Genomic DNA, 57671 nt, shown 5'->3' with positions numbered 1-57671 from the left:
TCTTGGACCTGCTTTGATCACATCTCCTGAAGATGAGAATTATACATATATCTTAATGCCTGTAAGATTATGAAGGAAGTAAAAATCTATACAGAGTATATTACATTAGGACAATTTTTGAAGTGGTGTAGAATTGTGGAAACAGGAGGGCAAGCTAAAAATCTTATTTTAGCGGGAAAGGTAAAAGTTAATGGAGAAATAGAACTTCATAGAAGTAGAAAGTTAAAACATGGAGATGTGGTAGAGATTGATGGAGAAAAATATGTTGTGATGGTGGGAGAGTAATTGCGTCTTATAGATTTAAAGGTCATAAATTTTAGGAATTTGAAAAATTTAAGTTTAAATTTTTTCGACGTGAATATATTTTATGGGGAAAATGCTCAAGGAAAAACTAATATCCTTGAGGGTATATATTTTCTTTTTTCTGGAAAATCCTTTAGAACTAAAAATGAAAAGGAAATTATAAGGTGGGGAGAAGAAAGTTTTTATCTTAAAGGAAATGTGGATTGGCAAAGCCAAAATCTTATACTGGAGACAGCCCTCTCGGGGGAGGAAAAAAGAATAAAGATTAATCAAAAAAATTTGAAAAGATATAGAGATATGGTCTTCCTTTTTCCCATAATACTTTTTTCTCAAGAAGAGATAGAAAATTTTAAAAAGGGTCCGTCTCAGAGAAGGTATTTACTAAATAGGTTTATCTCTACCTTATCTTATAAATATCACAAAGCTCTTTCAGAATATTATAAGGCTTTATATCAAAGAAACTTAACTCTTAAAAATGAGAGAGATGTTAGCCTTTGGAATTCCACACTAATTAGATTAGGGGGATATATTCTTTTTGAGAGAAGGAATGTGATGGAAGAGATAAAGCGTAAGGTTAAAGAAGTTTCTAATAATCTCCTTGGTAGAGATTTCCTTGAAGTAGAGTATCTTTCTTCAGTGCCTTTAGGAGATTCAGAAGAAGAGATGCTAAAAAATTTTGAGACAATGTTAAAAGAGAAAGAATGGGAAGAAAAAAGGAAAAAATATACTTTAGTAGGTCCCCACAGAGATGATGTAATTTTAAGGGTTATAAGAGACAATGTTAAATATGATTTGAGAAAATTTGGTTCTGCTGGAGAAAAGAAGTTAGGATATATAATTTGGAAATTGGCTCAAGTTGAGATTCTTTCTGAAAATAGAAAAGAAAAGCCTATTCTTCTTATTGATGACCTTTTTGGGGATTTGGATGAGGATAAGCAAAGAAAAGTATGGGAGGGAATAAAGAATTTTCAGATATTCTTAACTACTCCTATTAGAATAGAGTTTCTTAAAGATTTTCCTCATTTTTTAGTAAAAAATGGTGAGGTTATTTTAAATGCCTGATTCTTTATATTCAAAGCTTTGGGAAGTTTTTATAAAGTTAAACCTTGAGAAGAAACTTTGTGAGTATCTTGCTATGGATAAGTGGGAAGAGGTAGTAGGAGAGACTCTTTCTCAACATACGAAACCTGCTTATGTTAGGGAGGGGGTTTTGTATGTGTATGTGGACAGTAGTGTATGGGTACAGGAGCTTTCTCTTTTCAAAGATAAGCTTATAGAAAAATTAAACAGCAGTATGATTATTCCTCACGTAATTAAAGACATTGTATTTATAGATAAAGGAAGGGCTTTTAAAAAGTTCAAAAAGAAGGAAATAAAAAGGGAGATTAAGCTTTCTTTGCAGGAGGAGCAAAGAATTGCTAAAATAGTTGAGGATATAAAAGATGAAGAATTAAGAGAAATATTGAGAAATTATTATAGAAGTATAGCTTTAATTCGAAAGGGAGGTATTAAGAATGGCGGTAACAAAGAAAGATAAATACACAGCAGACAGTATTCAGATATTGGAAGGAACAGAAGCTGTTAGAAGAAGACCTGGCATGTATATAGGAGATACAGGGATAAGAGGATTACACCACCTCATCTTTGAATTAGTAGATAATAGTATCGACGAGGTTATGGCAGGATATTGTAATTATATACTAGTGGAACTCAAGAAAGATGGGTCAGTAGTAGTCGCAGATAATGGGAGAGGAATTCCTGTGGATATACATCCTCAAGCCAAAAAACCAGCTCTTGAGGTTGTTCTTACTACTCTTCATGCAGGAGGAAAATTTTCTAACTCCATATATAAAATAAGTGGTGGACTTCATGGAGTTGGACTTTCAGTGGTTAATGCCTTGTCATCAAAACTTGAAGTTGAGGTTATGAGGGATGGAAAAATTTTTTATCAGGGCTATGAGAAAGGAAAACCAGTAATGCCTCTTACGGTTAGAGGGGAAACAGATGAAACTGGTACAAAGATAAGGTTTTATCCTGATTCGGAGATTTTTGAAACTACAAAATTTGATTATGATATTGTGGCAAATAGATTAAGGGAGCTTGCTTTTTTAAATCCCAATGTAACCATTGAGCTGAGAGATGAACGAACTGGAAAATCTAACGTTTTCAAGTATGAGGGGGGACTTCTTGAATTTATTGAGTATCTCTCCAAAGGTAAAGAGATTCTTCATGAACCTATTTATATGAGAAGGGAAGAAGAAAATTTAATTGTAGAAATTGTAATGCAATATAACTCAGGATATGATGAGCTAATTTTATCCTATGCAAATAATATTCATACTATTGAGGGTGGAACCCATGTTACAGGTTTTAGAACTGCCCTGACAAGAGTGGTTAATAACTTTGCAAGAAATTGGGGTTTATGGAAAGAAAACGAAAGTCTTTCAGGGGATGATGTACGTGAGGGGCTTACCGCTATAGTTAGCGTAAAAGTTCCCGACCCTCAATTTGAAGGACAAACCAAAACAAAACTTGGAAATACAGAAGTAAGGAAATTTGTAGAAAAGGTTGTGGAGGAAGAACTAACAGAGTATTTTTCTGAGAATCCCGAGGTAGGAAAACTTATAATAAGTAAGATTATTGAGGCTTATAGGGCAAGACAAGCAGCAAGAAAGGCAAGAGAGCTTGTAAGAAGAAAGAGTCTCTTAGAATCAAGCTTGCTTCCAGGAAAGCTTGCGGATTGTTCTGAAAGAGATCCAGAAAAATGTGAGCTTTTTATTGTTGAGGGAGAGTCTGCAGGCGGTTCTGCAAAGCAGGCAAGAGACAGGAGATACCAGGCTATTTTGCCTTTAAGGGGTAAAATATTAAATGTAGAGAAGGCTCAACATCTCACTAAAATACTTTCAAGCGAGGAAATTAAGGCAATAATTGCATCCTTAGGAACAGGAATAGGTCAGGATTTTGATTTATCAAAGTTAAGATATCATAAAATCATAATTATGACCGATGCTGATGTGGATGGAGCTCATATAAGAACTCTACTTTTGACCTTCTTTTATAGACATTTTAGACCTCTTATTGAAGGTGGCTATATTTATATAGCTCAACCACCGCTGTATCTCCTAAAAAAGGGTAAAGAAGAAAGATATGCTTATTCTGAGGAGGAAAAAGAGGAGATTCTTAGGGAGTGGGGGTACCCAGATAATGTTTATATACAACGATATAAAGGACTTGGAGAAATGGATCCAGAGCAACTTAGAGAAACCACTATGGATCCCCAAAAGAGAATTTTACTTCAGGTTACTATAGAAGATGCCTTAGAGGCGGAGAGATTATTTTCTATTTTAATGGGAAATAATGTAGAGGAAAGGAGAAGTTTTATAGAGCAAAAAGCGAAATTTGTGAGAAATTTAGATATTTAGCCTATGATATCTTGTGGTAAAGTAATTCGTGAAGACGAGAATTTTTATACCTTAAAGTATAAATGTGATGATTTAATTTCTACATTAAAAAGGGAAAATATAGATGAGGTATATAAAGGAGACCAAAATCTACTCTGGGACGCAATTCTCACGGATTTGGTCCTTTATTTCAAATTAAAGGAATTTCCTTTTAAGCCTTTTTTACATGATGAAAAACTTGGCACTGGTGATCATCGTCTTATTTCCTTTTATGATGATGGCAATAGGTATGTAATAACTGAAGATTACGCAGGAAAGCTTACAGGGGCAGTTTATATAAATCAGGATATAACTTATGGACTTTTTTATGGTGTTCCCATAGAGCCTTCTGAGTATAAGGATTTAAATTTTAAACTTACATGGATTGCGAATTCATGGAAAGATTATAAAGAAAGCTTGGAAAAAGATAAGGATTTTGTTAAGGCATTAGAGGATTTAGGTTTTTCCTGGGATTACGATAATTATTCAAGGATAAGCGGAACTGGCTTTGTTGCCAATAAGGAGCCTTTGAAGAGGTATTTTTTGAGAAATCCAAAAGCAGAGATTTATTATCTTTTTTCCAAATCCTTAGGGTGGTATGGGGTTGTGCCTAAGTATTCTGAAGAGATAAGTCTTTCCAGCATATATATAAATGAAGAATTGAAAAGACATATGGAGAAATTATTCATAACTGGAGTTAGAGGAATTTTGAGACAGATAAAAGATAGGGAGAAAAGAAAAGAAGTAATTGAGAGGGCTAAGAAAATAAAAACATATGCCATTAAAATATTAAAAGAAGAAGTTACCATAGCGGATTTTCAGATAAAAATGGCAAGTTTCATTATAAAAGATCTTTTTGATGGCGTTAATATATCCTTTAATAAGACTTCAGAAATGCTCAAGATCAAGAATTTTTGTGATTATGAGAATAAGGATTTTTACTACTTTTTTGATCTACTCTTAAAAAATACAGAAGCTTTTGCAAGGGCGTATAATACAGCATTAAACAAAGCAAAATTACCTCTAAAAAGATTTCATATAAAAAACAACGTCTTTCAACTCCCATATTTTTTGGAGGTTTTCATAAATCAACATGGAAGAAATATTTTGACTAGATGTAATATAGAAATTAGGAATATGGATCATGAAGCTTCTATTAAACTATTTTCTCCTCATTGCTCTTCAGAGACTATTACAAATACAAAAAACATCCAAAGTGCAAGAGAATTTTTGGCTTCTCTTATATTATCCAAAAAATTTCCCAATGGTTTTGCTCTTATTGGAAAAGCAGGGCCTTTTATGGCTGAGATGAGGAGGGTACCAAGGGTTCTTGCTGTGCCCGAGGAAGGTTCTAAATATGCTCCTATGGTGGATTATTTCTTGGGAGAGCTAAAGAAGGAGATTAAAGTGGTGCCTGAGAGTCATCTTTTAAGGGTGAGTTTAAACTTGCTTGATAATTTAAAACTTCTTGGGGATTTTGTATTTAGATTACCTAAATTTTTAAGGCTATATTTTGAGAAGACAGAAATTACCCCAGAAGAGTTTTCTCAAGTTTGGAGAAGAAAAGTTGAAGAGATAGAGAAGATAATTGAGATCATAAAGGGGCTTGAAGCAGGAGAGTATTTTCGTCTTGCAAAGGTAATTCTTTGGGAAAAAGGGTTTATAGAGCTTTCAGAAAGGGATTATAAGTTGCTTAATAAATTGAGAAATAAGGGATACAATGGAGAGTTTAAGAATTTATACTTTCCCGAGAGTTTTCTGAAGGTTTTAAAAGATTTAGTTGAAAGGCGCAGAAAGATAATAGATGAGATAAAATCTAAAAAGGAGGAGGCTCCCAGCTATCTTTTTGAGGAGAGAAAGCTTTTGGAATATAAGCTTCTATTTCTTTTTGCCGTTCTTTTAAGGAGCCTCCTTCAGTTTGAAAAATCTCTTAAATATTTAAATTATCGACCTTATACAATTATTTTATATTTACTTTCACCAAATTTCATAAAAGAATTGATAAAAAACTCCGAAGTATATATGGAGAAAGTAGTTTTTAAGATTTAGCAACGAACTGAGGACAACTATTCTCAGCTTTTACAGGGAGTCCGAAGCAAGTACCACGAGAAGGGTCACTAGGGTTGGGCTGAAAGAATTTGCAATTTTTACATTTTCTTTCTTCCGTCATAATGGACACACCCCCTTTAGCTTCATTTCTCTTTGACAATAATATTTTACCACTTTAAATTTACTCTTGAAAAATTTTGTTTTGTATAATAAATAGTTAAGTTAAATTTAGTTGAAAGGAGCATCAAGAATGAGAGAAAAACTAAGAGAAATACTTGAAAAAGTGAAAACGGGGGAAGTCTCTATAGAGAAGGCAATCGACGAACTCAGAATTTTACCTTATGAAGACCTTGGATATGCCAAAGTTGATCATTTGAGGGGAGTAATAAAGGGTTTCCCAGAAGTAATTTTTTCTCAAGGAAAGACTACAGACCAGGTAATAAATATAATGCTAAATTTGTTAAAGATTAATAAAAGGGTTATAGCAACAAGGGCAAGTTTTGAGCTTTATGAAAAGCTAAAAGAATATATTCCTGATGCAATCTATTTTGATAAAGCGAGGATAATAGCTGTTTTAAGGGAAGACATAAAGAAAAAGGGTAAAGTTGTGGTTGCTTGTGCAGGGACTGCGGATCTGCCTGTTGCTGAAGAGGCAGCTATAACCGCAGAAATTATGGGAAGCAATGTGGAAAGGATATATGATGTGGGAGTTGCAGGTTTGCACAGGTTAATAGATCAACTTGATAAATTTTATTCTTCTAATGTGGTAATAGTAGTTGCTGGTATGGAAGGGGCTTTACCTTCAGTGGTAGGAGGACTTATAGCAAAACCTATAATTGCTGTTCCCACAAGTGTAGGATACGGAGCTAATTTTAATGGGCTTTCTGCTTTGCTGACTATGTTAAATAGCTGTGTTCCTGGGATTGCAGTGGTCAATATAGACAACGGATTCTCCGCAGGTTATTTAGCAAATATGATAAATTTAATGGTGGAGGAAAATAGAAAATGAAAGTATTATATTTTGATTGTTTCTCAGGTATAAGTGGAGATATGATTCTTGGGGCTCTATTAGATCTTGGAGTCAATTTGGAAGAATGGAAAAATGAACTTAATAAGATTCCTGTTGAGGGATATAAAATTGAGATATCTAAGAAACAAAAAAATCATATATGGGGAACAGATGTGGAAATAATTATAGAAGATCATCATTCTCATAGGCATCTTGAGGATCTTTTGGAGATTGTAGATAAAAGTGAACTATCCGAAAACATAAAGAACAGGGCAAAAGAGGTTTTTTATAAAATCGCTGAAGCGGAAGCTAAAATTCATAATACATCTATAAATGAAGTGCATTTTCATGAAGTAGGGGCTTTGGATACAGTTATTGACGTGTTAGGTTCACTAATTTTATTAGATATGTTAAAGGTTGATAAAATTTATTCTTCTCCTCTCCCCCTTGGCGGAGGATTTGTCAATGCTTCCCATGGGACTATACCTGTTCCAGCGCCTGCAACTTTGGAAATACTAAGAGGGGTTCCTGTGTATAGGGATGGAAGAGAGGGAGAACTTGTTACTCCTACTGGAGCTGCAATTATATCTACTATAGCTGAGTTTGTAAAAATTCTTCCTCCTATAAAAGTAGATAAAGTTGGTTACGGTTGTGGAAAAAAAGATTTTCCTTTTCCCAATCTTCTTAGAGTATATGAAGGGGAATTGATAGAGAAAGTTATTGAAGAAAAGAATGTGGTACTTGAGACTAACATAGATGATATGAATCCACAAATTTTTGGCTATTTGACAGAAAAACTTTTCAAAGAGGGAGCCTTGGATGTTTTCTTAACTCCTGTTTATATGAAAAAAGGAAGACCTGGGGTTCTTCTTACGGTTATAGCTCCTTTAGCTATGGAGGAAAAACTTTTAGAAGTCATATTTGGAGAAACAACGACCCTTGGGGTAAGAAGAATTTATGTGGATAAAAGAATTATGCAAAGAGAGATAAGAGAGATTGAGACAAAATGGGGTAAAGTGAGAATAAAAGTAGCAAATATCAACGGCATTAAAAAAGCTTACCCTGAATATGAGGATTGTAAAAGTATTGCAGAAAGAGAAAATATTCCTTTGAAAGATGTAATTGGGGAAATTGAAAAGATAATAGAAAGGGAGTTGGAAGTATGATTGCAGTTGTTGATTTTGGTTCTCAATATACTCAGCTCATTGCAAGGAGATTTAGAGAGATAGGGGTATATTCAGAGATTTATTCTCCTAATGTGAAATACTCTTTTTTAAAGGAAAAAGGGGTAAAAGGAATAGTACTTTCTGGTGGACCTAATAGTGTTTATGATAGTGATTTGGAGATAGATGACGAGATTTTTAAAGGCGATATACCTATTTTGGGAATTTGTTTTGGTTTTCAGTTTATGGCTAAGTTTTTAGGAGGAGAAGTTAGAAAAGGAGAAAAGGGAGAATTTGGCTTAACGGAGATAAAGATAGTTAGAGATTCCCTTTTATTTGAAGGACTTGAAAAGAAAGAGAAGGTTTGGATGAGTCATTATGATGTGGTGACAAAACTCCCTGAAGATTTTGTGGATATAGCTATATCTGAGAATGGTTTTCTTGCTGCTGCTCAGTCTCTGAAGAAACCCTTTTTTGCTGTTCAGTTTCATCCTGAGGTTTCTCATACAGAAAAGGGACGTTTAATTATTGAGAATTTTGCCTTTAAGATTTGTAAGGCTGAAAAGAATTGGAATCTTGATAGATTTGTGGAGGAAAAGATAGAAGAAATAAGAGAACAAGTTGGGGAGAATAAAGTGCTTCTCGCAGTGAGCGGCGGAGTAGATTCAACAACCCTTGCAGTTTTATTGCAGAGGGCTATTGGAGATAAGCTAACTGCTATTTTTGTAGACCATGGGTTATTGAGAATAGGAGAAAAGGAAGAAGTATCAAGATTTTTAAAGGATCTTGGTGTGAATTTAGTAGTGATAGATGCTAGGGAGAGATTTCTTGAAAAATTAAGAGGAGTTATTGATCCTGAGGAAAAGAGAAGGGTTATTGGACACGAATTTGTAGGGGTTTTTAAAGAAGAGGCAAGAAAAAGGGGACCTTTTAAATTTCTTGCCCAAGGTACTCTTTATCCTGATGTTATAGAAAGTGCTGCATCTAACACTGGAATGGCTGCTAAGATAAAGACTCATCATAATGTAGGCGGGCTCCCTGAAGAACTCGGTTTTGAGTTGATTGAGCCCTTTAGATATCTGTTTAAAGATGAAGTAAGGAAAATTGCAGAAATTTTAGGAATTCCTAAGGATATCATAAGAAGGCAACCTTTTCCAGGACCAGGGCTTGCAGTGAGAATTCTTGGTGAAGTCACAGAAGATAAGTTAGAGCTTTTGAGAAGAGCTGATCGAATTCTGATGGAAGAGATTAAGAAATGGGATAAATATGATGAAATATGGCAGTCCTTTGCAGTATTGCTCCCTATAAAAACAGTTGGTGTAAAGGGAGATTTTAGATCTTATGAATATGTTATTGCCATTAGGATTGTGAAAAGTGAAGATGGGATGACTGCAAACTTTGTTGAGGTACCCTATGATATCCTTGGTAAGATAGCACGAAGAATAACTAATGAGATAATAGGTATAAACAGGGTAGTGTATGATCTTACTGATAAACCGCCTGCTACTATTGAATGGGAATAGAATTTAAAAGGAGGGTAAAGAATGAAAGATCTAAAAAGTTGGCTCACCAAGAAACAATTAGAAAGAACAGCAGAATTGTTGAAAGAAAGAGGCTATGAAGTATTTTTAGTAGAAAACAGAGAAGAAGCAAAAAATAAAGTTCTTAGTTTAATTCCTCAGGAAGCCACAGTGGGAATTGGAGGAAGTATAACTATAAGGGAAATCGGAGTTATAGAAGAACTTGAGAAAAGAGGAAACAAAGTGATCCATCACTGGAAAGAGGGCTTAACCCCTGAGCAAGATCTTGAAATAAGAAGACAAGAACTTCTTTCAGATGTATTCTTATCTAGTGTAAATGCGCTGACTTTTTCAGGAGAAATTGTAAATATGGAGGCTATTGGGAATAGGGTTGCAGCTCAGATTTTTGGTCCTAAAAAAGTGATTGTAGTAGTAGGAAGGAATAAGCTTGTGGTAAATTTAGAGACTGCGATATGGAGAATTAAAAACATAGTTACACCTCTCAATGCAAAAAGATTGAAATTGGAGCTTCCTTGTGCAGATGAAGGATATTGTATGAATTGTAATCATCCTAATAGAATATGTAGAATAACTACTATTCTTGAGGCTCCACCTTCAAGAACCCCTTTTACTGTTATACTAGTTAATGAAGATTTAGGATTTTAAGGAAATATATGTATAAAGAAAGGTATTAAAAATAAAGCTGGTAAAAGATTTGCTACTTTAATTTGCTTTATATTTAGTAGGTTTAAGGCAATACCAAGAATAAGTACTCCGCCTACCGCTGTCATTTCTTGAACTACTAAAGTTGTGAAGAAAGGACTTATAAATTTGGCAAAAAGAGTTATGCTTCCTTGGACGATAAGAACGGAAATGGAGGAAAATATAACCCCCACCCCCAAGGCTGATGCAAGAGCAATAGAAGCTGTTCCGTCAAGTAGCGCTTTTGTGTAGAGAATTTGAGGTGTTTGTCCAAGTCCATCTTGAAGAGATCCCATTATAGTCATAGGTCCTATACAGTAAAGAAGAGTGGCGGTTAGAAAACCTTTTGCAAAAGTGTTTTGTTCTTTTGCGAACTTTTTCTCTATTTTTAAGGATAGATTTTCAAGCCATGCGTGGATTCCTAAAAGTTCTCCTATAATTGCTCCTACTACTATGCTGAAGACTAAAGCAAGAAATTTTTCTCCTTTAATTGCCATTTCCATTCCTAAGGGAATACATATTAGTCCAAGAGCATCCATTAATAATTTTTGTAATCCCTCAGGAATTCTTTTCTTAAATATAGTACCCATTAATCCTCCAATAATTACTGCAATGGAGTTGACTATCGTCCCCATATTTTTTACCTCTGTATCTCTTTTGTTATTTCATTTATACTCTCTAAGAGATCTCTAATCTCAGGATGAGACAATTGATAATATACAGATTTTCCTTCTCTTTTTGTCTTCAAAAGTTTTACTCTTTTTAATAAGGTTAGATGTTGAGAAAGATTTGGCTGTCTCACATTGAGAATTTTTAACAGATCTGATACAGTGGCAGAATTTTGAGCTAATATGAATATTAATTTTATCCTAAGAGGGTGTGCGAGAATTTTCAATATATCGCTCATATTTTGTAAAGCCTCATCAGATAAGGCTGTATAGTTTTCCTTTTTAGGCATATTTCCCCAGCCCTCCTTTCTTAACTAAGTAAACATATTTTAACATAAAAAATTAAAAGATATTAGGCTTTTGATATAATTTCATTATAAAATGAACTTATTTAAGGAGGTTAAAGATGCTTTATCCTAAGGAGAGTGAAACAAGAGAAGTTAAAGATTTATCAGGAGTGTGGGAGTTTAGAACTGAAATTGATAAAGACTACATATTAATGCCTGTTCCAGCAAGTTTCAATGATGTCACTCAGGATATTAATTTAAGGGACTATATAGGAAAGGTTTTTTATAAAAGAAGTTTTTTTGTGCCATCATATTGGAGAGATAAAAATATTTTTGTAAGAATTGGTGCAGCCACACATTCTTCTGAGGTTTATGTGAATGGAGTTTTAGTGGTTAAGCATAAAGGTGGATTTTTACCCTTTGAGGCAGAAATTTCTGATTATGTAAATTACGGAAAGGAAAATATTTTGGAAATTGTGTTAGATAATACTCTTACTTGGGATATTCTTCCTCCTGGGGAATTAAAAACTATAGAAGACAATATGCATCCTAAGGGATATAGAATCTTAAATTACTATTTTGACTTTTATAATTATTCGGGAATTCATAGACCTGTGATGATATATTCTACACCCAAAGTATATATTAAAGATATCTCTATTATAACAGAGATAGTCAACAATTTTGGGATAGTGAAATATAGTATTGAGAGCGAAGGGAAGAATTTTCATGTTATTTTAAGAGATAAAGGTGAAATTGTAGCAGAAAGTAGAGGAAAAGATGGAGTTATGGAGGTAAGAAGTCCAAAGCTGTGGGAACCTGGAAATTCCTACCTTTATAATTTAGAAGTTAGACTTTTAGAAAAAGATAACTTTGATGTGTATAGAATGGAGATAGGAATAAGAACTGTAAAGGTTGAAGGAAAGCAGTTTTTAATAAATGAGAAGCCATTTTATTTTAAGGGGTTTGGCAAGCATGAGGATGCAGACATAAGAGGTAAAGGCTTAGATCATGTTATTAATGTCAAAGATTTTAATTTACTGAAATGGATAGGAGCAAATTCTTTTAGAACCTCTCATTATCCTTATAGCGAAGAAATACTCTTTCTTGCTGATAAATACGGGATAGCTGTTATTGAAGAGGCTCCAGCTGTAGGTTTAAATCTGTGGAATCGTGATGAAAAAGTTTTTACCAAAGGAAGAGTTGATGAAAAGACGTTAGAACATCATTTAGAGGTAATGAGAGATCTTATCTATAGAGATAGAAATCATCCTAGTGTAGTTATGTGGAGTGTGGCTAATGAGGCAGCAACTTATGAGGATGGAGCAGAGGAGTATTTTAAGAAAGTTATAGAGGAGACAAGAAAGCTTGATCCTACAAGGCCTATAACTATAGTAGAAAATGTAGCACCTAAGGAAACAAAGGTTAGTAAGTATGTGGATGTGATATGTGTAAATAGATATTATTCTTGGTATACGGATTGTGGAGATCTAAGTATAATTGAATATCAGCTTGAAAAAGAGCTTAAAGAATGGTTTGAAATATATAAGAAGCCATTGATTCTCTCTGAGTTTGGAGCAGATACTATTTCTGGATTTCATTCTGATCCTCCTTTAATGTTTACAGAAGAGTATCAACAGGAGATGATTAAAAAGTTTGTAGAAGTTCTTGATAAACTCGATTTTGTAGTGGGAGAACATGTGTGGAATTTTGCTGATTTTATGACAAAGCAACATATAACAAGGGTGGTGGGAAATAGGAAGGGGGTTTTTACGAGAAATAGACAACCCAAAATGGTGGCTCATTTTTTAAGAGAAAGGTGGAATAAAATACCTAATTTTTGGAAAAAATAGAATTATTGACAACGTATCGTATATTTTCTATAGTATGCTATGTGTCATAAAATTCTATAAAAAAATTAAAAAGGAAAAGATATGTTTGAGAATCTTACAAGTAGGCTCCAAGAGATATTTAGAAAATTAAGAGGAAAGGGAAAACTTACCGAAAAGGACATTGAAGAAGCTCTAAGAGAGGTAAGGCAAGCTCTCTTGGAGGCTGATGCTCATTATAAGGTGGTCAAGGAACTTTTGAATAATGTAAAGACGAAAGCCTTACAAGAAGATGTTTTAAAGAGTGTAACTCCTGCAGAACAGATAATAAGAATACTATACTATGAACTTTTAAATATTCTTGGTGGTGAAAAAGTAGATCTAAATCTTGGAGATAAAAAACCAGGAATAATTTTAGTAGTAGGACTTCAGGGTTCAGGAAAAACTACTACTTGTGCAAAACTTGCATATAGACTTTCTCAAGAACAAAGGAGAGTTCTTTTAGTAGGAGCGGATACTTTTAGGCCTGCAGCAGGAAAGCAGCTTCAGATTCTCGGGGAGAAGATTAAAGTTCCTGTGTATATTGATGGAAGTAATCCTTTTGAGATAATTGATGGAGCATTAAAAGTAGCAAGAGAAAAGTTTTCTGATGTTATGATTGTGGATACTACTGGTAGACTTCATATTGATGAAGAAATGATGAACGAGTTAAGTGAATTAAACAAAAGATACCATCCCTCGGAGATATTGCTTGTGGTAGATGGAATGACAGGGCAAGATGCGGTAAATATTGCTGAGAAGTTTAACGAGAAGTTGCCTTTAACAGGAGTGATTTTAACCAAGATGGATGGTGATGCTCGGGGTGGAGCAGCACTTTCAGTTAAGGCTATCACTGGTAAACCTATTAAGTTTATAGGGGTTGGAGAAAAGATTGAGGATTTAGAGTATTTCTATCCTGATAGACTAGCTTCAAGAATCCTTGGAATGGGCGATCTCGCATCCCTTGTGGAGAAGATAGAAAAGAATATAGAATTAGAGAAAATGGCAAAATTGGAAGAAAAGCTAAAGAAATCTAAGTTTGATCTTGAAGATTTTTATATTCAATTAAAGGAACTTAAAAAAGTGGGAACTTTTGAGCAGATCCTTGATATGCTTCCTTATGTTCCTAAAAATAAAATAAATGTGGAATTAAGTGAGAAGGAGATCAAAAAATTTCTTGCTATAATAGAATCAATGACACCTGAGGAAAGAAGAAATCCTTCCATAATTAATGGTAGTAGGAGGCAAAGGATTGCAAGAGGAAGTGGTACTTCGGTACAGGATGTGAATAGATTATTAAAACAATATTTTCAGACCCTTGAGTTAATAAAGCAGATTAATAAAGGTAAAAAATCTATGTTCCCATTTTTTAGATAAAATAAATTAAAAAAGGAGGTGATTTTAGTTGGTAAAAATTCGTCTTACAAGGGTTGGGGCAAAAAATAAGCCAGCTTACAGAATAGTTGCTATGGATAGTAGAGAGCCAAGGGACGGAAAACATTTAGAGATTTTGGGTTTTTATGATCCTAAAACAGATCCAGCTACGATTCAACTAAAGGAAGAAAGAATCCTCTACTGGCTTAGTCAAGGTGCTCAGCCTACAGATACTGTTCTTAGTATTCTAAAGAGATATGGTGTGTGGGATAAGTTTTTAGCTATGAAGAAAAGTGCAAAGAGTTCTGCGTAAAGGGGGCTTTGGTTAATGAAAGAGCTTTTGGAGTATATTATTAAGGCGATTGTACAAAAGCCCGAGGAGGTCGAAGTAAGAGAAGTAGAAGGGACTAAGTCTGTAATTCTTGAGGTAAAAGTTGCTCCAGAAGATAGGGGCAGGGTAATAGGGAAACAAGGACAAACTGTTAAGGCATTGCAGACTATAGTGAGGGTTGCTGGACTTAAGAAGGGAAAGAAGGTTGTAATTGAAGTACTACAATAGAGAATGAGGTCTCGTTTGGTAAGAATTGCTAAATTGGGTGAACCCTTTGGTATAAAAGGTGGTATTAAGATTTGGCCCTTCTTTGACTTGATTGATACTTTAAAGAAGGGACAGAAGATCTATTTGTCTTGGGGAGATACTCTTTTAGTTAGAAGAGAACTCTCCTTGGAGAATATAAGAGAACATAATAAAGGTTATGTTATTTATTTCTCTGAAATAGAGACAAGAGAAGATGCAGAAAAGATTAGAGGGAATTGGCTTTTAATAGAGGAGGAGGATCTACCAAAACTTCCTGAGGGGCAGTATTACACGTATCAGATAATGGGGCTCTCGGTATACGAGGAAAGTGGTGAATATTTGGGGAAAGTTAAAGAGATACTTGAAACTGGAAGTAATGATGTATATATAGTTGAGGGAGAAGATGAAGATATATATATTCCTGCTATAAAAGATGTAATAGTTGAGATAAATTTGGACGAAGGAAAAATTATTATAAGGAAAATGGAAGAGTATTGAAGATGTTAAGGATAGACATAGTAACAATTTTCCCTGAAATGTTTAAAGGTCCTTTTGATGTAAGTATTTTAAAGAAGGCTCAAGATAAAGGTTTGGTAGAAATTAAGGTATATAATCTGAGAGATTTTACAGAAGATAAACATAGGACCGTTGATGATTATCCCTATGGCGGGGGTTCGGGGATGGTGATGAAGCCCGAGCCAATATTTAAGGCTGTGAGAAGTTTGAAAAAAGAGGATAGTGAGGTAATTTTACTTTCACCAAGTGGAGATTTATTTAATCAGAAAATTGCGGAAGAATTATCTAAGAAAAATCATCTAATACTGATATGTGGTAGATATGAAGGAGTAGACGAGAGGGTGAAGAGTATAATAACGAGGGAAATCTCTATAGGTGACTATGTTTTAACTGGAGGAGAAATACCTGCAATGGTAATAGTAGATGCCGTGGTTAGGCTTGTGCCCGGGGTTTTGGGAGATCCTGATTCCTTGAGGGAGGAATCCTTTCAGTGGGGTATATTGGAATATCCTCAGTATACCCATCCAAGAGATTTTGAGGGTATGAAGGTTCCTGATATTTTACTTTCTGGAAATCATGAAAGAATTAGAAGATGGAGGAGAAAGGAAGCTTTAAAGAAAACTTTCTTAAAAAGACCTGATCTTCTTGAGAAAACTAGCTTGACCCAAGAAGATCTTGAACTTTTAGAAGAAATAAAAAAAGAGCTAAGAGAGGAGGTATAGAAAAATGGATCTTATAATTCAAAATTTAGAGAAGGAATATATGAAAAAGGATATTCCCGAAATATGGCCAGGAGATACTGTAAGGGTACACTATCGTATAGTTGAAGGTGATAAAGAGAGAATACAAGTTTATGAGGGTGTAGTGATTGCAAAAAAGCATGGAGGTATTAGAGAGACTATAACTGTAAGGAAGGTAGTTCAAGGGGTTGGTGTTGAGAGAATCTTTCCCTTACATTCTCCTTTAGTAGAAAAAATTGAAGTGGTAAGAAGAGGTAGGGTAAGAAGAGCTAAACTCTATTATTTAAGGGAGAGAAAAGGTAAGAGTGCAAAAATAGCTGAGAGGGAAGAAAATGAAGGATAAAATTTTGGAGATTGTAAGCAAAATACTTTCTAAGAGGCAGGAATTAAAACAGCATGAATGGTATGATCTTCTTGAAACTATTGTATTAGCATTTATATTAGCTTTCATAATAAAAAGCTTTATATTGCAGATTTCCTATATTCCTACTGGTTCTATGATACCAACTTTAAATGAAAGGGAAGCGGTTCTCGTAGTGAGAATACCCTACTATTTTAGAGAGCCAAAAAGAGGGGAGATTATTGTTTTCAAATATCCCGAGGATCCAACAAAAGAGTACGTAAAGAGATTAATAGGAATTCCTGGAGATATAGTGGAATTAAAAAATGGAGTAGTTTATATTAATGGAAAAGCATTAGACGAACCTTATGTTAAGAATAAAAGCTATGATAACTATGGACCGGTAAAGGTACCTAAGGATAGTTATTTTGTCCTTGGTGATAATAGACCTGTAAGTGTAGATAGTAGATATTGGGGATTTGTTCCAAAGAAAAACCTTGTAGGAAAAGCGGTGCTCCTCTTATGGCCTCCCCAAAGAATAGGCCTCGTACATTAGGAGAAAGAGAGAGGGAGCTCTGGTATTATTTTAGATATATTGCAGGTGTAGATGAGGCAGGGAGAGGAGCACTGGCCGGCCCTGTTTATGCAGGAGCAGTTATTCTTCCTCCCCTATCTTCTATTCCTGTAAATGACTCCAAATTGTTATCTCCTAAGGAGAGAGAAGAACTTTTTGAGATAATTAAGAAAGAAGCTCTATGTTGGAGCTTTGGTTATGCCACAGTGGAAGAAATAGAAGAATTAGGTATCTTAAAAGCTACCCTTTTGGCTATGAGAAGAGCCATAGAAAAATTAGAAATTAAACCTGAGTATTTACTTGTAGATGGAAACATTCCTATTCCTAACATGGATATACCCCAAGAAACCATTGTAAAGGGGGATCGGAAGTGTTTGAGTATTGCTTCAGCATCTATTGTGGCAAAGGTTTTGAGAGATAGGTACATGAAGGAGCTTGATAAGGAGTATCCAGGATATGGTTTTAGTAGGCATAAAGGATATGCTACGAAGGAGCATAGAGAAAAGATAAAAAGCTTGGGTAGTCTTTTAATTCATAGAAAGGGTTTTAAACTTTTATGAATAATAAAGAGATAGGTAAGTTGGGGGAGGACTTTACAGTAGAGTTTTTGAGTAGTAGAGGTTTTATTGTGCTTGAGAGGAATTATAAGGTCTCTTTTGGAGAAATTGATATTATTGCAAGGAAGGGAGATATTTTAATTTTTGTAGAGGTAAAAACGAGGCGAAATTTAGATTTTGGTATGCCTGTAGAATCGGTAAGCTTTGAAAAACAAAATAGAATTAAAAAGATAGCAGAAATATATGTAAAGAATAAACAACTTAGATTTAAAGAGATAAGATTTGATATTATGAGTATAATCCTTTCTCCCAAGGGGGAAGTTTTAAACTGGGAGTATTTACCTAATGCTTTCTAAAATAAGGTCAGCAACTCTTTTAGGGCTAAATTGTCATGAAGTAGAGATTGAGATTGACATTTCTAGTGGTGTACCAAGCTTTAATATAGTAGGACTTGCAGAACAAGAGATTCAGGAATCTAAGGAGAGGGTAAGGTCTGCACTTAAAAATTCAGGGTATGAATTTCCTTTAAAGAGAATAACTATTAATCTTGCTCCTGCAGATCTAAAAAAGAACAGTCCTTTATTCGATTTGCCTATTGCTATAGGTATTCTTTCTAATTATATGAACTTTGATTTTAATCCCGAAGAATCAGCTTTCTTTGGCGAGCTTTCCTTTGAAGGTAAAATAAGAAAAGGCAAAGGCTTACTTTCTTTAGTTTATGGATTAAAAAATAAAGGCTATAAAAGGTTTTTTGTGCCAAAAGAAAATGAATTTGAGTGTGCTTTAGTGGATGAAGTTGAGATTTATCCTATATCTCATATTTCAGAGCTAGTTAAATTTTTGACAGGAGAGATCAAGATTAAGCCTTTGAAATATAGTTTTCCAGATTATATACCTACGTTTAGTGAAGATTTTTCCTTTATAAAGGGGCAAGCTTATGCTAAAAGAGCTTTGGAAATATCTGCAGCAGGAGGACATAATGTTCTATTAGTGGGACCTCCTGGAACAGGTAAGACTCTCCTTGCAAGAACCTTTCCTTCTATATTGCCTCCTCTTACTTATGAAGAAGCTTTTGAGGTGACTCAGATTTATAGTGCTGCTGGTCTTTTAGATAAGGAATCTTTAGTATTGGAAAGGCCGTTTAGAAACCCTCATCATACCATATCTTATGCAGGTCTTCTGGGAGGAGGCTCTAATCCTCAGATTGGAGAAATAACCCTCGCTCATCGAGGAGTTTTATTCTTAGATGAACTTCCTGAATTTAGAAGGGATGTTTTAGAGGCATTAAGACAACCTCTTGAGGAAGGTAGGATTGTTATTTCAAGGTCTAAATATACTGTGGTTTATCCTGCTCAGTTTATTCTAATTGCAGGTATGAATCCATGTAAGTGTGGATATTTTGGAGATAAGGAAAAGGAATGTACTTGTTCTCCTTTTGAGGTAAAAAAATATTGGTCAAAAGTTTCTGGTCCTCTTTTGGATAGAATAGATATTAGAGTATATGTAGGAAGGATTGAAAAAGAGAAGATATTTAGCGATACTGAGGAAGAAAGTTCAGAAGAGATAAGGAAGAGAGTAATCGAAGCTAGAGAGATACAAAAAGAGAGATATAAAAAAGAAAAATTTCAATTAAATTCTCAATTAACTCCAAAGACTCTTAAGAAATATGGTGTCCTTTCCAAAGATGTTCAAAGGTTTCTATTGGATGCAGTGGATGGAAAGAATTTATCAATGCGTGCGGTAGATAGGATAATAAAGGTGGCAAGAACTATTGCAGACTTAGAGAAAAATGAGTATATTAGAATAGAGCATTTAGCTGAGGCTTTATCTTACAGAGGGCTTGAGGATTTCATTTCAAATTTGTAATTTTTTTTGTTGAAAGGGGGTATTTTATTTGTTTGGAGCATTAGCTAAATATTTTGGATTTAGAGAAAAGGGTACATCTTGGTCTAACGAGATCATAGCAGGACTTACTACTTTTGTTACCATGGCATACATTTTATTTGTGAATCCAAATATATTAGGCGATGCGGGTATGCCAAAGTCCGCAGTGTTAATGGCAACAGCTATTGGAGCTGGTATAGCTACTCTTACTATGGGACTTTATGCGAAGCTTCCCTTTGCTCTTGCTCCAGGAATGGGCTTGAATGCCTATTTTGCCTACTCAGTATGTCACGGATTTGGACTTCCATGGCAAGTAGCTTTAGGAGCAGTTTTTATTGATGGAATAATCTTCCTTATATTATCCATACTACCTGTGAGAAAGTGGATCATACAATCAATTCCCCTTAATATAAAGCTTGCCACGTCAGTAGGTATTGGATTGTTTATAGCGCTTATTGGTTTAAGGTCTGCAGGAATTGTAGTGAAAAGTGATGCTACCCTGGTTACCCTTGGATCTTTAAAGACTCCAGAAACCCTTCTTTCTATTTTTGGAATAATAGTCATAGCCCTTCTTATGGCTTTAAATGTTAAAGGAAATATTCTTCTTGGTATTATCATCACCACAATTGTGGGAGCTTTTGTTAAAGGATCAAATGGAGAATATATTACCCATTTTACTGGTAATATTATAGCTCTACCCAATTGGGGTGAATTTTCAAAGACCTTTTTAGCTCTTGATATATTAGGTGCTTTAAAGTGGGGATTCTTTTCTATAATTTTTACCTTCACTTTTGTGGATATGTTTGATACAGTAGGGACAATATCAGGACTTGCTTCTAAGTTAAATATTTTAAAAGAGGATGGAAGTTTTGAGGGAGCAGAAAGGGCTCTTGTAAGTGATGCTGTTGGAACTATCGCTGGAGCCCTCTGTGGTACCTCTACTATTACTACCTATATTGAATCTGCTGCTGGAATTGCTGAGGGAGGAAAGACAGGAGCAGTATCATTAGTTACAGGTCTTTTGTTTCTTCTTTCTATCATCCTTTGGCCTCTTGCAGGTATAATACCATCGGCAGCTACTGCTCCAGCTCTTGTGATAGTTGGATTTCTTATGATGGAGCCTATACTAAAAATTAATTTTAAGGACATTGCTGAGGCTCTTCCTGCTTTTGTAACAATTATTGCAATGCCCTTTACTTATTCTGTTGCCAATGGTTTAATTCTTGGCATTCTAAGTTATGTGTTATTGAAAATTCTTACTGGAAAATTTAAGGATCTCAATCCTGTTCTAATAATCCTCTCTATACTCTTTATTCTTTACTTCGCTTTCTAAGAATTAAGAGGGGAGGAGAGATCTTTTCCTCCCCTTTTTGATTTTTTACCAAATTTTGGTAAAATAATTCGGAATGTATCAATTTAGAGTTGAAGATAAACCTTTTATATATGCTTTAAGCTTCTTCTCCCCTTTATTTAGAAGATGGAGAGAATGGATTGATATTATAAGTCCAAAAGAGTTGTTTTTTCTTTCTGAAAGTGAGTTAATTAATTTATTTTCAGGATCCTCTCTAATTCAAGAGTTTATTGTTTTTAAGCGTAGGTTTAATTGGGAGAAAGAGTGGGAAAAGCTTGAAAAGCATTGTATAAAGATGGTCACGTTATGGGAAGAAGACTTTCCTCCTTTACTAAAAGAAATTAAGAATTCACCACCCCTCCTCTTATATAAGGGAAGTATAGAGGGAGAAAAATTTATAGGTATTGTTGGAACAAGAAGACCTTCAGCTTATGGAGTTAAGATGGCAGAAAGTTTTGCAAGAGAGTTAGTAAAGTATGGCTTTGTGGTGGTAAGCGGACTTGCATATGGTATTGATACTTATGCCCATAAGGGAGCTATTGAAGGTGGAGGAAAAACTTTTGCTGTTCTTGGAAGCTCTTTAGATCATATATATCCATCAGGGAATTTAAAGCTTGCGGAGAAGATCATGGAAAGTGGAGCTATTATTAGCGAATATCCTCTTGGAACAAGACCTGCGCGTTATACTTTTCCTCAAAGAAATAGAATAATAAGTGGTATATGTCAAGGCATATTGGTGGTTGAGGCAGGAGAGAAAAGTGGGGCCTTGATTACTGCAGGTTTTGCAGCAAACGAAGGAAGGGATGTTTTTGCTATTCCAGGTAGGTTAACCGATGAGAAGAGTATTGGCACCAATAAACTTATAAAAGATGGGGCTAAAATGGTGATTGATATAGGAGATATTCTTGAGGAATATAACATTCCTTATGAGGTGAGAAAAGAAAAAGACTTTGAATTGACCGAAGAAGAAAAATTAGTACTTAATTTTTTGGGTTTAGAGCCTATTTTTATCGAGGATTTAATGAAGAATTTAAATATTGATTTATCCAGATTGATGTTTATAATAATATCCTTGCAAGGAAAGGGCTTTGTAGAAGAATATCCCGGACTAAGATATGCTAAAAAAAGGAGTGTTATTATTGATGGATAACGAAAAATTAATCATTGTAGAATCACCTGCAAAGGCTAAGACTATAGAGAAGATTCTTGGAAAAGAGTTTAAGGTTTTGGCTTCTTATGGACATATAAGGGATCTACCAGAAAAGGAACTTGGAGTTGATATAGAGAATAATTTTAAACCCAAGTATGTGCTTTTACCTTCTCGAAAGAAAATTATTGATACTATTAAGGATTTGTCAAAAAAGGCAGAAAAGTTGTATCTCGCTACAGATCCTGATAGAGAAGGGGAAGCTATTGCTTGGCATTTAGTAGAAGAATTAAAGCTTCCGAAGGAAAAATTTACACGAATAGAGTTTCATGAAATAACTCCAAGGGCAATTCTTGAAGCAATAAAGAATCCAAGAGAAATAGATCTAGATAGAGTTGAGGCTCAGCAAGCGAGAAGAATTCTTGATAGGCTTGTGGGGTACGAGTTGAGTCCACTACTTTGGGAAAAAGTAAGAAAAGGACTTTCTGCTGGCAGAGTTCAATCGGTGGCTCTTAGGTTTATATGTGAGAGAGAAGAAGAAATTGAAAAATTTATTCCTGAAGAGTATTGGTATATATATGGAGAATTTAGAGATGAAGAAAAAGTGCTATATGGAAAGCTTATTTTATATAAAGATGAAGAGGTAAATGTTAAAAATGAACAGGAAGTAAATAAGATCATTAGAATATTAAATTGTCTTGATTATAGAATTGACAAAGTTGTAATAAAAGAAGAGAAAAGAACACCACCGCCTCCTTTCATAACCAGTACTCTTCAACAAGAGGCTTCAAAGAGGTTTGGTTTTCCTGTAGGAAAGACTATGAAGATAGCCCAATCTCTTTATGAGGGAGTTGATATAGGGAATGAGAGAATCGGGCTTATAACCTATATGAGGACTGATTCTACAAGAATTGCTCCTGAGGCAAGAGAGGAAGCTGTTCAATATATTGAATCGGGCTTTGGAAAAGAATATGTGGGTAAGGAGCATAAGGAAAAGAAAAAATTAGGGGTACAGGATGCTCATGAAGCCATAAGACCTACTTCTGTATTTAGGGATCCTGAAAAAATTAGGAAATATTTAACTGATGAGCAATTTAAGATATACAAGCTCATATGGGAAAGATTTATAGCAAGCCAGATGAATCATGCAATATTTGAGGTGGTGGAGATCTACATAAAAGGTGGAGATTATGTATTTCTTTCTAAGGGTAAGAAGCTGAAATTTGCAGGATTCATGTCTCTTTACATGGAGAAAGAAGAGAATGGAGAGGAAAAAGATGAAGTTAATATAGATTATGTACCTGAGGAGGGAAAGAACGTAAAACTGACAACTCTTATCCCAAGGCAATTTTTTACAGAACCTCCTCCAAGATATACTGAAGCAACTCTTGTTAGGACTCTTGAAAAATATGGTGTTGGACGGCCAAGTACCTATGCTACAATAATTGAGACTTTAAAAGAACGAAAATACGTAGAGGTTAAAGATAGAACTCTTGTTCCAACAACCCTTGGAAAGGTGGTAAATGACTTTTTGACAAAGCAATTTCCTCACCTTATTGATGTAAAATTTACTGCAAGGATGGAGGAGGATTTAGATAAGATAGAAAGTGGGAAGGTAAAGGCAATTGAAGTGTTGAAAAAGTTTTATCCAGCTTTTAAAGAAGAGCTTGAAAAAGTATCAAAAAATATTGGAAAAATTCAAGTGATAGAAAAAACTGATGAGATTTGTCCTCTTTGTGGTAGTAAGTTGGTTATAAGAGAGAATAAAAATGGAAAGTATTATGCTTGTTCACGATATCCTGAGTGTAAATACACACAACCTATATATGAAGAGGCTCAAGGTAGATGTCCACTATGTGGTGGGGTTGTGGTAAAGAAAAAAGCAAAAAAGACAAAAAAGACTTTTTGGGGTTGTATAAATTATCCTGAGTGTAGGTTTGCATCCCCTTATGAACCATTAAATGAAAAATGCCCTCAGTGTGGAAGCACCATGCTTAAGGGGAACGGATTTAAGAAATGCAGTAATAAAGATTGTAATTATATTGTCTGGACAGGGAGGAGAAAGAGATGGAAAAAGTCAAAATAATAGGTGGAGGACTTGCTGGATCAGAGGCAGCATGGCAGCTTGCTAAAAGGAAGATTCCTGTTGAGATATATGAGATGAGACCTATAGTTACAACTCCAGTGCATAAGACAGAATACCTTGCAGAACTTGTTTGTAGCAATTCCTTTAAATCTACAGAGATAACCAATGCATCAGGTCTTTTAAAAGAAGAGATGAGGAAACTAGACTCTCTACTTTTAAGGGTAGCAGAGGAAACAAGGGTTCCTGCAGGAGTTGCTTTAGCTGTAGATAGGGAACTTTTTTCAAAAAGAGTTCAAGAAATATTACTTGAGAGTCCTTATGTTACCGTAATAAGAGAAGAAGTCAAAAAGCTACCTAAGGAAGGTATAGTAATAGTTGCCACAGGCCCTTTAACCTCTTCAGATTTTGCGGAACATTTAATGGAGGTTCTTGATACTGACTCTTTGTATTTTTATGATGCGGTATCACCTATAATCTACGCTGATAGCATTAATTATGAAAAGGTCTTTAGTGCCTCCCGTTATGGAAAAGGAGAAGAAACTTATCTTAACTGTCCCATGACTAAGGAGGAATATGAAAGGTTTGTAGAAGAGCTTATTAATGCCGAGACTGTTGAATCCCATTATCCTGGAGAAGAAAAGTTTTTTGAAGGATGTCTCCCTATAGAGGTCCTTGCTAAAAGAGGTATTGATACCTTAAGATATGGACCTATGAAACCTATTGGGCTAATAGATCCTAAAACAGGAAAGGAACCTTATGCAGTAGTTCAGCTCAGACCTGAAAATATTCAGAAAACCCTTTATAGCATGGTAGGATTTCAAACAAGATTGAAATTTCAAGAACAGAGAAGAATCTTTAGAATGATACCTGGACTTGAGAATGCAGAATTTGCAAGGTATGGAGTAATGCATAGAAATACCTATTTTTATGCTCCGAAGTTCTTGAAAGCCACTCTCCAGTTTATAAAAGATGAAAGGGTGTTTTTTGCAGGGCAACTAATAGGAGTAGAAGGTTATATGGAGTCAGCTGCTATGGGAATTGTGGCAGGAATAAATGCAGCACGTTTGTATAAGGGAAAGCCTTTGATTATTTTACCTCCAACTACTATGATTGGAGCTCTTATCTCTTATGTTACTACAAAGGTGCCGGTGAGATATTATCAGCCTATGAATGCCAATTGGGGTATATTATTACCTCTTGATAAGCCTATAAAAGATAAAAAGCTTAGGAACAGACTCCTTGCTGAAAGAGCACTTAGAGATCTTGAGGATGTAATAAGGAGATTTGCGATCAACGTATGAATTTGGATCTAAAGAGAGAAATAGAGAATTATATAAATTATCTAAGATTTGAAAGAAATTATTCTCCTAATACCTTAAGGAGTTATCTTAGAGATCTTTTGGATTTTTATAAGTATTGCAAAGAAAAAGATCTGGATTTTACTAATAAAAGGAATATTAGAAGTTATATTCAATTTATAGCCCAAAAAGGTTATAAAAATAGTACCTTTGTAAGGAAAGTAATAAGTTTAAGGAGCTTTTTTGAGTACTTATTGACTTTTGAAAAAATTAAAGAGGACCTTACCGTGTTTATTCCAACACCAAAGATTGAGAAGAAACTTCCTCAATTTTTATCCATAGATGAAGTAAGGAAACTTTTGAATTCTCCTTCTTTAGATAATCTTATTGGCATTCGGGATAGGGCTATAATAGAAACTCTTTATGCTACGGGGATTAGGGTAAGTGAGCTTGTGGGCATAAATGAGGAGGATATTAATTGGAATTATGGAGAGATTAGGGTTTTTGGGAAAAGGGCTAAAGAGAGGGTGGTAATAGTAGGTGAAGAAACTCTTAAAATATTACAGCTTTATAAAGATTATGTAAGACCTAAACTTCTAAAGAAACCTGAAAAAGCCTTCTTTCTTAATGCAAAAGGTGGAAGAATCTCTGATAGAGGAGTAAGAATGATCATTAAAAAATATACCAAAGAATTTAATAAAAAGATTTCTCCTCATACTTTGAGACATACTTTTGCTACCCACCTTCTTGAAGGAGGAGCAGACTTGAGGTACGTACAAGAGCTCTTGGGACACGTAAGAATTTCTACTACTCAAATTTATACTCATTTAACTACTGACCAAATAAGAAGAACTTATACTGTATCTCATCCAAGAGCTATCAAAAAAGAAAGGGAGGAATAATTATATGAAAAGATATGTTGTACTTGGAGTGATGCTCTTATTAATGTTAAATATTGGTCTTGCAAAACAAAGTTTTGTTTTAGATTTTACTAAAAATCCACCAAAAGGTAATTTAAGTTACGAGATTAGTAAAGGAGTTGATTTGGAAAAAGAAGATGGAGAGTATCATTTGGCATTTTTAAAGGGTGGAAGTAGTTTAAAAATATATACCCCTGTCTCATCCTTAGAATCTCCCAAAAGAGTCATACTTAAGCTTACTGGTATATCTTCATCTCTTTTATCTCAAGAGACATGGGCACCAATAGTAATTTTAGTAAATTCTAAGGAGCTTGTTAGTGGTTTTGATTTTGGAAGCGATTATTACATTACACCTTCTTTTAATATTTCCAAGTATTGGCTTAATGGGCAGACAAATATCGTAGAGATAAGATTGGATAAGGATACTAGTGGAGAATTTTGGCTTAAGAAGATAGAAATTTCTATTTATGAAAAATAAAAATATCATCTTTTATTTCTAAGGTTTCAGGTAAAGAATTTCTCTTGGGGGAGATAGAGTTTAATAGTGAAAACTCTATCTCCTCGAATCCTGGAACTCCACATATGGCAAGAATTAAGTTTTGTAAAAAGCTTTTTTCTTCTTCCATTTTATATGGAGTATTATATTTGTAGAGTTTTTTTCCTTTGAATCTTTCTGATAACTTGGGAAATTTATCAAAATTTATAGCAAAGGTTATAAATTTTGTCATCTTCAGATAAAAGGATAAGACTTCCCAAAGGAAATTCTCGTAGGATAAGTATTTCATATCTGGGATTAAAATATCTTCAGGCAATATTATATTTTCTTGGCATATTAAATTTTTGATGTCATCAATTATAAGACTGATATTATTTAAATTTTCAGTAGTTCTTAATGTAACTAAAATTTCTCCCCTTAAATCTTTTATCTCATTAAGCCTTCTTATTAGCTTGTTAAATTTAGATTTGTTTTTGATCATCCAATTTTGAAAATCTTTAAAGTAATTAAAAGATTTTATTAGCTTTTCCTCTTCTCCCTTTTGGAAATGATAAAAATAAAAAAGAGTTTCCTTACCCCATGAAAAGGGTAAGTATATTCTTTCTAATAAGTCTCTCATCACTTTATGAATTATTTCCTGAGGAATATCTTTCATTTTCTAAGATCTCCCTTAAAAATTTTATTGCTTCTTCTTTTGTCTTTACCCTTTCTTCTATTTGGGCTTCTATAAGTTTCTCTTTTAATGTACCCACAATTGGAGAGGGATTTAAATTAAATAATTGCATAATTTCATGTCCACTTAATAAAGGTTTGGGGATATTTTTAAGTTTAAAGAATTCTTCTAACAACTTTTCAAAGTAGTCTTTATTTTCAAAATTTCCTTTTATGGCTATCTGGTCAGATATAAAAAGAAATACCAGGGATGGTACATCTTCATTTACCCTTGAGATTAGTTTATGGATTGTTTTTATCTCTGGGTTTTTTATAAGATCAATGAGATACATGTGATTTCTTATAAGTTTTTGTATAAATGTTAACTCCTTGTTGCTTAATTTTAACCTTTCAGCAATTTCTTTTATCATTTCTGCCCCTACTTTTGAATGTCCATAGTAATGAACAAGATTCTCTTCATCTATACTATAAGTTTTACTCTTTCCGATGTCATGGAGCAAACTTGTAAGTTTTAAGGTTTCTTTTTTTGTAAATTCTGAAAATAAATTTTTGCTAAAATAATTTTCCAGATCTTTTTTGATAGATGGAAAAAGAAAATCCATATTATAGAATAGGTCTTCTAGAACATATAAGGTAGTTATAGAGTGATCAAGGGGATTTTCGTGATGGGGTTTACTCCACGGAATATACTTTATCTTGGAAAGTTCTGGAAATATCTCTTTTAATACTCCGTATTCTTCCATTTCTTTCCAAAAGTGAGAGGTAAAAGGATTTTTTAATATCTTATAAATCTCTTCATGAATCCTTTCAGGTTTTATTTTAGAAAGGTTTTGGCTATTCTTTTCTATGTTTTCAAGAACATTTTTATCTATCTTAAAGCCTGAAGCTCCAAACCTAAAAACTCTTAATATCCTCAAGGGGTCCTCTCTTAGAGAATTGGGAGATGAAAGCTTTATCACGTTTCTTTCTAAATCCTCTAAGCCTCTTAATGGGTCAAATATTTTAAAATTCTTAAGATTTAATACTATGGAATTTATAGTAAAATCTCTTCTTATAATCTCAAAAAGAAGATTTTGCTGGTATATAGGAGTAAAGTCAAGGACAAAAGTCTTTTCTTTATTTTTTATTACTATTCGGAAATATTTTCTCTCTTCATCTAAAATTACGAGCCTACCGTTTAGTATTTTTACGATATGATCTATGAAATCTACATTGAAAGGATGAATTAGGAAATCTATATCCCTTGGATTTTTCCCTAATAGGTAATCTCTGATAAATCCTCCTACAATATAGGGAGTGATATTATATACTTTTGCATATTCCCTTACTACATAGAGTATCTTATATAACTCTTTATCCATCTTCTAAAGTCAACTTTATCTCTTCTATCTCTTCTTTTGTGAGGTCTCTGGGGTAATTATAGGGTATAATTCTTGGACTTTCGTTATAATATGGTCTGTTGCAGTAAGGACAACCAGAGGTTTTAAATATTTCATGAAAATATAGATAAGCTTTTTCTAAGATCTTTTTAGTTAGTATAAGCTCGTCTTTATCAAAGGTTAAATCCTCAGAATCAATAAGATGATTTTGCAATAAATAGGTAACTATTTGTATCTTTCTGTATTTTAAGTAGGAGGGCTGGGATAGGTTTTCAAGAGGTGTACCTGGTAATGGGGTAAAGGCAAAAAGGGCAACCTTTACTTCCCAACAGGAAAGGTCTTTTATAAGTTCTACTAAAGATTTTTCTTTTTCTCCTAAACCTACAATGATATGAGTTGTTATTTTCTTGGGAAATATTTTGCTTGCTTCTCTTATAAGATCTATTTTCTCTTTCCAGTTTTTCCCTTTAATTTTTTCATAGAGTTCTTTTTCTGCCGCATCTATAGAGATGTTTATCCTATCTACTCCATTCTTAAAAAGGAAGTTAACATCTTCTAAATCCTCCACGGGTGCAGATATAGAGATAGGAAGATTATATTTTTTAAAGGCGTTTGTAAGCTTTACAATATTAGCCTTCCAACCTAAATGGTTTGTAACTTGAAGGCATATTCTTTTGAAGGGATTAAACTCTGATAGGAGTATTTCAAGCTCTTCTAAATCTATAGGAGGCCATGAGATTCTTGACAGCATAATAGTTTCTTTTCTTACGTTTCTTGCTTGAATACAAAAGGCACAATTATTTAGACATTTGCTTCCAATTAAAAGATAAAGAGTGGTGGGAGAGTCTTTTTTAAATATTTTTCTTTTTAATACTTCAAGACTTCCAGAAGAAACTCCAATCTTCATAGTAGAGCACAGCATTGATCAAATTTGTTATCGTCTAAATTCTTCATTACATCATGATAAGGATTTACTATTGCTTTAAATTCAAATTCTAAGGCAAGAGAATCTAATTCATATCTATAATCTCCTTTGGGTCTTACGCATCCTAGGTATAGATCTGTATTGGGAAGTTTTTTCTTTGCAAATTTCCAAAGGTCTTCTATCTCCTTAATAGGAGGAAGGTCTATCTTTTCAAAAGGTGTATTTTTTAATGGGGTGATTACGATGAATATAAGCTTTTTGGGGTTTATTTTTTCTAAAAATTCTATCTCTTCATACTCCTTACTTATTTTTCCATAATTTGCTCCTATCAAGATGTGAGGGCTTACTGGGAAGTGTTCATTGAGAAGTAAAAATGACTCTTTGAAATTTTCTTTATTTTTGCTTTTCAAGTGAAATACTTCTTTTATGACAAAGTTGTCAAATATGAGATCAAAGGATACCATGTCAGGAATACCATTAAGTTTTTTAGCATCCTCTTCATTAATAAGTCCTAAGTGGAAGTTTAATTTATATCCCATGGATTTAAATCTTTTAAGGTATGTTAAATGGACATCGGTTATAGGTAGCACTCCTTCTTTATTATAGCCCCCACTTATAAGAATACTTTTATAATTGTTATCCTTTTTAAGCTTATTTTCCGAAAGGTATAAAGGAGTCATGTTTTTGAGAAAATGTGCTTTGCAGTGATCACATTGTAAGGCGCAATAATCTCCTGTGATACTTATGGGCAGAGTACTTATAGGGGTTACTTTTATGGTCATCTCCAATTTACCTTTAACATTTTTGCTGCATAGGCTTCATTTAGTCTTTTTACAGGAGTATTATGGGGGGCATTTTTGACTATTTCTGGATTTTCATCAATCTCTTTTAGGATTGTTTTTATGATATCTACAAATTCCTCCAAGGTATATTTAGTCTCTGTTTCAGTAGGTTCTATCATTAATGCCTCTTCGACTATAAGGGGGAAGTAAATGGTAGGAGGATGAATACCATAATCTAATAGTCTTTTTGCTATGTCAAATACTTTTACACCTTTTTCTTTTAGTCTTTTACCTGATAATACAAATTCGTGCTTGCATATAGATGGATAGGGAAGGTTAAAATATTCTTTTAGCTTCTCTTTTAAATAATTTGCATTTAATACTGCCATCTCGGTGGTTCTTTTTAGTCCCTCGTCTCCCAGCAGCCTAATATAAGCGTAAGCCTTTACCATAACTAAGAAATTTCCATAAAAGGTTCTTACTCGTCCTATAGTTTTAGGAATATCATAATTTAGATAATATTTTTCTCCATTAAATTCTACCGTTGGAATAGGCAAGTAATCTTTTAAGAAGTCCTTCACACCTACAGGTCCTGCACCAGGTCCTCCACCTCCATGGGGAGTTGAAAAGGTTTTATGTAGGTTTATATGTACTGCATCAAATCCCATATCTCCAGGACGAGCATATCCCATAATTCCATTTAAATTAGCACCATCGTAATATAAAAGAGCACCCTCTTCGTGTACCATTTTAGCTATTTTAAGAATATCTCTTTCAAAAAGTCCAAGGGTGTTAGGATTTGTTAGCATTAGTACAGCCACGTTTTTATTTAAATATTTTGCAAGAATATTAGGATTTATGAGTCCCCTTTCGTCAGAGGGTATTTCTATGGTTTCAAATCCAGCCATTGAGGCACTTGCTGGGTTTGTACCATGAGCAGAGTCGGGTACAAGAACAATATTTCTATCTTCACCCTTATCTTTTAAGTATGCTTTTATCATAAGAAGGGCTGTTAACTCTCCATGGGCTCCGGCAGAAGGTTGAAAAGTGAACTTATCCATTCCTGTTATTTTAGAAAGTGCCTCTCCAAGTTTGTAAATTATTTCAAGAGCTCCTTGAGAGAGATCTTCAGGAGTATGGGGATGAAGATCAGTAAAATACTCATTGTTTGCAATTTCCTCGTTTATTTTTGGATTATATTTCATGGTACACGAACCAAGAGGATAGAAGCCAAGATCTACACCATATCCTAAAGAAGATAAATTGGTAAAATGTCTTACCACCTCAATTTCACTTAGTTGAGGTAAGGGGAGATCTTCTCTTAATAATTCTTTGGGCAATAATTTTTCAGGTGAGAACTCCTCTAATGGCTCTGGAAGATGAATATTAGGTCTATCATCATTACTTAATTCTTTTATCAAAGGTATTTTCTTCTTCAATCTTTTTTAAGAACCTCCTTAAGGGATTTTACATAATAATCAATCTCTTCTATAGAATTTCTTTCTGTCACAGCTATAAGAATTTCTTTTTCTCTTTCTTTATAGAATTTAGAAAGAGGAATTCCTCCAAGAATCTTCCTTTCTTCTAATTTTTTAAGAAAAACCTTACTGTTTTCAGGAGTTTTAATCACAAACTCATTAAAAAAGTAGGAATTAGGATATATAAAATCTATTCCTAATTTTTTTTGAAGTCTATCCTTTAAGTAGTGAGCTCTTGAAAAACATACTTCTGCAATCTTTTTAATCCCCTTCTTACCCAGAAGAGCCATGTATACAGCAGCAGATATAGCGGATAATGCCTCATTGGTACATATGTTAGATGTGGCTTTTGCTCTTCTTATGTGTTGCTCACGAGTTTGTAAAGTGTTTACAAAGCCTCTTTCTCCCTCAAGGTCTATGGTTTCTCCAACGATTCTTCCTGGAATTTGTCTTATGAATTCTTTTTTTGTAGCGAGAATTCCTAAATAAGGCCCCCCAAATCCCAATGGAATTCCCAAGGATTGTCCTTCTCCTACCACAATGTCTACATTATATTCAGAAGGAGGTTTGAGGATACCAAGGGAGATGGGATATATAGAGAGAATGAATAATGCATTGTTCTTGTGAATTAGAGTTTCCATCTCTTTGAGTTTTGTTTCTATAACTCCAAAAAAATTAGGATTCTGTAATATAACCCCAGAAGTGCTGGGGGATATGGTCCTTTCAAGAGCAGTAATATCGGTTTCGCCATTTTCATCTAAAGGTAAAATTTTTAAGTCAATGTTCTGGACTTGGAGGTAGGTTTTAAGTACTGAGATATATTCGGGATTTAACCCAGAGGAGACAATAACCTCTTTTTTGCCTGTGATCCTAACAGACATAAGGGCTGCTTCTGCTATTCCTGACCCTGCCTCATATAAAGATGCATTTGCTACCTCCATACCTGTAAGATCACAAATAAGACTTTGATATTCAAAAATAGATTGAAGTACTCCTTGACTTATTTCAGGTTGATATGGGGTATAAGAAGTGTAAAATGTAGGAAATAGGCTTACTAATTTTACAAAAGATGGAATATAATGTCTATATGCTCCACCACCAAGAAAAGAAATATAGTCTTTCCCTATATTTTTCTTTGATATCTGTTTTATTTCTTCTAAAAGATCAATTTCTGAGGGAGACGCTGAAAGCTTAAAATTTTCTTTTGCTTTTTGCCTTATTTCTTCAGGAATCTCTGAAAATAGCTCCTCTATGGAGTCTACTCCTATGGTATTCAGCATCTCCCTAATTTCTTGAGGGGTGTGAGGAAAATACGCCATTTAATTATTCTCCAATAAGTTTCTTATACTCCTCTGCAGAAAGTAAACCCTCATATTCTTTTGGATCTGAGACTTCTAATTTAACAAGCCATCCTGCATTATAGGGATCCTCGTTTATAAGTTCTGGTTTTCCTTTTAGACTTTCATTGATTTCAATGACTTTTCCAGACAGAGGAGAGTAAACATCGGATGCAGATTTGACTGATTCAATTACTGCAAGAACTTCATTTTGTTTTACCTCTTTCCCCACTTCTGGAAGATCTACATGTACAATGTCTCCAAGTTCCTCTTGAGCGTGATAAGTGATTCCAATAATTGCTACATTACCTTCTATTTTTGCCCACTCATGATCTTTTGAATACTTTCTATCTTCTGGATACATTTTTATCTCTCTCCTTTCTTTATTGAAGTATTTTTAACAAAAGGTGGTTTTTCAATTTTGGCTTTATAAAATTTTTCTCTTATTTTAATAAGTATCTCATGGTTTATGTCTTTGGTAGTATATAACATACCAATACCCATTTTCAACATGGGAGAAAAGGTTCCACTTGTAATGTATCCGATTCTCTCTTTATCTAAATACACCTCGTATCCATCTCTTGGTATTCCATTTTCTAACATGACAAATCCTTTGAGGATCTTTTCTTTTTTTGTTTTTCTCTCTACCAAAGAGTCTTTGCCTATAAAATCTCCTTTATTAAGTTTTACAACCCAACCTAAATTGGCTTCCCAAGGTGTCGTATTTTCATCTATTTCGTGACCGTAGAGGGCATATCCCATTTCTATTCTTAAAGTATTCCTTGCGCCTAAACCACATGGAGTAGCTTTTTTCTTTTCTACCAAATCCCTGAATATTTTTCTCCCTATTTCAGGATCTGAGACTATTTCAAATCCATCTTCGCCTGTATAGCCTGTTCTCGAAATAATCATATGATTCTTTTTAAAGTGATAGTATTTGATGTTTGAAAGATTTAGGTTGAAATATTCTTCGAGAACTTTTTCTGAGTCTGGTCCCTGAATAGCTAATAGGGTTGTAGTATTTGTGAGATCTAAAATATTTACTTCAAATTTATTATTTAAATTTAGCCAATCTAAAATTTTTTGAGTATTTATTGCATTTACTACCAACAAGAATTCCTCTTCACTTATTTCATAAACAATAATATCATCCTTAATGGTTCCGTCGTAATTTAATATTAGAGAATATTGAGCTTTCCCAGGATAGAGATTATTCACATCATTAGTAGTAACATATTGAACAAAGTTTTTTACTTTTTGACCTTTGAGGAGGATTCTTCCCATGTGGGATATATCAAAAATTCCAACGTGTTTTCTTACAGTAAGGTGTTCATTAATGGTGCCCGAGTACTCAAGAGGCATCCACCAACCCGCAAATTCAAAAAATTTTGCCCCATATTTTAAATGCTCATCTTCGAGAAATAGCCTCTTTGCCATTTTTCCACTCCTTTAAAAAATGCTTCCGGGCTGGGATTCCCCAGCCCGGAGATGTTTTTTACTTCTTTACTGCTTCACGAAGCTCTTTTCCTGGACGGAATACTGGAACTTTTGTAGCAGGAATCTTAATTGGTTGCTGTGTACGTGGATTTCTCCCTTCTCTTGCAGCTCTCTTTCTTACAGAGAAGGTTCCAAAGCCTACAAATTGAACAGTATCCCCCTTAGAGAGAGCTTCGGCAATGGTTTCTAATACAGCGTTTACTACTTTTGTTGCTTCTTTCTTAGTGATTTTTGCTTTCTCTGCTACTTTTGCGATAAATTCTGCTTTCTTCATTTCTTATTCACCCCCTTTCTGATATGGGTTTTTATAAAAACTTTTATAAAGTTTTCGAAGCCTCCCAAAGTTCGTCTAATTCTTCTAAACTATAATCTTTCCAATCTTTTCCGGATTCTTTTACTTTTCTTTCTATATAATTAAATCTTTCAGTAAACTTATTATTAGTTTTTCTTAGAGAAGATTCTGGATCAATTCCTAAATGCCTTGATATATTCACTACAGTGAACAACAAATCTCCAATTTCTTCCTCTACTTTTTCTTTGTTATCTTCCTGAATTGCTTTTTCTAATTCTTTTATCTCCTCATACAATTTTGGTAATATCTCTTTGCTGTTTTTCCAATCAAACCCCACATGAGAAGCTTTTTCCTGTATTCTAAAAGCAGTAAGAAGAGCTGGCATATTCTTAGGAATACCACTTAAAATTCCCTTTTCTTCTTTTTCTTTGCTCTTTATATTTTCCCAATTTGTTAGAACATCCTCTACTCCTTCTACCCTGATTTCTCCAAATACATGAGGATGTCTTGTTATTAACTTTATTTTTAAATTTTTACATACCTCTTCAAAATTAAATCTATTTTTTTCTTCTGCCATTATACTTTGCATAAGAATATGCAAGAGAATATCCCCAAGTTCTTCTTTTATCATCTCTGAATCGTCTTTTTCCAAGGCATCTATAAGCTCATAAGATTCTTCAAGAAAATATGGAATAAGAGTCTGGGAGGTTTGTTTTTGATCCCATGGGCATTCCTCCCTGACTCTCTTTACTACTAAGTAAAGATCTATAAACTCTTTACATATTTTTTCTTTTTCGTCCATATGGTTTTCTCTTTATCTTTAAAAATATGAATTTCACTAAAATTATAGCACTTACTTTATAAAAAGCAAGCCTCTATGCTATATTTTGAAAAATGAACTCAACAAAATAAGACTAAACCTTATTTGAGAAATTGCAAAAATTTTTTATTCATCAGTTTTTGGTAGTGGTGTCTTTGCCTCTTTTCTATAAAAGATCTGTTGAATTTCAATAAGTTTTCTCCAAATCCTCATCCATATATCCTTGTCTGAAAAGTCTCTTTCTATTTTTGCTTTGCTTACCTGATCTTCAAGCCATTTATTGAAAACCTTTGCCCTTTTGTCATAAAGTAGCTTATCTTCTATTTCTGCTTTGGCTTGGAAATATGGAGTAGTATAAGCTTCTTTTACCTCGGTGACCTTTGTTATGTAATATCCTTCATTGGTTTTTATGGGTTTGCTTATTTGGTTGAGAGGTAAAGTGAAGGTTATTTTTTCGACCTCTTCTGGGAGAGTCCCTTGGGTTATAAATCCTAATTCTCCACCCTTATCTTTTGTAGTTGTGTCTTCAGAATATTTCTTGGCGGCATCGGTAAAGGTTATTTTATTAGAGGTGAGCTCATTGTAAACCTCTTTTGCCCTTTTCTCATCTTTTATAAGTATGGAGTAAACCTTATATTCCTTAGGATGCTCAAAGAGCTTAATATTTTCATTATAATATTTTTTAATCTCGTCTTCTGTTACTTTTTCATCTTTTCCAATCTCATCTATAAGTTTTCTCATAAGAAGATTTTTTCTAAGTTCTTCTTTGAAGGTATTTCTGTCATAACCGTATTGGGCAAGGGTCATCTCAAATTGTAAGACGCTTGGAAATTCTTTTTCTATTTCTTTTAATCGTGTGTCAACTTCTTTTTCTGAAATTGAAATTCCTCTTTTTTTTGCTTCTGTTTGTACTATTTTCCAACGGGCAAGATCTTTGATGGTCTCATCTTTTACCTTGGGGAGTAATTTTTGTCCTTCGGTAGTGGTAAAGTCTACGTTGAACATAATAGAGTATTGGGTTTTCATAAAGTTTAATCGGTCTTTATACTCTTGTCTACTCACAGGCATACCATTGATTTTTAATACAGGGTAATTCTTCATCTGATGATACACGAGAGCTACAAAGGCTCCTCCAAGAATAAAGATTGCAACAAAGACAATGAACAAAATCTTGAAAATACTGTGTTTCTTCATCTTATCTCACCTCATGTTTTACAGTTTTTGAAATAAAACCTGATTGCGATTATAACACAATTTTACTTAATATTGGAGATATCTTTGAGAAATTGGAGTAGAAATTGGGCTTTTTTTCTATAATCCCCTTTAGGTAAATTTAAGGTTCTTTCAATACCCTTTGAATATGTTAGTTTTACCTGGTTTTCAGATATTTCAATTTTTTCTATTCCTATTTTTTCAGCAAAAAATTTAATCTGAGAGAGAAGACATAAATTCTCAACAGAATCTGGAATAGGTCCGTAAATATCTTCCATTTCCTTTTTTATTTTTTCTATATCATTAATATCTTCAAGATGAGCCAACTTTTGATAGTAGTATATACGATCACTGCTTTGACTTATATAGTATTCGGGTATAATTGCTGGAAATGGATGTATAATATGGCAATTTATTTTATTTTTTTCACTTCCTTCTTTATTGCTTTTTAATTCATTGATTGCCTCTTCTAAGAGTTGAAGATATAAATAAAACCCAACAGAGTTTATATGTCCGTGTTGTTCTTTTCCAAGGATCTTTCCTGCACCTCTTATTTCAAGATCTCTTAAGGCAAGTCTCAAACCAGATCCAAGGCTTGAGAATTCTTTTAAAGCTTCAAGTCTTTTTATACTTTCAAGGGATAATTTCTTTAGAGGGGCATGCAAAAAATAGGCATAAGCTTGTTTATAGGATCTTCCAATTCTTCCACGAAGTTGATATAGCTGAGCAAGTCCCATATGTTCTGCATTTTCCACAAACAGTGTATTTGCATTAGGGACATCTATGCCTGATTCTATTATGGTAGTGGCAATCAGAACGTCTATTTTTCCATCATAAAAATTACTCATAACTTCTGTTAATTTTTCATCGTCCATTTTGCCATGGGCTATAGCATAAGTTGCCTCTGGAACGAGTTTTGATAGTTCTTCTCTTATTTTTTCTAATCTTTCTATGTCATTACACACATAATATACCTGTCCTCCTCTTTCTAATTCTCTCCTTATTCCTTCTTGAATAATTTCAGGATTATATTCCACTACAAAGGTTTGAATAGGTAAGCGATTTTCAGGTGGAGTTTCAAGTACTGAAAATTGTCTTATTCCAGAAAGAACCATGGATAAAGTTCTTGGAATAGGCGTTGCTGAGAGATAAAGAATATCTACATGGGGATATTTCTTTTTAAAGGCTTCTTTTTGTAGTACTCCAAATCTATGTTCTTCATCTATAATTATTAGGCCCAAATCTTTAAATTCCACATCTTTTTGTAGAATTCTGTGGGTTCCAATTATTATGTCTATTTCTCCCTTTCTTATCTTCTCTATTATTCTTTTTTGCTCCGATTTAGGTTTTAACCTGCTCAAGATTTCTACATTTACAGGAAAAACTTCTAACCTTTCTTTGAATACCTTCCAATGTTGATAAGCAAGAATTGTGGTTGGTACAAGAATTGCTACTTGTTTTCCATCAAGCACTGCCTTAAAACTTGCCCTTAAGGCGAGCTCTGTTTTGCCAAAACCTACATCTCCAATAAGCACTCTTTCCATAGGTTTTGTAGATTCCATATCCTTTTTTATCTCTCTAAGAGCTTTTATTTGGTCTTCTGTCTCTATATAAGGGAAGCTTGCTTCAAGTTCTTCTTGAAGTGGGCTATCAGGAGAAAAAGCAAAACCCTTAGTGATTTCCCTTTGAGCATAGATTTTTAGTAATTCTTCAGCGATCTCTTTTGCTGATTCTTTTACTTTTCGTTTTGTTTCTTCCCATTGGCGAGATTCTAATCTACTTATCTGTGGTGGGTCGGGAGAGGAGGATACATATCTTTGGATAAGATGCATTTCTTCTAATGGAACATATAGAAAGCTATTGTTAGCATATTCAATGTATATAAATTCTCTTTCTAGTTCGTCTACTTTAAGTTTTTTTAGTCCTCTAAATATTCCTATACCGTAGTTTACATGAACCACATAATCGCCATCTTTTAAAAGGTATAAGTCCTTGGGTTTTAGTCCTTTTTCATATCTTATAACTTTTCTTTTCCTTTTTTTCCCAAAGATCTCATAATCAGTAATTACAAGAATTTTTTCCTTTTCCCATAAAAAACCCTCTCTTACCTTTTCTCCAACCAAGTATTTCACATTTAAATTCTTAAGCCTTGTCCTTACGATATCTTGATGTTCCGATGAAATGTATACTTCCCATCCATCATAAACGAAGGATTTTATGTTTTTTTCAAAAAACTCATTGGTACCTTGGTAAGAGGGAGGTGAATATATGGAAAATGCAAGGTCTGCATCTTTACTATTCAGATCTAATACTTGGTAATGGGAAGTATAACTTTCTAATAAAGAATTAGTAAGGTATAAATCTTCTGGAAGATTTTCTTTAGTCCTTCTTTTTTCAAGATTTGCTAATCCTTTTTCCGTCCATTTTTGGATTAGAGCAAGGCTTTCATCGTAATTTTCAAAGATTAAGATGGTATTTGGGGGAAGATATGAAAAGATATACTTTTTAAGCTCTTTATTTTTTAAAAAGTATTTCTCTTCATCTTTATTTGCAATAAGCTCTGAAATGGGAGTTATAAATACTTCTTTTGTTGTTTCTATAGATCTTTTGTCTTCCAAATTAAAAAATCTTATAGAAGTAATCTCATCTCCAAAAAATTCTATTCTTATAGGATTCTCATATATAGGAGAGAATATATCTAGAATTCCACCCCTTATGCTATAGTCTCCAATTTTTTCTACTTGAGGTAATCTTTGATAAAAATTTTCTGCCAGGTATTTTTCTATTTTTTCTCGAGCTATTTCTTCTCCGATTCTTATTTTTATGATTCTCTCTTTTAAGACATCCTTGGGGATAATTGGATAAATTAAGGATTTTAAAGAAGCAATAATGGAAAAATTTTTATCGTAAATTATATTTGAGATAGCTCTCAATCTTTTTCCTTGAATCTGAGGAGATCTTAAAGGTCGCTCATAAGGAAGATGCACATAAGAGGGTAATATACTTATTTCTAAATCTTCCTGTAAATCTTCCCATATATTCAGATCTTCTTCGTTATTGGTTATCCATAAAACGGGTTTTTCATATCTTTTTAGGTATAAAAGAAATAGAGGATAAATACCCTTGTATATTCCGAAAATTTTGAGACGATTTTTAGAGTTAATTACTCTCTCAAGAGTATTGAATTCGCTACTTTTTATGATCTTTTCTAACAGAATAGACATTTTCTATTATATAGGTTTTGTGCCTTATCCCATCCTTCTTTTATTATGGTCTCTATTATTTGGTGTGAGCTTTGTAAAATTTTTTCTATTGTTTTAAGTTCATCTTCATTAAATTTTCCTAATACATATTCTACGATTTGATTTTTATCTTGAGGTTTTCCAATTCCTATCCTTAATCTGTAAAAATTAGAGGTATTAATTTCTTTTATAATAGATTTTATTCCGTTATGTCCTCCATCTTTTCCATTAAATTTAATTCTTATAGTTCCTATGGGAAGATCAAGATCATCGTGAATCACAAGGAGCTCTTCTGGAGCAAAAGCAAATTTCTCTATGAACTCTTTGACTCCTATACCACTTAGATTCATATAAGTCTGAGGTTTTACTAAGTAGACTTTAGTATTTGATATTTTTCCAAAAGTAAGCAAGTTAAAATTTGTTTTCTGGTAGGATGGAAATTTATAAAAATTTTGCAAGTAATCAACTACCATAAATCCCACATTATGGCGGGTGTTAGCATACTCGTATCCTGGATTTCCGAGTCCTATTATTCCTAACCTTTCCACTTTTTTATTTTGGGAATATTATACCAGCATATCCTACTACTTGATCAATATCTTTTGTTATATCTCCTGAGGTTTGGTAAGCAACAAGTTGTGCTTTCCTACCCCCTAATAATTTTACTGCTATTATAGTAATAACTATGGGACCTACACCACATATGGAAATATCTTTCTCTACTACTCTTTTTATAAACTCTTTTTCGTCTAAATTAAGAATTGCCTCAATAGCATAAAAATCCTTTTGCTTTGCAATCTCGTAGGGTTCATAATGAGAAAAATCTGAACTTGCAATTATTACAGTATTTTTTTCGTAATCCAGGAGGGATTTTCCTATAGCATATCCCAGATCTTTAAGCACTTCATAGCTGTAATCTACTACTGTTATAGGAACTATTTTTATGTTAAAGTTGAGGTATTGGAGAAAAGGTACTTGAACTTCTAAAGAATGCTCTGGATGATGGGCTACAAAATCTTCTTTTAGATATTTAGAATTATTAATAATTTTTCGAGAAAGAATTGAATCTATTTCAACATCTCCAAGAGGTGTGGCCCAAACCCCCTCACTATAAATAGCAGAAGGATAACCAAGTCCATTATGGTTTGGACCTATTATTATTGCTACTTCTGGAACTTCCATAATTGAGTATATTAACCCAGCAACTTTTCCTGAGTAAATATATCCGGCATGAGGAACTACACAGCCTAAAAGAGGTGTCTTTTGGGGTACCTCTTTTATAAATTGAGAAAGCATATTTAATAATTCTTTTTCTCTTGCAGGATAAAAATACCCTGCTACCGATGGTAATCTTCTCTTCATATGATATAATTATAACCGATTTTGCTTAAAATTTGTTGAGGTTTTAACATTAGTTTAAAGATAATTTCTTAAAATCTATAAAGAAAGGAGGTTAAACAAATGTCAAGAAGATGTGAAATCTGCGGAAAAGGCCCATGGACAGGCTTACAGGTTTCCCATTCTCATCGTAGGACAAAGACCAGATGGCTTCCAAATCTCCACAAAGTTCGTGCTCTTGTTAACGGAAAAGTTAAAACTATTAAAGTATGTACTCGTTGTTTGAAGGCTGGAAAAGTACAAAAGGTAGTGTAAGATTATGATGGAAGAGAAGGTTAAAGATATAGTATCTTTTATAAGTGCGAAAGAGAAAGAAGTAGAGATTGAAGTTGAGAAAGCAAAAAAAGAATTGGAGGAAGAATATTATTGGAAGGTTCAAGAATACTCTATAAAGATGGAAGAAGAAAAACAAAGATTTTTAAATGATTTAAGGGGCGAAGAAGAAAGTTGTCGTAAGGCTTTAAAACTAAAGTTAGAAAAAATGGAACAGGAGTATATTGATGAAATAAACAAATACAGAAAAGACGTGGAAAACAGAATATCTTATATCGTAGACTTCCTTTTAAGTAAATTAATTCAAAGGTAAGGATGAAAGTATATGGCTATTTTAAAAGTTGAAAAGTTTTGGTTGATTCTTCCTAAGGAAAAAGAAGAAAAAGTAGTTGACACTTTTAAAAATTTTGAGAATGTACACTGGGAAAAATTGACAGGAGAGGAAAATACAGAAAAGTCTTCTCCTTATGATTCTTACGTTACCAAGCTTGATGAGATCTTTAAAATATTAAGGATCTTTTATCCAGAAGGGAAAGGTTTTTTAGAAGCGTTTTTTTCAGGAAGAGAGGAAATAACAGAGGAAGAATTTGAGAAATTAAGAACCGAGGTTTCTATTGATAGCTTATATAAAGAAGCAAAGAACTTAGAAAGAGTGCTAAATGTAATAGAAGATAAAAAGAAAAGATTATTTGAGTTATACGAAGAGACAGCTTACTGGTTAGATATTAATGAAGATCTTAATTTCCCAAGAGTTTTTAAAAGATTTATTTTGTATTCAGGAACCTTTTCAAGGGATGAATGGAGTAATTTTTTAGAAGAAAGTAAAGACATCCTTGAAGAAAGCTGGTATAGGACCTTCGTTAATAATAAAAATGTAAAAGTCATATTCATTATACCAAAACAGTTTTCTGAAGTTTTTGAAAATCTTCTTCAAAAACATAATTTTATTCATAAACGTATTCCTTATTTGAAGGACTCTCCCCAAAAAAGTCTGGAAAGAATTCAAAAAAGTTTGAACAAAGTAGATGAAGACCTTAAGAACTTATATTGTAAAGCTAAAGAATTATTAGATAAAAAGAAGAACATTTTTGCATGGTATGATTATTATATAACTAAGATAAAAGAAACAGGAGCTAAGAATCTTGCCTATCGTAGTAATTACTTTGCTATATTTTCAGGGTGGATACCTAAGAAGGATAAAGAAAAATTTTTATCAATGTTAAGGGAAAATATTTCTGATTTTGTCTTTGAGAGTAAGGATCCGGATAAAGATGATGATCCCCCTGTAATCCTTGATAATCCTAAGATAATTAAACCCTTTGAATTTTTGACAAGGCTCTATGGACTTCCTCCTTACGGATTTATTGATCCAACTCCATTTATGGCTCCCTTTTATATGCTATTTTTTGGCATCTGTTTAGGAGATATAGGTTATGGACTTTTACTTCTCATAAGTTCTTTGTGGATAAAAAATAGATATAAACCTGAAGATGATACTAAACAGCTTTTAGATCTTTTGACAGTACTTAGTATTCCATCTATTATAGTAGGAACGTTAACATGGAGTTTCTTTGGAAATCAGCCCTTGTTGGGACCTGATGGAAAATTTTTAAAGGTTTTTCCTCTTATAAATCCTTCGCAAGATTTAATTACGGCTCTTGGTATATCCTTGTCTATAGGTGTAGCTTCTCAATTCTATGCTTTAATACTTCGCTTTATCTCTTGTCTTAAAATTAAGGATTATGAGGGTGCTTTGTATGATGCAGGCTTATGGATATTGTTCTTGGGTTCGCTTCTGGTTTATTTTGGTTCTAAGGTTTTAGGAATAAAATTCAGTGGTGTTGAAATATTTAAATATATTCTGATTTTTAGTCTTGTAGGACTCGTATTGACGCAAGGAAGGGATAAAAAAGGAATTGCTCGTATTTTAGTGGGACTGATTAGTCTTTACGGTATAATGGGAGGGTATGGTTTGACTTCTTTTGTGGGAGATGTACTTTCCTATTCAAGACTTTTTGCATTAAATCTTGTGGGCTCTATTTTTGGTTTTGTAATAACTCAACTTGCTAATATGGTGAAGGGAATACCTGTTTTAGGCTGGATCTTTTTAGTTTTAATATGGGTAGGCGGACAAGTTTTGAATTTTGTCCTTAGCACACTTTCTGCTTTTGTTCACTCTACAAGATTGCAATTTTTAGAGCTTTATGGAAGGTTCTTTGTAGATGGCGGAAGAAAATTTTTCCCTTACAAAATAGAAGGTAAATTCTTTAGGATAAAGAAAAATTATGATGGGAGGTAGTTAGTATGCTTGGTCTGGCAATTGCTCTTATTGGGGCTGCTTTAGGTGCGGGTTTTGCAGCAGCAGGATCTGGTAAGGGAGTGGGAATAGCAGGAGAGGCTGCAGCAGGGGTTCTTGCCGAAAAGCCAGATCTTTTTGGTACAGTACTAATTCTTCAAGCTCTTCCTGGTACGCAAGGTTTTTACGGATTTATAGGAGCCTTTCTTATACTTATGAGATTAGGACTTCTTGGAGGTAATGTGCCAAATCTCACTTTAGAACAAGGACTAATGGTTTTTGCAGTGGGTATTCCCCTTATGATTGGAGAGTATGTGAGTGCTATATGGCAGGGTAGAGCAAGTGCTGCTGCCCTTCAAATGGTAGCTCAAAAGCCTCAAACTTCTGGTCAAGCTATAATTATTCCGGCTCTTGTAGAGACTTATGCTATTCTTTCTCTTATTACTTCTATAATTCTCTTATTCTTTGGAGTGAAGCTATAATGGCTTTGGAGAAAATAATTGAAAAACTTGAGAATGAAAAGAAAGTAAAGATTGAAGAGCTCAGAAAGAAAAGAGAGAAGGAATATGAGGATTTTGTAGCTAAGAAGGAAAAAGAATTAGAAGAGTGGAAGGAACAACAACGAAAAAATTTAAAGGAAAGCCTTAATAGGGAAGAGAGTACTCTTTTATCTCAATTGAGACTTAAATATAATACTGAAAAGGCACGCATAGAAGCAGAAACAGTAAACAGAGTTAAGCTTTTGCTATTAGAGAAAATCAAATCTCTATCTAATGAACTTTATAATGGTATTTGGGATGGTTTTGTAGAAAAAGAGTCAGTAAAAGGTGGGGAGATAATTTTAGCAAAAGGTGAAGATAAGATTGATGTGGATCACTTTTGTAAAAAATATGGTCTGGTCTTAGGAAAAGATAGGGTTGAGGGTAAGGGTGGTTTTGTAATTCAGAAAGACAATTTGGTAATTGATCTTACTATTGATACTATTGTAGAAGAACTGGTAAATAAAAACATACTTGAGATAGCTCAAATTTTGCGTGGAGAAAAGTAGATATGTATACAGAATATTTATTTCTTTCTACAAATTTAAAAGCTAAACTACCCAAACTTCTTGATAAGCGCCAGTGGGAAGTTATTTTGAGTTCTGATTTAGGTGATATTTATAGTCTTCTTAAAGAGACTATTTATGCTCCTCTTTTGGAGGGATATTCTGGATTTTTGAAAGTTTTGTATGAGGATTTAAAAGTAATATCAAATACTGTGAAGTATCCCTATTGGGATTTAATGCTTTTTGAGTTTTTGACTCACGATGTAAGAAATGAGATTCTGCAATTGGAAAAAGAAAAAATGGAAATTTCTTTTAATTTCCTTTATGGGAAGACATATAAGGAGTTAAAAATCAAGTTGTCCTCTAAGATCCAGAAAATTTCTCAGCAGGTCAGCGATGTGGGTTGGTTGAATATTATAATAGATTTTGGAATTTTGGAGGCTTCAAAGGATTTATTAAAGGATGTAGAAAATACTAAGGTAAGAGATTTTGTAATTCTAAAGAATAAGCTTAACTTTATGAAGATAGAGACAAGAATTGAAAAGACTCCTTATGCATTAGAATTCTTAAGAAAAATTAATTTGGATCTGACTCCTTATAAAATACTCTATGAAGATGAGGAATTAAGGCAAAAATTTCTAGAGGATTCAAAAATTTATGATCCTGATATTCTTATTAAGAAATATCTATATTCCTATATGAGTAAGAACTTTAAAAATGTAGTAAGTGGTCCTGAAGTGGTTTTTTACTATTTTTATGCTAAGATGTGGGAGATGGAGGATCTTTTATTCCTTCTTGAAAATAAAAAGATGAGAATTCCTAAGGAATATTGGGAAAGAGGGTTGTTGAGAGTAAATGAATGAAAGTAAAATTGCAGTGATAGGACTGGATATTCTTGTTGAGATTTTTAAAGTTTTTGGTATTGATATTTATCCTGTCAAAAATTCTGACGAGGCTTACGAGGTTTATAAAAGTCTCTCTGAGAGAGAATATTCTCTTATTATTGTTCTTGAAAGCGTGGCTGGAAAAATTGTTGAGAATTTGAAAGGAAGAGAGAAGATTCCCCTCATTTTACCCGATACCTTTTCTAATAAGAAATTAGGGGAAGAGATTTTGAGAGATATAGCTGAGAAAGCCTTGGGAATTGATATTATTTCTGAAGGAGAGGGATATTATGGAAGGAAAAATAGTTAGAGTAGCAGGTCCTCTTGTGGTAGCAAAAGGGCTTCCCAATGTAAAGATGTATGAGATGGTTAGGGTAGGGGAGCTTGAACTTTTTGGTGAAGTCATAGGGCTTGATAATGAATTGGTATATATTCAGGTGTACGAGGAAACTCAGGGTATAGGACCTGGTGAACCTGTTTATGCTTTAGGTGAGCCTCTTTCGGTAGAGCTTGGTCCTGGAATTGTAAGTCAAATTTATGACGGTATTCAAAGACCATTAAATAAACTTGCTGAGATAAGCGGAGATTTTCTAAGTAGAGGTCTATCTTTTCCAGCCCTTGATAGAGAAAAAAAATGGAATTTTGAGGCAAGAGTCAAGTCAGGAGATTATGTGGAAGGTGGAGATATCCTTGGAGTTGTGCAGGAAACTTCGGCTTTGGAACATAGAATTCTTGTTCCTCCTTATCTAAAAGGAAAACTTTTGGAGATTAAAAGTGGATCTTATACAGTGGATGAAGTTATAGGAATTTTAGAAGATGAGAACGGTAATAGACATGAATTAAAGTTAATGCATAAATGGCCTGTAAGATATCAAAGACCTGTTAAAGAGAAACTTCCTCCTCAAATTCCTCTTATAACTGGCCAAAGGGTTCTTGATACTTTCTTTCCTCTTGTAAAAGGTGGTACTGCTTGTGTTCCTGGACCTTTCGGAAGTGGTAAGACTATAATTCAACATCAGCTTGCTAAATGGGCTGATGCGGAAGTTGTGGTTTATATAGGTTGTGGGGAAAGAGGAAATGAAATGACAGAAGTTCTTATAGAATTTCCAGAATTGAAAGATCCAAGAACAGGGAAGCCTTTGATGGAAAGAACTATTTTGATAGCTAATACATCTAATATGCCTGTGGCTGCAAGGGAAGCTTCAGTATTTACGGGAATAACCATTGCTGAATACTTTAGAGATATGGGATACCATGTGGCTCTTATGGCTGATTCTACATCTCGTTGGGCAGAGGCTATGAGGGAAATATCAGGAAGACTTGGAGAAATGCCTGGTGAGGAAGGATATCCTGCATACCTGGCTTCGAGAGTTGCCAGTTTCTATGAAAGGGCAGGTTTAGTAAAGTGTCTTGGGAAAGAGAATAAGATTGGATCTGTAAGCATAATAGGTGCTGTATCACCTCCCGGAGGAGACCTATCAGATCCTGTGGTTCAAGCAACCTTAAGGGTCACGAAAGTATTTTGGGGACTTGATGCTCGTTTAGCTTTTAGTAGACATTTCCCTGCCGTTGATTGGCTTGTAAGTTATTCTCTATATTTGGAACCTGTAAGTAGATATTGGAAAGAAAATGTGGCAGAAGATTTTTATGATTTGAGACAAGAAGCAATGGCTATTCTTCAAAGAGAAGCAGAACTTCAAGATATAGTAAGGCTTGTGGGTATGGAAGCTCTATCCCCTCAAGATAGGCTGACTCTTGAAACCGCTCGTTCTATAAGAGAGGATTTCTTGCATCAGAATGCTCTTCATGAAGTAGATACTTATACCTCTCCTTACAAGCAATATTTGATGTTAAAAAATATTATGACTTTTCATAGCATAGCACAGAGTTTAATAGAAGAGGGATATCCTTTAGAAGATATTTTGAGACTTCCTGAAAGAGAAAAGATAGCAAGGATGAAATTTGTTCCTGAGGATCGTATAAACGAGCTTGAGGCTTTGCTTATGGAGATCAAAAAAAGGCTTGAGGGAATAAAGGAGGGAACAAGGGAATATGCCTAAGGAATATACCTCGGTTTCGAAGATAAGCGGACCTTTGGTTCTTGTGGAGAATATTGAAAATGTAAAATATGGAGAAGTGGTAGAAGTAAAGCTTGCAAATGGGGAAATAAGACAAGGACAAGTTCTTGAGGCTCAAGAAGGGGCTGCTTTAGTACAGATGTTTGCTAGTACTCAGGATTTATCTTTGAAAGGAATGCGAATAAAATTTTTGGGACATGTCCTTGAGATAAATTTATCTCCAGAAATTCTTGGAAGGACCTTTGATGGTCTTGGTAGACCAAGAGATGGTGGTCCTGAAATTATTCCTCAGAAAAGAATGGATATAAATGGAAGTCCTATAAACCCCTATTCAAGAGCATATCCTCAAGAATTCATACAGACTGGAATTTCTGCTATAGATGGTATGAACACCATTGTAAGGGGACAAAAGATTCCTATATTTTCAGGGGCAGGACTTCCTCATGCTACTCTTGCTGCTCAGATAGCAAGACAGGCAAGACTTCTTAACGAGGAGGAAAAGTTTGCCGTAGTTTTTGGAGCTATGGGAATAACTTTTGAAGAGGCAAACTTCTTTATAGAGAATTTTAGGAGTACAGGTGCTTTAGAAAGAACTGTTTTGTTTATAAACCTTGCCAATGATCCTGTAATTGAGAGAATAGCAACCCCAAGATTTGCGTTAACAGCAGCAGAATATCTTGCCTTTGATTTGGACATGCATGTTCTGGTAATATTAAGTGATATGACCAATTATGCCGAAGCTTTGAGAGAAGTTTCGGCTTCAAGAAAAGAGGTTCCAGGAAGACGTGGATATCCTGGATATCTTTATACAGACCTTGCTACTCTTTATGAGAGGGCAGGAAGAATCAAGGGGAAAAAAGGTTCAATAACCCTTTTGCCTATATTGACTATGCCTGAGGATGATAGAACTCATCCTATTCCTGACTTGACTGGATATATCACTGAAGGACAGATATTTTTAAGTAGAGAGCTCCACAGACGTGGTATATATCCCCCTATTGATGTATTGCAGTCACTCTCAAGATTAATGAGAGGTGGCATAGGAGAAGGAAGAACAAGAAAAGATCATGGAGATTTATCTAATCAGTTGTATGCTGCTTATTCACGGGGTCTTGAAGCAAAAGAACTTGCTGTGGTTTTAGGTGAGGCTGCTCTTACAGAAGAGGATGTTCAGTTCTTAGAGTTTGCTGAAGCTTTTGAAATGGAGTTTATTAAGCAGGGAGAATATGAGAATAGAAGTATATTTGAGACATTAAATTTAGGGTGGAAACTATTAAGAAGGCTTCCAAGAGCAAGTCTTAAGAGAATTAGACCTGAATATCTTGATGAATTTTGGGGGAAGGAAGATGCCTCTTAAAGTAAATCCCAATAGAATGGAGCTTTTAAGATTAAGAAAAAGGCTTGCTATTGCAAAAAGAGGGCACAAATTGCTCCAGGATAAGTTGGAAGGTTTAATTCAAAGGTTCATGGAAGAGGTTCAAAACTATAGGACATTAAGAGAACTAATAGAAAAAGAATTTCTTGAATTTCTCTCTGTGGGAGGCATGGTATATATAAGACTTTCTGGTCCTCTTTGGGAGACTTTGCTTCAAGTCAACGATGGTAAAACTACAGTTTTCTCAAAATTAGCAAAGAAGATGAACATACCTGTAAAGGAAATCTCTGTAGGAAATCTTTATATTCCTTTTTATAGTTATCTTGAGACTCCTTCTATGATGGACGAATTGGTTGAGAGATGGAGTAAATTACTCGAAAATATAATAGCTCTTGCAAATAAAGAAAGATATTTGATTTCTCTTGCTGAGGAGATTGAAAGGACTAAGAGAAGGGTAAATGCCCTTGAGTACAAACTTATACCCCAAATAGAGGAGACCATAAAACTTATCACTGTTAAATTGGAGGAACTTGAGAGAAGTAACTTTTTCAGACTTTTGAGATTGAAGGAATCTTAATGAAAGAGATATTGGCTTGGAGAGAGATTAATCTCTCTTTTCTTTTAGATAATTTAAAAGTTATAAAAGAAAAAGTTGGGGGAAAGGTTGATGTAATAGCAGTGGTTAAGGCTGATGCCTATGGTCATGGGGCTAAAGTTATATCTTTATTTTTGCAAAAATATGCTAATATTAATACTTTTGCTGTAGCTCATATAGATGAGGGTATCTTCTTAAGAAAAATAGGTGTTAATAAGAAAATATTAGTGCTTTCCCCCCAGTTGAAATCTTCTATTCCTTATTATTTTGAATATGAACTTACTCCAGTTATTTCTGACATAGAATTTCTGGATGAGTTAGGGAAATATTCTAATAATAAAGATAAGAAACTAAAAGTTCATCTAATTTTTGATACAGGAATGGGTAGAGAGGGTTTTCTTCCCTCCGAATCCGAAGAAATATTAAAACTCCTAAGGAGATATCCTAACTTAATCCTTGAAGGGATTTCTTCTCACCTATCTAATCCTGAAAACAAAAAAGATCCCTATAATATTTTTCAAAAGAAGCTATTCTATGACATATATAATCAATTCAAAGATGAAGATTTGGTTTTCCACTTTTCCAATACAGGGGGTATTTTTAATTTTCCAGAGTTTCATTTTAATGCAGTAAGACCAGGAATATCTTTATATGGATATGGTGATAAATTACTGAAACCTGTTATGGAGATTAAAGCAAGAATTACGCTTGTAAAGGAGCTTCCTGAAGGATGGGGTGTGGGATATGGGCATACATTTATGACTGAGAAAAGTACTAAGATTGCTATTGTTCCCTTAGGGTATGCTGATGGATATAGGAGGGATCTTTCTAATAAAGGAAGGGTTATTGTTAATGGAGAATATTGTAAGATCATTGGTAGAGTATCAATGGATCAATTTACTATTGATATAACAGATAAAGAGGTAAAAAGAGGAGACTTAGTGACAGTAATGGGTAGAGAGAATGAAAAAATGGTTGATGCTCAGGAACTTGCAATTTTATCTAATACTATTCCTTACGAGATTCTAACAGGTTTTGGGTCTGCAAAAAGGCTTAAAAGTATATATAAGTTTCAAGGAAAGGTATTGAATGATCCTATAACTGAGTTGAATTTATAAACTCTTTTATTATTTTTTCTTCATCCTCTTTAGATTTTACTTCTCCATAGTAGTGCTTTAGAAATAATTTCTTTAATAAATCTCCTATTATTTTCCCTTTAAAACCCATGTTTATAAGATCTTCTCCTTTAAGATAAGGTACTCCTTTCTCTTTGAGTAGCTTTATTCTTAGAATGTTTTTTCCAATTTTTTTTGCAGTTAAAGAAAGAAGAAGTAATAAATCATTTGGAAGATCTAAAAGGCTTTTTATATCTTTTTCGGATAGGGTATTGGTATTTTCATACTTTTTAAGGAGAATAAATTGATAAAGCACTTTTTTAGGAAATTTCAAGTCTTGTAACCATTTTTTTCCTTCTTCTGTATCGGCTTCAGAGATGATATTAAGTATCTGAAGCTCAAGTTTTTCTGGAAATTCTCTTCTTAATATTTGATTTTTCTTTTCAAAATTTTTAGGAAGTCTTTTAACGGGAAGTATATAAGAAAGGGCGTTTAATTCTTCAAGTCGTTTTAACACCTTTTCAGGTTGGGGTTCTTGAAGTATGAGAAAAATTTCATCTTTTAATCTCTCCTTAGCAATTTTATTTAGAAAGCCGTTTTCTATGGCTTCTTTAAGAAGTTTGAAGGTTTTTTCTTCAAAATTAAATCCAAGTCTGACTTCTAATCTTACACCCCTTAATATTCTGGTAGGATCTTCTATAAAACTTAAATTATGAAGTACTCTTAACTCTTTTCTAGTAAGGTCTTCTAATCCTCCATAAAGATCAATGATCTCTCCAAAGTTTTCTTCGTTTAGACTCATAGCCAAAGCATTTATAGTGAAGTCTCTTCTTTTAAGATCTAACCATAGAGAGCTTCTTTCTACTTTGGGGAGACTTCCAGGTTCCTCATAGTATTCTATTCTTGCGGTAGCAATGTCTATTCTTTTTCTATCATTCAGTAGTATTTCCGAGGTACCAAACTGAGGATGAGTTATAACTTTGCTCTGCCATTTATCTATAATTTTTGAGATCACAAGTTGAATATCCCCTTCTACAACTATATCAAGATCATAGTTAGACTGTCCTAATAATAGATCTCTTACAAATCCTCCTATAGCATAGATAGATATATTGTATTGAGAAGTAAGATTTTTAAGTTCTTCTAAGATTTCTTTCCATGGAGATGATTTAATTTTTTCCTCACTTATTTGGAAGATGCTGCCAAGGGGTGAGTAGATAGTAGAACGTAAAAATCTAAATCTTAGAATATCTTGTCTTGTTATTATACCTACAATTTTGTCCCTATCCACTACTGGAACTCTACCAATATTCTTCTCTACAAGAATTTTCTCTATCTCCCAAATTGGTGTTTCTGGAGTTACTGTTATTACTGGTTTGGACATAAAGGATTTCACTTTTTTCTTTGTTAGTTTAAGGTTTATAGCTTTTTCAATATCTCTTCTACTTATAATTCCCACAAGTTTTCCATTTTCCTCAACACATAATCCTCCGTATCCGTGTTTCATCATGATTTTAAAGGCTTCTTTTACAGATATATCAGGAGAGATCGTAACTACAGGATAGGACATGATATCCTTTGCTAAAAAATCCCTCGGAAGATGTTTTTTTAGCCTTTCTATTATTAAATTTTCTGCAGAATTAGGGTCAGTTTCTTGAGAATTAAGAACGATGGTGGTGGCAGTTTTATGTCCACCTGGATTAAAATCTTTTAATACTTCTCTGAGATCAATGTTTTGAGTCTTTGATCTGCCCATGACAAAAATTTTATCTTTTACCTGGAGAATAATGAATAGAATATCTGCTTCTTTTTCGTCAAGAACTCTATGCGCAATTATAGATAGTCCTTCCACATATTTTTCTCTTTCTATTTTGGCTATAACTATTTTGTAGCCACTTATGGATATCTCTTTTGATATTTGTAAGAGATCATTTAGTAATTCTTTTTGCTCATCGGTCAATTTCTCATAAATGTATCTATTGATAATATTTAAATCTGCGCCTCTTTCAAGTAAATAGCTTGCTATTCTTAGGTCCTTAGGAGTAGTATTTAAAAATACAAAATTTCCCGTATCTTGATATATACCTAAAAGAAAAATGGTAGCTTCAATAGGATCTATAGGAATTCTCTTTTCTATAAGTTTTTCCACAAGAATAGTTGTAGTTGATCCGGTTTTTTCAATAAATTCTATATCTCCTTTTATATCTCCTGTTTCATGATGATCATAAATTTCTATGGGTACTTTTTTTTCTTTGATAAAGTCATGGAATTTTTTTTCTATTCGATTTAACCAATGATTGTCAACAAGAATTATTTTTTCTATCTCTACGTTTATCTCAGGATTTTCTACAAATCTTAATATATCTTTATAAAGTAGGTAAAATTCATAGACTTTTCTCTCCATGCTCTTGCTTGTGTAAGCTATAGCTTTAGGATAAAGTTTTTTTGCAGCATAGAGAGATGAGAGAGCATCAAAATCAAGATAAGTATGGGTTAGGATTATAGGCACTTTTTCCATGGTTATATAGGCTTATAAGGAAAATTTTCTTTGTTATAGGGAACTACTTCTATTTCTTTTTCTCTGTTTCCTAATTTGACTTTCACCTTAACTCTTGGCTCTTCTTTATGATCACTGTAATAAGCAGTGATTTTTCCAATTTCTTGAAGCTCTTTTTCGTTTTCCACAATTTTATTGGGAACTATAACTATAGGAGATGGCTCTTCTGCTTTAAGGATAGTGTCTTCTTCCGTGGCAAGATACATTAGTTCTTCATTTTCTTCTTTATTTCTTCCTACAATTACTTTTGTATTATTGTCTAATCTAAAGTGTCGACCTATTTTTAAAAGTTCTAAATCTCTTCTATTTATATTTTTGTTGTGTTCTAATAAGTCTTTTAATCTACGGGAAAAATTAGGCTCTGTTAAAAGGCATCCTCCAGCTGGGGTAGGGATTTCTTTTAGACCTATTTTTTTAGCAAGCTCTAACTGTACTTTTCTTGATCTTCCTTTTATATCTAAGAGTTTTTCTCTATCTACTAATCCTTCTCTTTCTGGTTTTGTAGGGGGGAGAAGTTTTGCAGAGAGAGGTCTTAGGAGAATATCTTCGGTTCCAGAGTATTTTTCAACAAGTTTGAGGGATTGTTTATTCTGAGACATGGGTCTTTCTCCTAAAACCTCTCCAGTGATGATAAATTCTGCATTAAATTCTTTTAGAAGTTCTTTAGCCTTTTTAACCATAAAAGCATGGCAATCAATGCAAGGGTTCATATTTTTGCCGTAACCAAATCTTGGGTTTTTTAAGATATCCATATATTCTTCGGTTATGTCTACTATATGTAAAGGTATATTTAGAAATTCATATGCCCTTTTAGCCCGTTCTAAATTAAAAAAGGGAGTAGAAAAAGTTATTCCTATTACATCTATGTTTTGTTGTAGGATAAGCCATGTAGCAAGGATACTATCAAGACCTCCTGAAATTAATGATATAGCTCTTGCTTTTTTCATAGACTCTCTACTATTTCCTTATTAAGGCTCTTGATAACTTCCACTATCAGTTTTTTGGCATTTAAGAAATCTTGCACATTAATAATACTGGTATGAGAATGGATATATCTTGCAGGCACGCCAACTACTATTGAAGGTACACCTTTAGCATGAATGTGAATTCTTCCCCCATCGGTTCCTCCTCTTTCAAGAGCAGAATATTGTATTGGTATATTTAGTTTTTCAGCAGTTTCTATAAATATTCTTCTTAAGTTGGAGTTAGGAATCATGGTAGCATCGTAAATTATTATAGAAGGACCTTTTCCTAAATAGATCCTCTTTTCTTCGTTTATGCCTGGTACATCTGTAGCGATATCAGATTCTAATATAATGGCGACATCAGGATTAACTACAAAAGAGGATGTGGTTGCTCCTCTTAGTCCTATTTCCTCTTGGACTGTAGCAGCTCCATATATGGTGTTAGGATGATCTATATTTTTCAGTTCTTTTATTATTTCCACAAGAAGGGCACATCCCACCCTATCATCCCATGCCTTAGCTAAGAGAAAATCAGGGTTATGCATTACTTGGAATTCACTATAAGGGGTTATAGGGTCTCCAGGTCTTACTCCCCAATTTAAGGCTTCTTCCTCGCTATTTGCTCCAATATCAATATACATATCTTTCTTTTCTACTACTTTTTTTCTTTCCTCTTCTGATAATATATGAGGGGGTTTAGAACCTATTACTCCTACGATGGGACCATTTTGGGTGTGTATAATTACCCTTTGAGATAAAAGAACCTGATCCCACCAGCCTCCAAGAGGTAGGAATTTTATAAAGCCGTTGGAAGTTATGCTTTTTACCATGAATCCAATTTCATCCATATGAGCTGCTAGCATTACTTTTGGAGTTTCTTTAGAACCTTGTTTTTTAAATATCAAGCTTCCAAGACGATCCTCTTCTAATACTGCAATTTCAGATAGATATTTTTTTAAGACTTCTCTTATCCCTTTCTCATATCCTGATACTCCAGGAGCTTCTGTGATTTCTTTGAGCATATTTAATAGATCACTCATTATTTAACAATTCCTCCTTTTTCTAAAATTTCAATTTCATAGCCTTTCTCTTTTATTTTATCAAAAATTCTCCTAATTTGGTCGGGATTTTTGGTTTCAAGGGTAAATTCTACATTACTTTCTATCTTAGGGAAGAAAGGTAAGGACGGATCTTGATGGATGGTAATAATATTTGCCTTTTCTTTGGATATAACGTCAATTACCTCAGATAAATGTCCAGGAAGATCAGGAAGTTTTACTTTCATGTGGACAATCCTCCCTGCTTCCATAAGGCCAAACTCAATGATTTTTGTTAATAGACTTACGTCGATATTACCGCCACTCAAGATAAGTACTATTTTCTCTTCGGGTATCTCTGTATAATACTTTAGGAGGGCAGCAAGGGTTGAAGCACCTGCTCCCTCCACCAGAGTTTTAGCTCTTTCTAAAAGTAAAAGTACCGCTTCTGCAATTTTTTCTTCTTCTACAATAAATATATCATCAATATATGTCTCAATTATGGAGGATGTAATTTCTCCTGGCTTTTTAACGGCTATACCTTCGGCTATGGTTTGCTCTGGCTTTTGAGGTATCTCTACTTTTTTTATTTTTTCGTACATATATGGGAAGGCGTTAGATTGCACACCATAAACTTTTATTTTTGGATTTGTTTCCTTTAATGCAATCAAAATACCTGAAGCAAGACCCCCTCCACCAATTGGGACAATTAGAGCTTCTATTTCTTTTAGATCTTCAAGGATTTCAAGCCCTATTGTTCCTTGGCCAGCAATGATCTTTTCATCATCAAAAGCAGGTACAAATTCAAGATTTTCTTCTTTTGCTAATTCTTTTGCATAATAGAAGGCGTCGTCATATACTTTTCCATGAAGGATTATTTTTGCCCCATAGTTTTTAGTAGATAGAATCTTTATCAATGGTGTGTTTTCGGGCATTACTATGGTAGAAGATATGCCAAAGATTTTACTTGCGTATGCTACTCCTTGAGCATGATTTCCAGCTGAAGCAGTTATAACTCCTTTAATTTTTTTAAGTTGAGATATATAATTTATGGCTCCTCGGATTTTAAATGCACCTGTTTTTTGTAAGTTTTCAAATTTCAAAAATACTTCTTTTCTTGTCATATCACTAAAAGTTTGGGAAAAGGATATAGGAGTTTTGTGGATAAAAGGTGAAATCCTCTCCCTTGAGGATTCTATATCTTTTAGACTTATCATTTTAAAACACTCCTTTTATCTTAAGAATTTTAATTCCAAAAGGACTTGATTTAACAAGTTTTATTTTATAACCCTTTTCTAAGTATTCTTCAAGCTTTTTGATGATTTCTTTTATTTCAGAATCATTTTTAATTACCACAAACATGGTAGAACCTGTTCCTGTTAAAGCCACATAAGTGATGGGGGATATTGACTCTTTTATTTTTTTTAATTCTGGATATCTCTTAAAAACTATATATTCAAAAAAATTGTATGGTTCTAATAAAATTCCTCTCTCAAAATTTAAGAGAATATTTTCAAAGTCAATATGTATATTTAAATCTTCTTTTTT

The 57671-nt window shown here is 33.8% G+C and carries 59 protein-coding genes (2 of these 59 cut by a window edge); 38 read left to right on the top strand and 21 right to left on the bottom strand.

The features are described from left to right. From dnaN to ACP5QL_RS00855, 10 genes are all read left to right on the top strand, one after another. Window positions 1–73 carry the final stretch of a DNA polymerase III subunit beta gene (gene dnaN, locus ACP5QL_RS00900; protein ID WP_012583900.1) on the top strand. Its footprint begins 1031 nt before the window's first position, so only the last 73 of its 1104 coding nucleotides appear in the window; the start codon falls outside the window, past its left edge; the stop codon is at window positions 71–73. Further along, window positions 70–285, top strand: a complete 216-nt coding sequence (gene yaaA, locus ACP5QL_RS00895; RefSeq protein WP_012583899.1) for a S4 domain-containing protein YaaA — start codon at window positions 70–72, stop codon at window positions 283–285. The genes dnaN and yaaA overlap by 4 nt, the downstream gene beginning before the upstream one ends. Continuing rightward, window positions 286–1365 carry a DNA replication/repair protein RecF gene (gene recF / locus ACP5QL_RS00890; RefSeq protein WP_012583898.1) on the top strand — a complete coding sequence of 360 codons (1080 nt, stop codon included), beginning with the start codon at window positions 286–288 and terminating at the stop codon, window positions 1363–1365. Beyond that, the gene (locus ACP5QL_RS00885; protein ID WP_012583897.1) at window positions 1358–1840 is read left to right on the top strand and encodes a DUF721 domain-containing protein; all 483 of its coding nucleotides are present in this window, start codon (window positions 1358–1360) and stop codon (window positions 1838–1840) included. Before recF ends, ACP5QL_RS00885 begins: the two co-directional genes overlap by 8 nt. After that, window positions 1818–3725: a DNA topoisomerase (ATP-hydrolyzing) subunit B gene (gene gyrB, locus ACP5QL_RS00880; protein WP_012583896.1), complete on the top strand. Its 1908-nt coding sequence runs from the start codon at window positions 1818–1820 to the stop codon at window positions 3723–3725. The genes ACP5QL_RS00885 and gyrB overlap by 23 nt, the downstream gene beginning before the upstream one ends. A 3-nt stretch (window positions 3726–3728) precedes the next feature. Beyond that, window positions 3729–5792 (top strand): hypothetical protein, encoded by a 2064-nt coding sequence (locus ACP5QL_RS00875; RefSeq protein ID WP_428124906.1) that lies wholly within the window; start codon window positions 3729–3731, stop codon window positions 5790–5792. Between the two features lie 250 nt (window positions 5793–6042). Then, window positions 6043–6801, top strand: a complete 759-nt coding sequence (gene larB, locus ACP5QL_RS00870) for a nickel pincer cofactor biosynthesis protein LarB (RefSeq protein ID WP_272995362.1) — start codon at window positions 6043–6045, stop codon at window positions 6799–6801. Continuing rightward, window positions 6798–7967: a nickel pincer cofactor biosynthesis protein LarC gene (gene larC, locus ACP5QL_RS00865; protein WP_012583893.1), complete on the top strand. Its 1170-nt coding sequence runs from the start codon at window positions 6798–6800 to the stop codon at window positions 7965–7967. The genes larB and larC overlap by 4 nt, the downstream gene beginning before the upstream one ends. Then, complete coding sequence (gene guaA, locus ACP5QL_RS00860) at window positions 7964–9487, top strand: glutamine-hydrolyzing GMP synthase (protein WP_273333365.1); 1524 nt, start codon at window positions 7964–7966, stop codon at window positions 9485–9487. Before larC ends, guaA begins: the two co-directional genes overlap by 4 nt. Before the next feature lie 21 nt (window positions 9488–9508). Continuing rightward, a complete protein-coding gene (locus ACP5QL_RS00855; protein WP_273333367.1) occupies window positions 9509–10150 on the top strand; it encodes a lactate utilization protein in 642 nt (213 codons plus the stop codon). On the opposite strand, the gene ACP5QL_RS00850 is transcribed toward ACP5QL_RS00855, so the two are convergent. Beyond that, window positions 10147–10821, bottom strand: coding sequence for a DUF554 domain-containing protein (locus ACP5QL_RS00850; RefSeq protein WP_273333369.1), 675 nt, complete (start codon window positions 10819–10821; stop codon window positions 10147–10149). The two genes, ACP5QL_RS00855 and ACP5QL_RS00850, sit on opposite strands and share 4 nt — an antisense overlap. Window positions 10822–10826: 5 nt before the next feature. Continuing rightward, on the bottom strand, window positions 10827–11144 hold the full coding sequence (locus tag ACP5QL_RS00845) for an ArsR/SmtB family transcription factor (protein WP_012583889.1): 318 nt from the start codon (window positions 11142–11144) through the stop codon (window positions 10827–10829). Window positions 11145–11260: 116 nt separating this feature from the next. On the opposite strand from ACP5QL_RS00845, the gene uidA reads away from it, so the two are divergent. From uidA to ACP5QL_RS00760, 17 genes are all read left to right on the top strand, one after another. After that, window positions 11261–12994, top strand: a complete 1734-nt coding sequence (gene uidA / locus ACP5QL_RS00840; RefSeq protein ID WP_012583888.1) for a beta-glucuronidase — start codon at window positions 11261–11263, stop codon at window positions 12992–12994. An 81-nt stretch (window positions 12995–13075) separates the two neighbouring features. Beyond that, entirely contained in the window at window positions 13076–14386 is a 1311-nt protein-coding gene (ffh, locus tag ACP5QL_RS00835) for a signal recognition particle protein (RefSeq protein ID WP_012583887.1), read from the top strand. Between the two features lie 28 nt (window positions 14387–14414). Continuing rightward, window positions 14415–14696 (top strand): 30S ribosomal protein S16, encoded by a 282-nt coding sequence (rpsP, locus tag ACP5QL_RS00830; RefSeq protein ID WP_012583886.1) that lies wholly within the window; start codon window positions 14415–14417, stop codon window positions 14694–14696. 15 nt (window positions 14697–14711) lie between these two features. Further along, on the top strand, window positions 14712–14942 hold the full coding sequence (locus ACP5QL_RS00825) for a KH domain-containing protein (protein WP_012547534.1): 231 nt from the start codon (window positions 14712–14714) through the stop codon (window positions 14940–14942). A 15-nt stretch (window positions 14943–14957) separates the two neighbouring features. Further along, on the top strand, window positions 14958–15458 hold the full coding sequence (rimM, locus tag ACP5QL_RS00820) for a ribosome maturation factor RimM (RefSeq protein WP_012583885.1): 501 nt from the start codon (window positions 14958–14960) through the stop codon (window positions 15456–15458). Window positions 15459–15460: 2 nt separating this feature from the next. Further along, complete coding sequence (trmD, locus tag ACP5QL_RS00815) at window positions 15461–16198, top strand: tRNA (guanosine(37)-N1)-methyltransferase TrmD (protein WP_012583884.1); 738 nt, start codon at window positions 15461–15463, stop codon at window positions 16196–16198. Between the two features lie 4 nt (window positions 16199–16202). Then, the gene (gene rplS, locus ACP5QL_RS00810) at window positions 16203–16559 is read left to right on the top strand and encodes a 50S ribosomal protein L19 (RefSeq protein WP_012583883.1); all 357 of its coding nucleotides are present in this window, start codon (window positions 16203–16205) and stop codon (window positions 16557–16559) included. Beyond that, window positions 16549–17112, top strand: coding sequence for a signal peptidase I (lepB, locus tag ACP5QL_RS00805; RefSeq protein ID WP_012583882.1), 564 nt, complete (start codon window positions 16549–16551; stop codon window positions 17110–17112). The genes rplS and lepB overlap by 11 nt, the downstream gene beginning before the upstream one ends. Next, window positions 17079–17690 carry a ribonuclease HII gene (locus tag ACP5QL_RS00800; RefSeq protein ID WP_012583881.1) on the top strand — a complete coding sequence of 204 codons (612 nt, stop codon included), beginning with the start codon at window positions 17079–17081 and terminating at the stop codon, window positions 17688–17690. The genes lepB and ACP5QL_RS00800 overlap by 34 nt, the downstream gene beginning before the upstream one ends. After that, window positions 17687–18043, top strand: coding sequence for a YraN family protein (locus ACP5QL_RS00795; RefSeq protein ID WP_012583880.1), 357 nt, complete (start codon window positions 17687–17689; stop codon window positions 18041–18043). The genes ACP5QL_RS00800 and ACP5QL_RS00795 overlap by 4 nt, the downstream gene beginning before the upstream one ends. Then, window positions 18033–19553 carry a YifB family Mg chelatase-like AAA ATPase gene (locus ACP5QL_RS00790; RefSeq protein WP_272994783.1) on the top strand — a complete coding sequence of 507 codons (1521 nt, stop codon included), beginning with the start codon at window positions 18033–18035 and terminating at the stop codon, window positions 19551–19553. The genes ACP5QL_RS00795 and ACP5QL_RS00790 overlap by 11 nt, the downstream gene beginning before the upstream one ends. Before the next feature lie 28 nt (window positions 19554–19581). Next, window positions 19582–20904, top strand: a complete 1323-nt coding sequence (locus ACP5QL_RS00785) for an NCS2 family permease (RefSeq protein WP_273333371.1) — start codon at window positions 19582–19584, stop codon at window positions 20902–20904. Window positions 20905–20977: 73 nt separating this feature from the next. Continuing rightward, window positions 20978–22072, top strand: a complete 1095-nt coding sequence (gene dprA / locus ACP5QL_RS00780) for a DNA-processing protein DprA (RefSeq protein WP_012583877.1) — start codon at window positions 20978–20980, stop codon at window positions 22070–22072. After that, on the top strand, window positions 22065–24155 hold the full coding sequence (topA, locus tag ACP5QL_RS00775) for a type I DNA topoisomerase (RefSeq protein ID WP_272994787.1): 2091 nt from the start codon (window positions 22065–22067) through the stop codon (window positions 24153–24155). The genes dprA and topA overlap by 8 nt, the downstream gene beginning before the upstream one ends. Next, window positions 24137–25456, top strand: a complete 1320-nt coding sequence (gene trmFO / locus ACP5QL_RS00770) for a methylenetetrahydrofolate--tRNA-(uracil(54)-C(5))-methyltransferase (FADH(2)-oxidizing) TrmFO (protein WP_012583875.1) — start codon at window positions 24137–24139, stop codon at window positions 25454–25456. Before topA ends, trmFO begins: the two co-directional genes overlap by 19 nt. After that, the gene (xerA, locus tag ACP5QL_RS00765) at window positions 25453–26355 is read left to right on the top strand and encodes a site-specific tyrosine recombinase/integron integrase (protein WP_012583874.1); all 903 of its coding nucleotides are present in this window, start codon (window positions 25453–25455) and stop codon (window positions 26353–26355) included. Before trmFO ends, xerA begins: the two co-directional genes overlap by 4 nt. Window positions 26356–26359: 4 nt before the next feature. Next, window positions 26360–26851 (top strand): hypothetical protein, encoded by a 492-nt coding sequence (locus tag ACP5QL_RS00760; protein ID WP_273333372.1) that lies wholly within the window; start codon window positions 26360–26362, stop codon window positions 26849–26851. Here ACP5QL_RS00760 and ACP5QL_RS00755 read toward each other — a convergent pair. The 14 genes from ACP5QL_RS00755 to ACP5QL_RS00690 form a co-directional block, all read right to left on the bottom strand. After that, complete coding sequence (locus ACP5QL_RS00755) at window positions 26835–27524, bottom strand: DNA repair protein Rad50 (protein ID WP_242603693.1); 690 nt, start codon at window positions 27522–27524, stop codon at window positions 26835–26837. The genes ACP5QL_RS00760 and ACP5QL_RS00755 overlap by 17 nt on opposite strands. Continuing rightward, on the bottom strand, window positions 27493–28902 hold the full coding sequence (locus ACP5QL_RS00750) for a CCA tRNA nucleotidyltransferase (RefSeq protein WP_012583871.1): 1410 nt from the start codon (window positions 28900–28902) through the stop codon (window positions 27493–27495). The genes ACP5QL_RS00755 and ACP5QL_RS00750 overlap by 32 nt, the downstream gene beginning before the upstream one ends. Next, entirely contained in the window at window positions 28895–29827 is a 933-nt protein-coding gene (locus ACP5QL_RS00745; protein ID WP_272994789.1) for a radical SAM protein, read from the bottom strand. Before ACP5QL_RS00745 ends, ACP5QL_RS00750 begins: the two co-directional genes overlap by 8 nt. Then, on the bottom strand, window positions 29824–30627 hold the full coding sequence (locus tag ACP5QL_RS00740; RefSeq protein WP_012583869.1) for a radical SAM protein: 804 nt from the start codon (window positions 30625–30627) through the stop codon (window positions 29824–29826). The genes ACP5QL_RS00745 and ACP5QL_RS00740 overlap by 4 nt, the downstream gene beginning before the upstream one ends. Continuing rightward, window positions 30624–32066 carry an aminomethyl-transferring glycine dehydrogenase subunit GcvPB gene (gene gcvPB / locus ACP5QL_RS00735; RefSeq protein ID WP_012583868.1) on the bottom strand — a complete coding sequence of 481 codons (1443 nt, stop codon included), beginning with the start codon at window positions 32064–32066 and terminating at the stop codon, window positions 30624–30626. The genes ACP5QL_RS00740 and gcvPB overlap by 4 nt, the downstream gene beginning before the upstream one ends. Further along, entirely contained in the window at window positions 32063–33424 is a 1362-nt protein-coding gene (gene gcvPA, locus ACP5QL_RS00730) for an aminomethyl-transferring glycine dehydrogenase subunit GcvPA (RefSeq protein ID WP_012583867.1), read from the bottom strand. Before gcvPA ends, gcvPB begins: the two co-directional genes overlap by 4 nt. Before the next feature lie 4 nt (window positions 33425–33428). Next, window positions 33429–33806: a glycine cleavage system protein GcvH gene (gcvH, locus tag ACP5QL_RS00725; protein ID WP_012583866.1), complete on the bottom strand. Its 378-nt coding sequence runs from the start codon at window positions 33804–33806 to the stop codon at window positions 33429–33431. Window positions 33807–33808: 2 nt separating this feature from the next. Then, on the bottom strand, window positions 33809–34879 hold the full coding sequence (gene gcvT / locus ACP5QL_RS00720) for a glycine cleavage system aminomethyltransferase GcvT (protein WP_012583865.1): 1071 nt from the start codon (window positions 34877–34879) through the stop codon (window positions 33809–33811). Between the two features lie 58 nt (window positions 34880–34937). Then, window positions 34938–35213, bottom strand: coding sequence for an HU family DNA-binding protein (locus ACP5QL_RS00715; RefSeq protein ID WP_428124905.1), 276 nt, complete (start codon window positions 35211–35213; stop codon window positions 34938–34940). Window positions 35214–35256: 43 nt separating this feature from the next. Then, window positions 35257–36033: a nucleoside triphosphate pyrophosphohydrolase gene (gene mazG, locus ACP5QL_RS00710; protein ID WP_012583864.1), complete on the bottom strand. Its 777-nt coding sequence runs from the start codon at window positions 36031–36033 to the stop codon at window positions 35257–35259. A gap of 144 nt (window positions 36034–36177) precedes the next feature. Further along, window positions 36178–37245, bottom strand: a complete 1068-nt coding sequence (locus ACP5QL_RS00705) for a peptidyl-prolyl cis-trans isomerase (protein ID WP_012583863.1) — start codon at window positions 37243–37245, stop codon at window positions 36178–36180. A gap of 62 nt (window positions 37246–37307) precedes the next feature. After that, window positions 37308–40487: a transcription-repair coupling factor gene (gene mfd, locus ACP5QL_RS00700; RefSeq protein WP_428124904.1), complete on the bottom strand. Its 3180-nt coding sequence runs from the start codon at window positions 40485–40487 to the stop codon at window positions 37308–37310. Beyond that, a complete protein-coding gene (pth, locus tag ACP5QL_RS00695) occupies window positions 40472–41053 on the bottom strand; it encodes an aminoacyl-tRNA hydrolase (RefSeq protein WP_012583861.1) in 582 nt (193 codons plus the stop codon). The genes mfd and pth overlap by 16 nt, the downstream gene beginning before the upstream one ends. Window positions 41054–41057: 4 nt before the next feature. Further along, a complete protein-coding gene (locus ACP5QL_RS00690) occupies window positions 41058–41867 on the bottom strand; it encodes an MEMO1 family protein (protein ID WP_012583860.1) in 810 nt (269 codons plus the stop codon). Between the two features lie 99 nt (window positions 41868–41966). On the opposite strand from ACP5QL_RS00690, the gene rpmB reads away from it, so the two are divergent. The 11 genes from rpmB to alr are packed head-to-tail and all read left to right on the top strand — an operon-like array spanning window position 41967 to window position 51567. Then, complete coding sequence (rpmB, locus tag ACP5QL_RS00685; protein WP_012547624.1) at window positions 41967–42158, top strand: 50S ribosomal protein L28; 192 nt, start codon at window positions 41967–41969, stop codon at window positions 42156–42158. Window positions 42159–42162: 4 nt separating this feature from the next. Then, window positions 42163–42489, top strand: coding sequence for a chromosome partitioning protein (locus tag ACP5QL_RS00680; RefSeq protein WP_012583859.1), 327 nt, complete (start codon window positions 42163–42165; stop codon window positions 42487–42489). Window positions 42490–42501: 12 nt separating this feature from the next. Beyond that, a complete protein-coding gene (locus ACP5QL_RS00675; RefSeq protein WP_428124903.1) occupies window positions 42502–44475 on the top strand; it encodes a V-type ATP synthase subunit I in 1974 nt (657 codons plus the stop codon). Window positions 44476–44480: 5 nt separating this feature from the next. Next, window positions 44481–44954 carry a V-type ATP synthase subunit K gene (locus tag ACP5QL_RS00670; RefSeq protein ID WP_012583857.1) on the top strand — a complete coding sequence of 158 codons (474 nt, stop codon included), beginning with the start codon at window positions 44481–44483 and terminating at the stop codon, window positions 44952–44954. Continuing rightward, window positions 44954–45520: a V-type proton ATPase subunit E gene (locus ACP5QL_RS00665; RefSeq protein ID WP_012583856.1), complete on the top strand. Its 567-nt coding sequence runs from the start codon at window positions 44954–44956 to the stop codon at window positions 45518–45520. Before ACP5QL_RS00670 ends, ACP5QL_RS00665 begins: the two co-directional genes overlap by 1 nt. A gap of 2 nt (window positions 45521–45522) precedes the next feature. Continuing rightward, the gene (locus tag ACP5QL_RS00660) at window positions 45523–46380 is read left to right on the top strand and encodes a hypothetical protein (RefSeq protein ID WP_428124902.1); all 858 of its coding nucleotides are present in this window, start codon (window positions 45523–45525) and stop codon (window positions 46378–46380) included. Continuing rightward, complete coding sequence (locus ACP5QL_RS00655; RefSeq protein WP_012583854.1) at window positions 46373–46711, top strand: V-type ATP synthase subunit F; 339 nt, start codon at window positions 46373–46375, stop codon at window positions 46709–46711. Before ACP5QL_RS00660 ends, ACP5QL_RS00655 begins: the two co-directional genes overlap by 8 nt. Beyond that, window positions 46692–48461 (top strand): V-type ATP synthase subunit A, encoded by a 1770-nt coding sequence (locus ACP5QL_RS00650; RefSeq protein ID WP_272995719.1) that lies wholly within the window; start codon window positions 46692–46694, stop codon window positions 48459–48461. The genes ACP5QL_RS00655 and ACP5QL_RS00650 overlap by 20 nt, the downstream gene beginning before the upstream one ends. Beyond that, entirely contained in the window at window positions 48454–49836 is a 1383-nt protein-coding gene (locus ACP5QL_RS00645) for a V-type ATP synthase subunit B (RefSeq protein ID WP_012583852.1), read from the top strand. Before ACP5QL_RS00650 ends, ACP5QL_RS00645 begins: the two co-directional genes overlap by 8 nt. Next, window positions 49826–50431, top strand: a complete 606-nt coding sequence (locus tag ACP5QL_RS00640) for a V-type ATP synthase subunit D (protein WP_012583851.1) — start codon at window positions 49826–49828, stop codon at window positions 50429–50431. Before ACP5QL_RS00645 ends, ACP5QL_RS00640 begins: the two co-directional genes overlap by 11 nt. Continuing rightward, window positions 50431–51567, top strand: a complete 1137-nt coding sequence (gene alr, locus ACP5QL_RS00635; RefSeq protein ID WP_012583850.1) for an alanine racemase — start codon at window positions 50431–50433, stop codon at window positions 51565–51567. Before ACP5QL_RS00640 ends, alr begins: the two co-directional genes overlap by 1 nt. Here the strand turns inward: alr and ACP5QL_RS00630 are convergent. The 5 genes in view from ACP5QL_RS00630 to ispE are tightly spaced (at most 2 nt apart) and all read right to left on the bottom strand, a layout consistent with a single transcriptional unit that may run on beyond the window. After that, a complete protein-coding gene (locus tag ACP5QL_RS00630; protein WP_428124901.1) occupies window positions 51545–54082 on the bottom strand; it encodes a CBS domain-containing protein in 2538 nt (845 codons plus the stop codon). The two genes, alr and ACP5QL_RS00630, sit on opposite strands and share 23 nt — an antisense overlap. 2 nt (window positions 54083–54084) lie before the next feature. After that, on the bottom strand, window positions 54085–55068 hold the full coding sequence (locus tag ACP5QL_RS00625; protein ID WP_428124900.1) for a tRNA 4-thiouridine(8) synthase ThiI: 984 nt from the start codon (window positions 55066–55068) through the stop codon (window positions 54085–54087). Continuing rightward, window positions 55065–56126, bottom strand: a complete 1062-nt coding sequence (locus ACP5QL_RS00620) for a M42 family metallopeptidase (RefSeq protein WP_273333378.1) — start codon at window positions 56124–56126, stop codon at window positions 55065–55067. The genes ACP5QL_RS00625 and ACP5QL_RS00620 overlap by 4 nt, the downstream gene beginning before the upstream one ends. After that, window positions 56126–57340, bottom strand: coding sequence for a threonine ammonia-lyase (gene ilvA / locus ACP5QL_RS00615; RefSeq protein WP_273333379.1), 1215 nt, complete (start codon window positions 57338–57340; stop codon window positions 56126–56128). The genes ACP5QL_RS00620 and ilvA overlap by 1 nt, the downstream gene beginning before the upstream one ends. A gap of 1 nt (window position 57341) precedes the next feature. After that, a protein-coding gene (gene ispE, locus ACP5QL_RS00610) for a 4-(cytidine 5'-diphospho)-2-C-methyl-D-erythritol kinase (RefSeq protein WP_012583845.1) crosses the window boundary here: on the bottom strand, window positions 57342–57671 show its 3' portion. It continues 546 nt past the right edge of the window; 330 of the gene's 876 nt are visible here — the last part of the coding sequence; its start codon lies beyond the right edge, outside the window; it ends in the stop codon at window positions 57342–57344.

Source organism: Dictyoglomus sp., from assembly GCF_049968615.1.
Classification (GTDB): Bacteria; Dictyoglomota; Dictyoglomia; order Dictyoglomales; family Dictyoglomaceae; genus Dictyoglomus; species Dictyoglomus turgidum.
The sequence above is the reverse complement of the archived record's forward strand: the minus strand, read 5'-3'. Positions and strand labels throughout refer to the sequence as shown.

What these genes read in the sequence shown, in the direction of transcription:
- ACP5QL_RS00690 (WP_012583860.1), bottom strand. Translation starts at nt 41,867, where the DNA reads ATGAAGAGAAGATTACCATCGGTAGCAGGGTATTTTTATCCTGCAAGA.
- ACP5QL_RS00745 (WP_272994789.1), bottom strand. Translation starts at nt 29,827, where the DNA reads ATGAAGATTGGAGTTTCTTCTGGAAGTCTTGAAGTATTAAAAAGAAAA.
- ACP5QL_RS00790 (WP_272994783.1), top strand. Translation starts at nt 18,033, where the DNA reads ATGCTTTCTAAAATAAGGTCAGCAACTCTTTTAGGGCTAAATTGTCAT.
- trmD (WP_012583884.1), top strand. Translation starts at nt 15,461, where the DNA reads ATGTTAAGGATAGACATAGTAACAATTTTCCCTGAAATGTTTAAAGGT.
- ACP5QL_RS00670 (WP_012583857.1), top strand. Translation starts at nt 44,481, where the DNA reads ATGCTTGGTCTGGCAATTGCTCTTATTGGGGCTGCTTTAGGTGCGGGT.
- larC (WP_012583893.1), top strand. Translation starts at nt 6,798, where the DNA reads ATGAAAGTATTATATTTTGATTGTTTCTCAGGTATAAGTGGAGATATG.
- mfd (WP_428124904.1), bottom strand. Translation starts at nt 40,487, where the DNA reads ATGTCTATTCTGTTAGAAAAGATCATAAAAAGTAGCGAATTCAATACT.
- gcvH (WP_012583866.1), bottom strand. Translation starts at nt 33,806, where the DNA reads ATGTATCCAGAAGATAGAAAGTATTCAAAAGATCATGAGTGGGCAAAA.
- gcvPA (WP_012583867.1), bottom strand. Translation starts at nt 33,424, where the DNA reads ATGGCGTATTTTCCTCACACCCCTCAAGAAATTAGGGAGATGCTGAAT.
- ACP5QL_RS00705 (WP_012583863.1), bottom strand. Translation starts at nt 37,245, where the DNA reads ATGAAGAAACACAGTATTTTCAAGATTTTGTTCATTGTCTTTGTTGCA.
- ACP5QL_RS00875 (WP_428124906.1), top strand. Translation starts at nt 3,729, where the DNA reads ATGATATCTTGTGGTAAAGTAATTCGTGAAGACGAGAATTTTTATACC.
- ACP5QL_RS00845 (WP_012583889.1), bottom strand. Translation starts at nt 11,144, where the DNA reads ATGCCTAAAAAGGAAAACTATACAGCCTTATCTGATGAGGCTTTACAA.
- uidA (WP_012583888.1), top strand. Translation starts at nt 11,261, where the DNA reads ATGCTTTATCCTAAGGAGAGTGAAACAAGAGAAGTTAAAGATTTATCA.
- ACP5QL_RS00760 (WP_273333372.1), top strand. Translation starts at nt 26,360, where the DNA reads ATGAAAAGATATGTTGTACTTGGAGTGATGCTCTTATTAATGTTAAAT.
- ACP5QL_RS00665 (WP_012583856.1), top strand. Translation starts at nt 44,954, where the DNA reads ATGGCTTTGGAGAAAATAATTGAAAAACTTGAGAATGAAAAGAAAGTA.
- guaA (WP_273333365.1), top strand. Translation starts at nt 7,964, where the DNA reads ATGATTGCAGTTGTTGATTTTGGTTCTCAATATACTCAGCTCATTGCA.
- ACP5QL_RS00650 (WP_272995719.1), top strand. Translation starts at nt 46,692, where the DNA reads ATGGAAGGAAAAATAGTTAGAGTAGCAGGTCCTCTTGTGGTAGCAAAA.
- ACP5QL_RS00795 (WP_012583880.1), top strand. Translation starts at nt 17,687, where the DNA reads ATGAATAATAAAGAGATAGGTAAGTTGGGGGAGGACTTTACAGTAGAG.
- ACP5QL_RS00620 (WP_273333378.1), bottom strand. Translation starts at nt 56,126, where the DNA reads ATGAGTGATCTATTAAATATGCTCAAAGAAATCACAGAAGCTCCTGGA.
- ACP5QL_RS00680 (WP_012583859.1), top strand. Translation starts at nt 42,163, where the DNA reads ATGATGGAAGAGAAGGTTAAAGATATAGTATCTTTTATAAGTGCGAAA.
- ACP5QL_RS00630 (WP_428124901.1), bottom strand. Translation starts at nt 54,082, where the DNA reads ATGGAAAAAGTGCCTATAATCCTAACCCATACTTATCTTGATTTTGAT.
- dprA (WP_012583877.1), top strand. Translation starts at nt 20,978, where the DNA reads ATGTATCAATTTAGAGTTGAAGATAAACCTTTTATATATGCTTTAAGC.
- ACP5QL_RS00675 (WP_428124903.1), top strand. Translation starts at nt 42,502, where the DNA reads ATGGCTATTTTAAAAGTTGAAAAGTTTTGGTTGATTCTTCCTAAGGAA.
- trmFO (WP_012583875.1), top strand. Translation starts at nt 24,137, where the DNA reads ATGGAAAAAGTCAAAATAATAGGTGGAGGACTTGCTGGATCAGAGGCA.
- ilvA (WP_273333379.1), bottom strand. Translation starts at nt 57,340, where the DNA reads ATGATAAGTCTAAAAGATATAGAATCCTCAAGGGAGAGGATTTCACCT.
- ACP5QL_RS00825 (WP_012547534.1), top strand. Translation starts at nt 14,712, where the DNA reads ATGAAAGAGCTTTTGGAGTATATTATTAAGGCGATTGTACAAAAGCCC.
- xerA (WP_012583874.1), top strand. Translation starts at nt 25,453, where the DNA reads ATGAATTTGGATCTAAAGAGAGAAATAGAGAATTATATAAATTATCTA.
- ACP5QL_RS00655 (WP_012583854.1), top strand. Translation starts at nt 46,373, where the DNA reads ATGAATGAAAGTAAAATTGCAGTGATAGGACTGGATATTCTTGTTGAG.
- ACP5QL_RS00640 (WP_012583851.1), top strand. Translation starts at nt 49,826, where the DNA reads ATGCCTCTTAAAGTAAATCCCAATAGAATGGAGCTTTTAAGATTAAGA.
- ACP5QL_RS00755 (WP_242603693.1), bottom strand. Translation starts at nt 27,524, where the DNA reads ATGAAAGATATTCCTCAGGAAATAATTCATAAAGTGATGAGAGACTTA.
- ACP5QL_RS00715 (WP_428124905.1), bottom strand. Translation starts at nt 35,213, where the DNA reads ATGAAGAAAGCAGAATTTATCGCAAAAGTAGCAGAGAAAGCAAAAATC.
- rpmB (WP_012547624.1), top strand. Translation starts at nt 41,967, where the DNA reads ATGTCAAGAAGATGTGAAATCTGCGGAAAAGGCCCATGGACAGGCTTA.
- ACP5QL_RS00750 (WP_012583871.1), bottom strand. Translation starts at nt 28,902, where the DNA reads ATGGATAAAGAGTTATATAAGATACTCTATGTAGTAAGGGAATATGCA.
- ACP5QL_RS00855 (WP_273333367.1), top strand. Translation starts at nt 9,509, where the DNA reads ATGAAAGATCTAAAAAGTTGGCTCACCAAGAAACAATTAGAAAGAACA.
- alr (WP_012583850.1), top strand. Translation starts at nt 50,431, where the DNA reads ATGAAAGAGATATTGGCTTGGAGAGAGATTAATCTCTCTTTTCTTTTA.
- ACP5QL_RS00660 (WP_428124902.1), top strand. Translation starts at nt 45,523, where the DNA reads ATGTATACAGAATATTTATTTCTTTCTACAAATTTAAAAGCTAAACTA.
- ACP5QL_RS00800 (WP_012583881.1), top strand. Translation starts at nt 17,079, where the DNA reads ATGGCCTCCCCAAAGAATAGGCCTCGTACATTAGGAGAAAGAGAGAGG.
- gcvT (WP_012583865.1), bottom strand. Translation starts at nt 34,879, where the DNA reads ATGGCAAAGAGGCTATTTCTCGAAGATGAGCATTTAAAATATGGGGCA.
- mazG (WP_012583864.1), bottom strand. Translation starts at nt 36,033, where the DNA reads ATGGACGAAAAAGAAAAAATATGTAAAGAGTTTATAGATCTTTACTTA.
- ACP5QL_RS00645 (WP_012583852.1), top strand. Translation starts at nt 48,454, where the DNA reads ATGCCTAAGGAATATACCTCGGTTTCGAAGATAAGCGGACCTTTGGTT.
- gyrB (WP_012583896.1), top strand. Translation starts at nt 1,818, where the DNA reads ATGGCGGTAACAAAGAAAGATAAATACACAGCAGACAGTATTCAGATA.
- ACP5QL_RS00850 (WP_273333369.1), bottom strand. Translation starts at nt 10,821, where the DNA reads ATGGGGACGATAGTCAACTCCATTGCAGTAATTATTGGAGGATTAATG.
- lepB (WP_012583882.1), top strand. Translation starts at nt 16,549, where the DNA reads ATGAAGGATAAAATTTTGGAGATTGTAAGCAAAATACTTTCTAAGAGG.
- rplS (WP_012583883.1), top strand. Translation starts at nt 16,203, where the DNA reads ATGGATCTTATAATTCAAAATTTAGAGAAGGAATATATGAAAAAGGAT.
- ACP5QL_RS00625 (WP_428124900.1), bottom strand. Translation starts at nt 55,068, where the DNA reads ATGAAAAAAGCAAGAGCTATATCATTAATTTCAGGAGGTCTTGATAGT.
- ACP5QL_RS00740 (WP_012583869.1), bottom strand. Translation starts at nt 30,627, where the DNA reads ATGACCATAAAAGTAACCCCTATAAGTACTCTGCCCATAAGTATCACA.
- ACP5QL_RS00885 (WP_012583897.1), top strand. Translation starts at nt 1,358, where the DNA reads ATGCCTGATTCTTTATATTCAAAGCTTTGGGAAGTTTTTATAAAGTTA.
- larB (WP_272995362.1), top strand. Translation starts at nt 6,043, where the DNA reads ATGAGAGAAAAACTAAGAGAAATACTTGAAAAAGTGAAAACGGGGGAA.
- yaaA (WP_012583899.1), top strand. Translation starts at nt 70, where the DNA reads ATGAAGGAAGTAAAAATCTATACAGAGTATATTACATTAGGACAATTT.
- ffh (WP_012583887.1), top strand. Translation starts at nt 13,076, where the DNA reads ATGTTTGAGAATCTTACAAGTAGGCTCCAAGAGATATTTAGAAAATTA.
- topA (WP_272994787.1), top strand. Translation starts at nt 22,065, where the DNA reads ATGGATAACGAAAAATTAATCATTGTAGAATCACCTGCAAAGGCTAAG.